This is a genomic window from Parasphingorhabdus marina DSM 22363, from assembly GCF_900128895.1.
Taxonomy (GTDB): Bacteria; Pseudomonadota; Alphaproteobacteria; order Sphingomonadales; family Sphingomonadaceae; genus Parasphingorhabdus; species Parasphingorhabdus marina.
The window spans coordinates 1814596-1872266 of the sequence record NZ_FSQW01000001.1 but is presented as its reverse complement, the minus strand read 5'-3'; the positions used below and the strand labels follow the sequence as shown (position 1 = coordinate 1872266).

The following is a 57671-nucleotide window of genomic DNA, read 5'->3' as shown; positions in this document are numbered from 1 at the left end:
GCAAATCCGCGAATTTCAAGCTGACGGGATCAGTCTGGCTGAGAGCGGGCAACCCAGAGAAATGTGAAACCAACCAGCAAGGCTGCCAGCGCGATCACAATTTCAAAATCATGGTTGACCATGTCCCTGTCCTCTCCGAGGACTCGGGACTAGCAGGTCAGGCCTAACACAGGGTTAAATTCCAGCGGTTTTCAGCCGAATTTGGAGCCACTCCGCCTAAGTTACCGGTTTTGCCCGATATTGTCCGGGGAAATGGCGCTTCAAATTGGCAACCTTGGGTTTGTCCCAGCGGACAATATAACCCTGCCGCGGATTCTTCTGCATGAAATCCTGGTGATAGTCTTCCGCGGCATAGAATTTCTGATGTTTCTCGATCTTCGTAACGATCGGTCGCTTCCAGTATTTGCCCTTGCCCAGCTGGGCGATATAGGCACGCGCCGCTTTTTCCTGCGCAGCATTCATCGGCACCAGTGCAGTACGATAATGTTTGCCGCGATCCGGGCCCTGCCGGTTGAGAGTTGTCGGGTCGGCCACAACCGAGAAAAAAATCTGCATCAGCTTGCCATAGCTGATCTTTGTCGGGTCATAGACCACACGAACGGCTTCGGCGTGCTGGGTCAAACCGGCGCTGACAAGTTTATAATCGGCCGTCCTGGCGGAACCGCCATGATAACCGGACGCCGCCGTGATCACGCCCCTGGTATGTTCGAAAACGCCTTCCACACCCCAGAAACAGCCGCCGGCAAAGATCGCCACGGCACGCTTGCCTTTTTCGCGGGCATTGACGCGGGGCGCCGGGATGATGGTCGCTTTTTCAGCCGCATGCGCGGGACTGATGAGTGCAACACTTGAATTTGGTGCGTCGTCGGACGCTGTGTTGATGCCTGCCCAGATCGCACCCACACAGGCGATGCTGGCGCCAAAAAAAATGGTTCGGGAAAGCAGTGGGTTCATCGCCTTATCCCAGCAGCTGGCCAGCCATGCTGACCGTCGCGGCAAGGGTTTCGCCAAGACTTTGCTGGTTCTCGGCGGGCTGCATGAAGAACAAAACCACAGCACCCATGAGGAATCCGGCGCCGAGGCTGTAGGTGAGATCTGATTTCAAAATTCTGGTCATTGTCTTTCCTGTCAAGGTTACCCTGTTGTTCGCAGCACCCGTTGGATTGGTTACAACGAATAATATAGGAACCCTGTCAGCGCTGTGAACATGGTCACAGGCATGTATTAATCTTGGGCGGCAATAGAATTTATTTCAGCGCCGCACTCGCCCGCTGAATCCGGGTACAGGCTTCCAGCAGGATCTCTTCCGACGTCGCGTAACTGACCCGGAACGCCGGGGACAGACCGAAGGCGCCGCCATGAACTGCCGCAACCTGGGCTTCGTCGAGAAAATAGCCGATCAGGTCCTGATCCGTCTCGATCACCTGCCCCTTTGGCGATGTCCGGCCCATCAGGGCGCTGGCATCCGGATAGACATAAAAAGCGCCTTCCGGCGTCGGACAGTCGAGTCCGGGCGTATCATTCATCATCGACACCACCAGATCCCGCCGCTTCAGAAACGCCGCATTGCGTTCGGCCAGGAAATCCTGCGGCCCGTTCAGCGCGGCCACTGCAGCCGCCTGTGAAATCGAGCTGGGGTTGGAGGTCGACTGCGACTGCAATTTGCGCATCGCGCTGATCAGCCATTCCGGCCCGCCGGCAAAGCCGATCCGCCAGCCGGTCATCGCATAGGCCTTGGAGCAGCCATTGACGGTCAGCGTCCGGTCGAACAGGTCCGGGCAGACCTGCGCCATGGTCGTGAACGGAAAATCGGCATACCAGATATGCTCATACATGTCGTCGGTCATCACCATCATGTCCTGATGCGGCAATATGACCTCGCCCAGCGCCTTCAGCTCTTCCCCGCTATAGGCAGCGCCGGTCGGGTTGGATGGCGAGTTGAGGATGAGCCAGCGCGTCTTCGGCGTGATCGCCGCTTCCAGCTGCTCTGGCGTGATCTTGTAATTCTGGTCCGCACCGGCCTCTATCACCACCGGCGTACCACCGGCAAAATTGACGATGTCGGGATAGCTGACCCAATAGGGCGCGGGAATGATCACCTCATCGCCGGGATCGAGCGTCGCCACCAGCGCATTGAACAATGTGTGCTTGCCACCGCTGTTCACCGATATCTGGGATGGCGTGTAGGTCAGATCATTGTCACGGGCGAACTTCTGCAGGACCGCTTCCTTAACCGCCATTGTCCCGTCTACCGGGGTATAATTGGTTTCCCCGTCGCGGATCGCCTTCATCGCGGCTTCCTTGACGAAGTCCGGCGTGTCAAAATCGGGTTCGCCGGCCGACAGGCCGATAACGTCAACACCCTGTGCGCGAAGCTCGGTCACACGGCCCGACATCGCCATGGTTGCGGAGGGCTGGATACGCTGGATCGACTGGGAAAGTGAAGTCATGGGGAGATTTTCCTTCCTGTAGCATGAGGAATTACAGCCAACGCATAATGATGTTCGCAGGGCGGTGCAACGGGCGATTGCGCGGAGAAAGAATTTGTTGCGGATGACAAAGGTGACACTGTGTCACCCAGGAATTTGCGATGGTTTTCCTTTGCGGCATAATGACTTGAGACCCGTTCGGACAAGTTGACAGTTTGGCGGTCAAAATTCCGCCCGGAAGCGGCACCTGATGGCGCGCGCCAGGCTAACAGAAAGCGGAAATGTAGGACAGGCCTCCCAGCGGCGGACGCCTGACGCAGGGCGATCAGCGGATTACTGCCAGGTCTCAATCAGCTCGTCATAAGCGATCGTCACCGGTTTCGGCTTTTCATCAGCGAGTTTGGCTTTCGGGGATCCCGGTTGATTCAGCCAATAGGCATCACCCCGCTCGTCATTGAGCCTGGGACCAAGATCGCCCTGCAAGCCGGATCGTTCCAGACGGCTGAGCACCCTCTCCTGCTGCTGGCACAGGGCATCGAGTGCTTCTTTCGGGGATTTCGTCCCGGATGATGCGTCGCCGATATTCTGCCACCAGAGCTGGGCCAGCCGCGGATAGTCGGGAACATTGGTGCCGGTAGGCGACCATTGCGTGCGTGCCGGCGAGCGATAGAACTCCACCAGACCGCCAAGCTTGGGCGCGCGCTCGGTGAAGGACGGGTGCTGAATGGTCGACTCCCGGATAAATGTCAGTCCGACATGGGCTTTTTTGACATCCACTGTTTTCGAGGTCACAAACTGGGCATAGAGCCAGGCCGCTTTCGCCCGGTCTGCCGGCGTGGACTTCATCAGGGTCCAGGAACCGGCATCCTGATAGCCCACCTTCATGCCGTCTTCCCAATAGGCCCCGTGCGGGCTGGGAGCCATCCGCCATTTCGGCGTTCCGTCTTCATTCAAAACAGCGGAAGCTTCCTCACCGACCATATTGGCGGTGAAGGTCGTGTACCAGAACATCTGCTGGGCGATATTGCCCTGTGCGGGAACCGGCCCCGCTTCGGAAAAGGTCATGCCGGCCGCAGCAGGCGGCGCATATTCGGCCAGCCATTTGGAATATTTGGCCAGCGCATAGACCGCTGCGGGAGAATTGGTGGCCCCGCCACGCGCCATGCAGGATCCGACAGGTTGCGAATTTTCGTTGACCCGGATGCCCCATTCGTCAACCGGCAATCCATTGGGTTCACCGACCGAACCCATGCCCGCCATCGACATCCAGGCATCGGTAAAGCGCCAGCCCAGCGAGGGATCTTTCTTGCCATAATCCATGTTGCCAAAGACCTTCTGGCCATCAATTTCCCGGCCCGTGAAAAACTCGGCAATGTCCTCATAGGCCGACCAGTTGACCGGCACGCCCAGGTCATAGCCATATTGCGCCTTGAAATCGGCCTGGATCTCGGGATCCGTGAACCAGTCATAGCGGAACCAGTAAAGGTTCGCGAATTGCTGGTCCGGCAGCTGGTACAGTTTCCCGTCCGGGCCAGTCGTGAAAGCGGTTCCGATAAAGTCCGGAAGATCCAGACCGGGACTGGTCACATCCTTGCCTTCGCCCGCCATCCAGTCGGTGAGGTTGCGCACCTGCTGATAGCGCCAGTGCGTGCCGATCAGATCGGAGTCATTGACATAGGCATCATAGATATTTTCATTCGACTGCATTTGCGTTTGCAGTTTTTCGACCACATCACCTTCGCCAATCAGGTCATGGGTCACCCGGATCCCGGTGATCGCCGAAAACACCGGAGCGAGGACCTTGGACTCATATTCATGGGTGGCAATGGTCTCTGAAACGACCGAAATCTCCATGCCTTTGAACGGTTGGGCTGCCTCCATGAACCAGGCCAGCTCGGCTTCCTGTTCCTCTCGGCTGAGGCTGGACAGTCCGGCGATTTCCTCATCGAGGAACTTTTTCGCCGTACCCTCGGGATCGGACATGTCCACTTCGATTTGCGATCTATTGTCCGGTTCTGATCCTCCCGAACAGGCGACGGCAGCGAGGCTCAGGCAAAGGATAGAAATTGTGGAAGTGATTTTCATGATTGTGATCCGTTGTTTTTTTTCTTCATACCCAGCGAAAGACGCAAAAGGCAAATAGTCCGCAAATGACCAGCGCGCCATATTGCGATGCGTCAGTCAGGCCGATCCAGGCCAGGTTGATGAAACCGGAACCGAGCAGCGAAATGAACAGCCTGTCACCGCGCATGGTTTCGATTCCAAGGATGCCGGTTCTGGGCGTGCCCGGATATTTCAAGTGGAGCAAACTCATACCCGCCAATGTGAGGGCAATGGTCACAAAGAAAAGTGCTGTCGGCAAGGTCCAGGCCATCCACTCCATGATACGCGCTCCTTTCTATACCCGCCCCAGGGCGAAGCCCTTGGCGATATGGTTGCGGACAAAATAGATCACGATCGCACCGGGAATGATGGTCAAGACGCCCGCCGCTGCGAGCACGCCCCAGTCCAGCCCGGAAGCGGAAACCGTCCGGGTCATGATCGCAGTGATGGGCTTGGCTTCCACGCTGGTCAGCGTGCGACTGAGCAGCAGCTCGACCCAGCTGAACATGAAACAGAAAAATGCTGTCACACCGATGCCGGGTGCGATCATCGGAATGAAGATCCGGGTGAAGAACCGGGTGAACCCGTAGCCGTCAATAAAAGCCGTTTCATCAATCTCCCGAGGGACACCGCGCATGAATCCCTCCAGAATCCAGACCGCAAGCGGAACGTTGAACAGGCAATGCGCCAGAGCCACCGCAATATGTGTGTCGAACAGGGAGACACTGGAATAGAGCTGGAAAAACGGCAGCGCAAAAACGGCCGGCGGTGCCATGCGGTTGGTCAGCAGCCAGAAAAAGAGGTGATTGTCTCCGAAGAACCGAAAGCGGCTAAAAGCGTAAGCGGCTGGCAAGGCAACGAGCAGCGAGATCACGGTGTTGAGTGAGACGTAAATGAAGCTGTTCACATAGCCCATATACCAGGACGGATCTCCAAAAATGGTCCTGTAATTGTCGAGCGTAAAATTCTCCGGAAAGAGCGTGAACATGCCCAGAATTTCCGCGTTGGATTTGAAACTCATGATAACCAGCCAGTAAATCGGGACCAGCAGGAAGGCGAGATAGGCAATCATCACGAGGATCGACAGGCGTGATCCGGAGCGCCTTTTTCTCTTTGCGGGCTTGTCGCTCATCGGTTCGCCTCATTTTTGTCCGCAGTGATCATGACCGTGTAGAACACATAGGAAATCAGCAGGATCACAAGGAAATACATCAGCGAAAACGCAGCTGCCGGCCCGAGGTCAAATTGCCCAAGAGCCATCTTGACCAGATCAATCGAAAGGAAAGTCGTGGCGTTCCCGGGACCACCGCCGGTCAGGACAAAGGGTTCGGTATAGATCATGAAACTGTCCATGAACCGCAACAGGATGGCAATCATCAGGACACCTCGCATTTTCGGCAGTTCGATATGGCGAAAGACACTCCACCGGCCGGCCTGGTCGATCTTCGCCGCCTGATAATAAGCGCTGGGGATCGAGCGAAGTCCCGCATAGGACAGCAGCGCGACCAGCGAGGTCCAGTGCCAGACGTCCATCATGATAACGGTGGCCCAGGCGTCAAAGGCGTTCTGCGAATAATTGTAGGAAATGCCCAGGTCCGACAAAGCCCGTCCGAGCAATCCGATATCCGCTCGTCCGAACACCTGCCAGATGGTCCCGACAACATTATAGGGAATGAGAAGGGGCAGCGACATCAGGACCAGGCAAATGGAAGCGGCAAACCCCTTCTTGGGCATGCTCAGTGCGACGAGGATACCCAGCGGGATCTCGATCAGCAGGATGATGAACGAGAAGAGCAACTGCCGCCCGAAGGCATCCCACAGCCGTTCTGAATGCAGCAGTTCCCGGTACCATTCGAGGCCGACCCAGAAAAATTCATTTCCGCCAAAACTGTCCTGGAAGGAATAGTTGACCACCGTCATCATCGGAATGATCGACGAAAAGGCGACGAGGATCAGAACCGGTATGACCAGGAGCCAGGCGCGCTGATTGACAGTCTTTTCCACTAGGAAGCCCCTCCCCCAACTTGGTCGACCGGCCGGCCATCAAGGCGCCAGTCATCGCGGAATATGCTGATCTTCTCGGGATCCAAAATCACCCTCGTCATGTCCGGGCCAATCTGGGATCCCTCATCAACAGCGATATTGATTTCCGAGTCGAACAGCGTCGCGTTTACGAATTTGTGCCGTCCGGCATCCTGTACATGATTTATGGTGACCGGAAGCCCATCCGCCTGCCTGGTCAACCGGACAAATTCCGGACGAATTCCGAGACGGAGATCACCATCTGGCGTTCCGTAATCATCGGTCAGGGTGACGGCTGCGTCTTTTAAGCGGGCGCTGTTTCCTTCGACCGTAACCGGCAGGAAATTCATGCCCGGAGATCCGATGAAATAGCCCACAAAGGCATGTGCCGGGCGTTCGAACAGCTCTTGCGGCGTGCCGATCTGGAGCACCAGTCCATCCTTCATCACCACGACTTTTTCCGCAAATGTCAGAGCCTCGGTCTGGTCGTGGGTCACATAGATCATCGTATGCCCGAATTCCTGGTGCAGGGACTTCAGCTGGGTGCGCAATTCCCATTTGAGATGGGGGTCAATCACCGTCAGCGGTTCATCAAACAATATCGCATTCACGTCTTCGCGCACCATGCCGCGCCCCAGCGAGATTTTCTGCTTCAGGTCCGTGGTCAGCCCGCGCGCCCTTTTGTGCAGATCCGCTTCCAGTCCGGTCATCTCGGCAATCCGCTGCACACGTTCGGAGATCAAGGCCTTGTCCATGCCGCGATTGCGCAGGGGAAAGGCCAGATTTTCGCCGACCGTCATCGTGTCATAGACAACCGGAAACTGAAAAACCTGCGCGATATTGCGGTCGGCGGTAGATGCTTCTGTCACGTCCTGCCCATCGAACAGGACCTGCCCCCGGGTGGGGGTGAGAAGGCCGGAGATGATGTTGAGCAAGGTTGTTTTTCCGCATCCGCTGGGCCCCAGCAAGGCATAGGCCTTGCCATCTTCCCAGACATGATTGACTTCCTTCAGCGCATAATCCGCGTCCGCACCCGAATCGGGATTGTAGCTATGCGCCAGATTCTGAAGGGTGATGGCGGCCAAAACTACACCCTTTCCATATCGACTGGCTGATCCGGGGCGGCAACCAGCTGATCCTGTTCATCAAAATAGAACAGGCTTTCGGGATTGAGACCGATCGGCAATTCCTGACCGGCCCGGAAATCCTGGAGCCCGGGTATCAGGCCTATCCATCTTTCTCCTGCGACGCTGACATGCAGAAACGTGTCTGATCCGGTGAGTTCGGTGACGATCAGCTTTGCGGCAAAACTCACGGCGCCAGGCTGAAGAGTTCCGATCTCCAGATTGTGGGCGCGAAAACCGGCACGATAAGTGCCATCAGGTATATTTCCCGTCTCTCCGGTTGCCGGGATCAGTTGCCCGTCCGGAAAACGGATGCCAGCGGCGTCCTTTTGCACCGAAACGAAATTCATCGGGGGATCGGAATATACCCGCGCCGTGGTGGCATCGACCGGACCACGATACACATCCATGGCGGGTCCGAACTGTGTAATCCGCCCTTCCCACAAAGTTGCGGTATTACCACCCAGCAGCAGCGCTTCTTCGGGCTCGGTGGTCGCATAGACAAAAATACTGCCCGACGCCTTGAACAGGCGGGGAATTTCCACCCGCAATTCTTCACGCAGCTTGTAGTCCAGATTGGCGAGCGGCTCATCCATCAGCACCAGTCCGACATCCTTCGCCAGCGCGCGGGCCATCGCACAGCGTTGCTGCTGACCACCGGATATTTCGGCGGGCTTGCTGCCGAGGATGGAGGTCAACTTCAGCAGTTCCGCCATTTCCCGGACCCGGGCATCTATTTCTGCGGCGGATTTCTTACGCAGCTTCAGCGGAGAGGCAATATTGTCATACACCGTCATCGACGGGTAATTGACAAATTGCTGATACACCATCGCAATATCACGGTCCTGCACGCGCTTACCCGTAACATCCTGATCTTCCCAAAAAATCCTGCCCGTATCGGGCTTGTCGAGGCCGGCCATCAGGCGCATCAGCGACGTCTTCCCCGCCGATGTTGGCCCGAGAAGCACATTCATCGATCCCTTCTCCAGCACAATGTCCGCGGGATGGATATGCGTTTCGCCGTTCACGATTTTGGAAACGCCTTCGAGACGCAAGCTCATCGAATATACCCCGGAAACACATCAGCTGACGGCCCCGTACCCGCATTTCCAGACAGGGCCATGAAGTCACGCATATTCTCTCCCATATTCCCGACGCGTCATCTTCGGATGATCGATGAGCCAGCTATGGCACCAAAAACCGTTCAAGGCATTCAGAAAATACATTGCTTTTCATCCGGTGTTTCCTAAGCCGGGAAGATGAAACTGTCTCGCAGGATTTTGGTACTGGTGCTGGCGGTCCTGGTTGCCATTCCTGCAATCTCCTGGATGGTTCGGGAATCCCACAGTACCGCATCGACGGAAAGCCCCGGGCAAGAACTGGATATCATCGCGCAGGTCGGTCCATGGCCGGTTGCGTCCCGACTGATCGGTTACCGCGGAAAGCTGTGGTTCGCCAATTCCGTGAAAGGCCGGAACCACAATTCCGCCGATATCTGGAGCTTCGAGCCGCAGACGGGCCAGGTGCGATATGAGCGGCATCTGTACAGCCAGGATGCCGGGCATCCGCTGGTATACAAAGGCCTGCTCTACTGGCCGTTCGAAGATGCCCTGCAGTCCGCCGGTGAGGGTGTTGTCGAAGTGACGGACGGAGACAGCTGGCATGCCCTGACGATTCCCAATCCGCCCATTTATCACACCAGCCAGTTGCTGGAGTGGGAGGGCGGGCTGCTCGCAATCACCGGAACCCGGAATGCGGGCATGCAGTTTTCGGACGATTCCGGCCGGACCTGGGAGGAATATTATATTCACCCCACGCCATCGACCCATGTCAGCCGGCTCAAGGAAATGCTGGTCTTTCAGGGCAAAACCTATGCGTCACTGAAAGATGCCAAGGTCAAACGGCTCGTCAAATGGACCGGATCCGGATTTCAGACGGTCAACAGCTGGCCGCTCAATCGCTATTTCAACGGGCTGACCATTCACGGGGAAGGCCTGTTCGCGATTGTCGGTCGCGGCCGCGAGCGGGAAATCTGGCGGTTTGACGGACGGCGATCCGTCCGTGTCGGAATCAAGGGGCCATTTGTCGATCTGGCCAGTGATGGCAACCGACTCTGGGTCGTTGCAAATGACGGGCAATTATGGTCCAGTCCGGGCGGAGACCACTGGCTACGCGGCCAAAAGCTGGATCAGGGAAGACCGGTATCCATTCAGTCCGTTGCCGGGCAGATATATGTCGCCGGCGCTGGTGATGACGGGCGGGGCATCGTCTGGGGGCCGCGAAATCATATCATTCCGCGCGGCGAAAAGCCGCCCCGGCTGATTTCGCAGAAACCGGAACAGCTGGTCGCCATGGATTGGGAATCAACCGGCCGGGACATCGACCTGATGCTGGCGGCACCCTCAACCTATGAAGCCGCTGGCATCAGCCGGCTTCGCCGCTTGATATATGCAGCGTCCACAAATGGCCCACCGGCAGGCTTTTTCGCCGAGCGTTTCAAGGCCCGGCCACCCGATCTGGCCTTCAGCGCCTTTGGCGGCAGCCTGTCGTTACGGGCAATAGATATTGCCCGCGCCAGCATTTTGACGGGAATGGCGAGAGCCGGTCAGGCCGACGTTCCCGTCAATCTTCTGACCGATCCCTGGACCTCGCCACCCAACAGTTATGAAAAATATTTCGAAATCGAACTGAGCGCTTTGCGCGCCGTGGCCGCTTCCGGCCAAAATGACCGGCAAACGGTTGATGCGCTGCTGAAAAGGCTGGATTTTGCGGATGATCCCCCCTGGCTGAAATCCCAGATCATCGGGACGCTCACATCGATAAGCGGCAAACATCTGGGTTATGATATCGTCGCCTGGAAAGACTGGGCGAAATCCCGGTAACCGGATTGCACGCCCGTCCTAGATGGCAACCTGCATGAACCTGGGCTTGCTCGCCGGTGCAGTCGAGACCTGTGCCAGCGGATAATTGCCTTCCGGCAAGGCTGCCAGCGGCATGCCGGCCGCCGCGAGGTCATAGGGAGACACGCGATGCCGCGTGCACAGACCCCCTGCCCCGTCGCTGACCAGCGGTGTTTCGAATTTGGTTCCGACAACAGCATCTTCGGAGCGGACAACGGTGCAAATGACCAGTTGCCCGGCGCCCAGGTCAAGCACCAGATTGGTGCCGACCGGAACACCGATCATGCCTTCAAACTGCGCGCCGGTCCTGGACAGGTCGCGCATCACCACCTCATAGCGGTGATCTTCATGAATGGCACCGATCCGGCGGAAAACCTTACGGCGATCCGGTCGATACAGTTCCGGACCGTCCGGCTCGATCTTGAACTCGCCGGCACCCATTTTTTCCGAGATTTCCTCGAGCCGCAGCGCCTTGGAGTAAATCCACCCCTGAATGAAACGCGCGCCTTTGGAGCAAACCACGTCGAATTGATCAAAGGCTTCCACACCTTCCACCGTCGTTTCCATTCCCAGAGCTTCAGACAGGCTCACAATAGCCGCGATGATTTTCTCGCTGTTCTGATCCTTCTGGGTACAGGAATCGACAAAGCTCTTGTCGACCTTGATCTTGTCAAACGGTGCTGATCGAAGATAGCTGAGCGAAGAATAACCGGTGCCGAAATCATCCAGCGCCAGCCGCACACCGAGTTCCTTCAAAATCCGGAATGTGGTGTCGATGGTTTCGCTGTCGCCCATGAACACACTTTCAGTGAGTTCCAGTTCGAGACGCTCAGGCGCCAGACCGCTATTGGCAAGAGCATTCATGACAATTTCGGGGAAACCGTTGCTGGCGAACTGCACTGCCGAGACGTTCACCGCGATCCGGACTGACTGCGGCCATTGCAGCGCGTCTTCACAAGCCTTGCGCAAGGCCCATTCGCCCAGCTGGTTTATCAGGTTCAATTCTTCGGCAATCGGGATGAAAACGCCCGGGCTCACAAAACCACGTTCCGGATGATCCCAGCGCATCAGCCCCTCAAACCCGACAATCATGTGATCGTCTGTTCGAACAACCGGCTGGTAATGCAATTCCAGCTGATCATTGGCCAGCGCTTCCCGGAGATCCTCCACCAGCAACCGCCGTTCCTCGGCCTCATCCTTGAGGTCGGCCGAATAGAACCGGAACTGCCCCCGTCCCGAATTTTTCGCAGCATAAAGCGCAAGGTCAGAACTGCGGATCAGCTCTTCCCGGTCCACTCCGTCATAAGGCGCCACGGCAATCCCGATCGATGTGCCGATAATGGCTTTCTTGTCTTCAATATCATAAGGCTGCGAAATCAGTTTGACGATTTTCTCGGCAATTTCGCCCAGTTTCCCGCGGTCATCGAGATCGGGCAATATGACCTGAAATTCGTCTCCGCCCAGCCGGCCGATTTCCCCCCGGTCGCCGATCACGTCCCGCATCCGCCTGGCGGCCTGTTTGAGCAGCTCGTCGCCCGCCGGATGCCCCATCGTATCATTGACCTGTTTGAAGCGGTCGAGATCGAGCATCATGATGGCGCAGCTGCGGCTGGCGGCCTTGAAAGCGCCGAGCAGGCTCTTCAGTTGATTGTCCATCCGGTGCCGGTTTGCGAGACCGGTCAGCGAGTCAAATTCGGCAAGCCGGGAATCTTCGAGCTTGCGCTTATATTCTGCCGAAACATCCTTTGCATTTCCGCGATATCCCTGGAAGTTTCCGGCTTCGTCAAATTTCGGATGGGCGGTAATCAGCCACCATTTCTGTTCATCACCCGGACGCATCGTCAGCGAGACCTGCCGCACAACCAGATCACTAATCTTGCTGCGTTTCCGAATTTGATATTTCAGCGGACGATCGGATTTCTCGTCCGGATTGTCAGGGTCATTTTCAAAAAAGGCCGTAAACTTTTCCGAAATCAGGTCCGAAACCGGCCGTCCCAGATTTTCAGCGGCTTTTTCCGTGAGATAGATGATGCGGTCGTCGGCATCTGTTGCCCAGAACCAGCTTATTCCCGCCTGTTCGAAATCATCCAGAATATCCGCACGGCGCGCCTGTCCGGGCACAGCCGTCGCCTTCGCAGCGCTGGTTTCTGACTGAGAACCGGCATTGCTGGACAATGCCTTAAGAAGTCCCTTAACCGCCATTTTTCGTCCGTTTCGGCCCCATGCTTCGTTGTCTGATCCGATGGAACAGACTGGTACCAAAACATAGTTTACATAGCGCTAACGACTGTTTGCCGCTGCCTTGCGGCGCAAGATGCGGGCGACGCCCTCAGCCGTAATTGGGTGCGCGCTTTTCCATCATCGCGGCGACACTTTCCCGGAAGTCGGGCGACTGCAACTGATCCACGAACAATCTGCCTTCAGCCTGCATCTGGTCGGCAATCTGATCGCGCTGATTCCGGATCAGTGATTTGGATTGCCTGAGCGCATTGGGCGCCGAACTGGCAATATGCAGTGCAATCTGCCGTGCCGCTTCCTGTAGCTCCCCGTCCGGAAATATCCGGGCAATCAGCCCAAACCGCAAAGCCTCCTCAGCATTCAACGTACGCCCTGCAAGTAATATGTCATTGGCGACAGCCATGCCCACGGCGGCGGGAAGCAATAACGACGATGCGGCTTCCGGAACCAGGCCGAGTTTTACAAATGGTGCATTGAACGTGGCGCTTTGCCCGGCATAGACCAGATCGCAGTGCAGCAACATGGTGAGCCCCACCCCGATGGCCGGACCATTGACCGCAGCCACAACGGGTTTCGGACAATCCCGAAGCGCATGGAGGAAACGCGAGACCGGCGGAATCTCATCCTGATCCGCGCCTCCGGTTGAAAAATCCTGCAGGTCATTCCCGGCGGTAAACATGTCGCCCGCGCCCGTGATGACCAAGGCCCGGACGTCCATATCCTGACCATAGTCCGTGATCGCCTCGGCCATGGCGGCATACATGTCCTGCGTGATTGCATTCTTTTTGTCGGCGCGCGCGATCGTCAATGTGGTGACGCGGTCGGCGGTTGAAAGATCAATATTGTTGCTCATTGCGGGTGGTTTTCCTTGTGTTTCCTTGAGGTCTGGGTGGCCACAATTTCATCGGCATTGCTCGCCACATGGTTGAGAAATCGGGCGATAACTTCCTGTTCTTGGGCAGAAAACGGCTCGAGAATGCTGCGATTGATCCGTTTGGTTCCGGGCAATGTCGACCGGACAAGATGGCGCCCGTGATCCCGGATATGGATTTCAAAACTGCGCGCATCGTCCGCGCTCTGCCGGCGCGACACCAGCCCCTTTTTCTCCATGCGATCGATCAGGCCGGTAAGGCTGGACTTGCCCATTTTCAGCTCCCCGGCGATCGCGGAAATCGGCGCGCCATCATGCTGCATCAATATGAGCAGGACCGCATGCTGGGAGGTCGACAGACCGACTTCCTCGCCGAGGAACCGGTCCGCGGCCCGAAACAGGCTGCTATGCGCTTTTTGCATGAGATGGAATATTCTGGGTTGCTGCATAATTTATTTCGTATGTGAACTAAATATAAGTACGTATACGAACTATTTTTCAAGAGTCAACACATGGATCAGAGTCTGTCGGCCTGGCGCGATCCAGGCAGATCTAGGGATGCGTCAATTCGGCAGAAGCCGTGGAACCTGACATGATGAGAACCATGTCAAACCCGTGAACCGTCTTCATCAGGCTGGCCGATGCGCCGGATCGGGGGGACCGCAATATCGAACGCAGCGGCCGCAGGTCGATCAGCGTATACTTGTCCGGCCAGGCTGCGTCATAAAGCGGCCTCGCCGCCTTGGCATAACCGTCTTTTGCCGGTGCCGGACGATAGCTGAATTGCGTTGGATCGAACACCGCTGTCTGCGCGTTCAGCCCCGGCAGGACCAGGACACTGAATGCCTTGCCTCCCTCCAGTGTCGCGATTTCGTGGAGCATCGGTCCCAGGTCGAAGACTTCGGTGAAGTTTCGTCCGCGCACGAGATGCGATGCGCCCAGTTTGACCATGACCCGGGGGGTTTCGCCGCGTGCTTTTTCGGCGGCCCAGTGCTTCAGAAAGTTGGACCTGATGAGCGCGCTGCGCTGGGCGTTGGATTCCAGTATTTGGCGGCCGACAAACAGACGATTGATCTCCAGTGTCTGTTGAAGCGTGTTCAGTAACTGCTCGGCCTGCCCGCTGCGTTCCGGCCAGGCGTCTTTCACCGCCTGGACCAGTTCGGGATCACCGGAGAAGCTGAAAATATATTGCGGGCCGCGCGTCTCTTCATATTTCTCCCAGGAGGCATCCGATGCGTTGCGCAGTGCTGCGAGTTTGACCACCGCCGCTTCCGGCTTGTCCATTTCCTCCAGCGCCGACAGCAACAGCCGCTCGCTTGCGACTTCATAGTCCACGCCCCACAACAGGGGTTCCGAAGAACCGGAACTCGCCCGCACATCGGCCAGAAATTGCGCTTCCTCGCGCATTCCGAAAAAGGCCGGTTCACCACCCGGCCGGGCAAACAGATTCCGCAACCCGTCAATGCCGCCCTTTCGCAGTGTTTCGTCCATGTGGGACGCCACATACGGCGACACCTCAATGACAAGTTTTGCATAGCCGGCGGGCTGTAACTGCTTGAAAAGGGCGGTTGCCAGCTCGGGATTCTCGGCGATGCCATGTTCTTCGCCGATCAGGAAAAACTGCGCCTTGCGGCCTTCTTCCAGCAGCTTGTCCATGGCCGGACCGGAAAAGGTCTCGCCGTCATATTCGAGGGCCAACCGGTGGAGCTTTCCCGCTTCGGCCAGTTTCTTGGCATAAGCCGGAACGTCTTCCGCACTTTCCGCCATCACCGGCACCGTCGGCGCCAGACAGGCCAGCAAGGTCGCAGATACAATATTGGCAATAGGCTTCATGGCATCCTCCCGCATATCAAAGATGATCTATAGTGTATTAATACACTATTACAGTATGTCAATCCATATGGCAGAACCAGTGCGTCAGTCCCTGATTCCCAAAAACCGGAATGTCTGGCCCAGGCTGTTGAATATGCCATGGGCAAAAACGAGCGGCAGGATGTTCTTCCGGCCAAACCAGATATAGAGAAGCGCGAAAGCCAGTCCGCCGGCACCAGTCACTAGGGCGCCGTGCATCCCTGATAATAATAATGCCGATATCCGAAGAAGACCGATGAAACCAGCGCGGCCGCCAGATCGGCTTTCCATCCGCCACCCAGCGCGGTGCTGGTGCGATCGATGACAAAGGCCCGAAAGAGCAGCTCTTCGAAAAACGAGCCATGTGTCCAGACCAGTGCCATGATCCCGATATAGGCCGGAAGATTTCCTTCGACATGGTCAAACCGGCCAGAGGTTCCGACATCGGGAAAGAAGCGGACGGCAACGAAATCCATCAACTGGGTCGCCAATATAAAGGCGGCCATGGTGAGGATCGTGAGCCCCGCTATCCGCAGCCAGTTGTCCGGCCAGCGCAGTCCCAGATCTGACCAGCCCCTTCCCCTGCGCCGCAAGAGGATGGTGCCGACAATCATCGCGCTGAACGTGGATGCCGGACCGGCATATAAATAGCTGAACGGAAGCACCGACTGCTTGACGATCACCAGAACGGCAATGATGATCGCAAGGTCCTGCCAGGCGCCGGCATGGTTTTCTCGCCGGGCGGGAACGTGTCTCTCGGTTTCCAGGATTGATTCTGACATGGGGACTTTCTCTGATTGATGGTGTATTATTCATATATAACACCTATTCGGAAAGACGCAAATCTGCCCTTCGCACCTCCTGCTTTTCCGCGTCCGCAGCGGGACCGCCATGACTTTCCCGATATGTGTGCGATGGGAAGCCAGCGAGCGGAGAAAACATTCTTCCATCCGGCCGACGCAACTGGTTGACATGTTCAAATGGTCTGGCCTAAAGGCTCCCCCCTACCCCGTGCCCAGATGGCGGAATTGGTAGACGCGCCAGCTTCAGGTGCTGGTGTCTTTCGGGACGTGGAGGTTCGAGTCCTCTTCTGGGCACCAGATTTCCCTTCCAGCAGCCTTTTGCCAATCGTGAATTCGGCGCGCTGACTGCCATGCCCTCAAGGCGTCTCCGCTGGCTCGGCTTCCGGTTCGTCCTCTTCGCCGCCACCTTCGCAGTCCGGACCATTGCATTCGGAGGGCGGGACCCACAGGTCGTCATTGCCCATTCCCGTGACCGGTTCCTCGATCAGCAGCGTCTCTCCCAGATTCTCTGTTTCCCCGAACTGGATGATGCTGGTCTGCATCGGATCCATCGTGACGTCTGTTTCGGCCGGCGTCACCTGTTCCTCGACAATATCCTGCACCGGATCAATGGGTTCGGGTTCCGGAGTGGGCGTTGGTGTAGGCACCGGTGTTGGCGTGGGTGCGGGAGCCGGAGTTGGTGTAGGCGTTGGCGTTGGCGCAGGTGTTGGGGTTGGGGTTGGTGTTGGGGTTGGTGTCGGTGTTGGCGCAGGTGTTGGGGTCGGTGTCGGCGTCGGAGTGGGTGTGGGTGTGGGCGTCGGGGTTGGCGGCAGACAGGCTCCCGGATTGGCCAGGAGACAGCCATTGACCGTGGAATTTGGCGCCGCACTGCTGAGCAAGGTGAAAACGGGAATGGCATCGAAGCCCGTCTGACCTGCGACCAGGCCATTGAACACAATATCCAGATCTGCTGGTCCGGAACCGGCAACGAAAATGCTCGCCAACGTCGCGCCTCTCCGGTCATCAAAGTCGGTGCCGGGTACGCTGTTTTGAACCAGAAAACTGCTTCCGGCGACGATTTGTGCATTGCCGGCACGAATGAAACCGTCCGGAATATTCAGCCCATCGCTGTCTGCCAGCCGGGCATCCGTGTCGGCGAGCGTCAACAGGCCGATATCTGTCAGTGCCTGATCCGTCATCACCAGGATATCTTCCCCGGTGAGCAGCAGACTGCCGGACTGACCAAAGGCCCCCGCGCCGTCGGTCAGCTCAATCAGACCGCCCTCCGCGTTGATCCGCAGCTGCTCCAGTGCCACCAGCTGTAATCCCGTTCCAGCCGTCACGTTGCTCAGCGTGAGCTCCCCGTCCACCCGCACCGACTGTTCAGAGGTGAACAACAGGAAGCCCGCCTGCCCGATATTCCCGGTTCGCCCGGAGCCGAGATCACCGGTATCGGCAGCCAGATCCTGAATGACCAGATCCGGATCAGAACCGCCCGTGGCGGTCACAAATACCGAAAGCGAGAGCCCGGACTGGATGCGCGAAAACTCGGCATTTGACAGACTGAACACACCGGTGGTTCCGGTGCCGCCAAGGATCGCCCGCTGTGAGCCGTCGCTGTTGATCAATATCGTGTTCGTGCGAGCGAATTCGCCCAGCTGTCCGGAACCGGCAATATTGATATCAGCCGACGACGTGATGATCGTCGTGCCGGACGCGAGCGCCTGGATATCAAGCAGATTGCCCGCGACCAGACCCAGCGCACTGCCGGCCTGGATATCTCCGGATATGGTGACATTCCCCAGGGACGATGCTGCGATGCCATCACTGGCCTGGGCGCTCAAAATGTCGAGATTGCCATCACTGTCGAGATCAATACTGCCGGCGGTGGCTTCAGCCTGCACATCAAATCCGCTGGCCGAATTCAGAAGGACATCGGCTCCGGTAGCATCGACCGTGCCGGTCAGATCAATATCGCTGCGGACCGCAACCCGGTTCCCGCTTGACGTCAACGTGGCGCTTGAACCGGAAATATTGTCCAGTTCAATCCCGAGGGCACCTTCAACCGTAATCAGGCCCGGTCCCGCGGGATCGGCTGAGACTGTCCCCCCATCGACCAGTCCGCCGGTGCTGGTCAGCGAAATATTCCCCAGAGCGCGCGCTTCGTTGAACAGGATGTCGCCATTGGCAAGGATGGTCAGATCACTGCCGGCGGCATTGAGGCTGCCAAAACCAATATTGGTCTGGGCATCGAGATCAATCTCGCCGTCTACCGTGATCGTGCCCGTTCCGGAAATCGCTCCGGCGGTCGCGGTGACAAAAAGATCCGTGCCGATGGTGCCATTGTTCAGCAGAACCGATGTGCCGCTGATTCGGCTCGTGGTTCCGGACCGCGTATCGTCGACAACTACGGCAGCAGCGCCATCTATCAGTACCTCCCCGCCCGCTTCCACCCGCCCGAAACGGGAATCCGCCAGGGTAATCTGTGCGCTGATATTTCCGTCGGCCTGCAGATCGGTGAGATCAATTTCCTGCGCGACCAGCGTGATGTCGCCATTGCTGGAAATATCGCCGCTGCCGATGTTGCGTCCAATCCGTCCACCATTGGCCGTCAGGTCGATGCTGTTGGCCGATGACAGACTGTCAAACAGGATATTGGCCGCGCTGATGAAGTTAATGTCCGGGGTCGTGGCGTTACCAATCGCAATATCTGCACCGTTCAGATTCAGGCTGCCCGGCGCGTCGAGATCGCCGCCCAAAATTGCGTCGCCGGCGTTCAGATCGATCGACGTGGCGCTGGTTGCACCGGCAAAGCGGATGGCGCCTCCGGCATCGACCGTAAAGGCGGACGGTGTCGCCGTGCCGCCATTGATGATGCCAAAACCTGCATCGCCTGTTGCATCGAGATTGACAACAGTACCGACATCGATAGTTCCATTGCCGTCAATATTGCCCGCCGTAGCGTTGAGCGTCAGCGATGTGCCGATATTGCCGCTGTTGACGACAACCGAAGCACCCGTAACCTGACTGGTGGTGCCGCTGACCAGTTCGTCGGCGGCGGCTGTTCCAGTCGCCGCGAGCGTAATGGTTGTGGGCGTTTCCAGACGGCCGACATTGATGGCGTTGGCATCCAGATCAATCAGTCCGCCGCTGGTAATGTCGCCGGGGCCATTGTTCAGACCAATCGTGCCACTTGGTGCGGAGAGGATGATCCGGTTGGGACCGGTCAGGGAGTCGAACAGGATATTGTTTGCGTTCAGGAAAACATCCTGTGCCGTAACAACATCTCCCACCGCGATTGTTCCATTAACGGCGTTCAGCGTGATGTTGTCGGTAATGCCGGGCACATCCCGGCTGAACATTGAACCCCCGTTGATATCCGTGCCGGCATTGAAAATAATCTGTGACTGACTGGTATTGGCGCCTGTGAAGCGGATATTCCCTCCGGCATCCGCGGTGAATGTATTGGCTGCCTGAGCATCTGCAAAACGAATGTCGGTGACCGCATCAAGATTGATCACCCCAGCTGAAATGATGTCGCCGTTAACGGTCAGCGACGTACCCGTTGCCTCGAGCGCAAGGTTCCGCACATCTGCGGCCCCCAGCGTTACTCCAGAACCGCGGACTGTTGCGCTTCCGGTATCCGTGTTAACCGCGCCAATATCTGCGGTTCCGGATGCCAGTATCGTGGCGGCGGACACTGCATCCAGAATGCCGGCATCGATATTGACCGCGTTGATCGCAATACTCTGGGCGGAAAAGATATCACCCGTGGTCACATCACCAGAGAGGGCGTTGAGCGTTATGCTGTCCGTAATCCCTGGCACATCTGTCGTGAACATCGAACCACCGTTGATATCGGTACCGGCATTGAAAATGATCTGCGACTGGGTGGTGTTCGCTTCGGTGAAGTCAATCGATCCTCCCGCATCAGCAGTGAACGTATTCCCCGCAGTCAACGCACCAAATGTGATGTTGCCGGTGGCATCCAGATTGATGAGACCGCCAACGTCAATTATCCCGGTTCCGTCGACATCACCATTTGTCGCGTTCAGGTTCAGGCTCCGGCCGACAGTGCCGTTGTCGAGGGTGACGAAAGCGCCGGTCAACCCTGCATCAAAACCGCTATTGGCCGTCTCGATATCTGTGCTCTGGACCGCAGTTGCATTGAGAAAGCTTGCCGCGTCCAGTAAGCTGGCGGTAATATTGTTCGCCGTCAGGTTGAGAGCCTGAGCAGATATTGCAGAATCAATCTCGATATCATTGGCCGCGACCAGGCTGATACTGTCGGTTATTCCCGGAACATCCTCGCTCATCAGTGACCCACCAATGATACTTCCGCCAGCATCAAACAGGATCTGGGACTGACGGGTATTCGCTGTTGTGAAACGGATGTCGCCTCCGGCATCGGCGGTAAATGTATTGCCCGCCTGCGCACCGGCAAAAATGATATCGGTGACCGCATCGAGATTGATCACTCCAGCCGAAAGAATATCTCCGGTGACCGTCAGATTTGTGTCGGTGGCATCGAGTACGATGTTTGCGGTGTCGGCCGAGCCCAGGGTAACGGATGTTCCGCGGACGGTTGCAATAGCCGTATTTGTGTTGATTGCGCCGACATCTGCGATCCCCGTGGCGAGAACAGTGGCATTAGACTGAGCATCCAGAGTGCCGGAACTGACATCGATGCCGCGGATGATGATGTCTTGAGCCGAATCTATATCTCCCACTGTCACATTTCCGGTGAGCGCGCTCAGCGAGATACTGTCAGTGATACCGGCCACATCTCTGCTGAACAGCGACCCGCCATTGATATCGGTCCCGGCATTGAAGATGATTTGCGACCGGGTGGTGTTGGCCTCGGTAAAATTGATCGAACCACCGGCATCGGCCGTAAACGTATTACCCGCGGTCAGGGAGCCGAATGTGATATCGCCACTGGCATCCAGATTGATAAGAGCGCCGACTGTCACGGTCCCGGCAACGGTGAGATCCGCGTTGGAAGCGGCAATTGACAGATTCCGGTCAATGGAACCGTCAGCCAGATCCACGAAGCTGCTCGAGATTCTCGTATCCAGCCCGCTGTTGACCCTTCCAAGGTCTGCAATCTGGGCAGCGTTGACGGTGAGAAACACATCGGCGTCGAGCAAGCGCGCCGTGATGTTATCCCCCGTCAGATTGATATCCTGTCCGGAGACCACGGTATCAAGGGTGATGTCATCGCCGGCATTCAGACTGATGCTGTCAGTTATTCCCGGGACATCGACACTCATCATCGAGGTGCCGGTAATATTGGCCCCGGCATCAAATATGATTTGTGCCTGACTGGTGTTGGCGGTGGTGAATCGGATATCGCCGACTGCGTTGGCGGTGAAGGTGTTTCCGGCCTGCGCATTCAAAAAATCAATATCCGTCGCCGCATCCAGATCGATAAGGCCCGCCGAATTGATGTCTCCGGTAACGGTCAGTCCGGCGATGATAGCGGTCAAAACCAGATTGCGTGCGTCTGCCGAGCCAAGCAATACAGAGGCACCGCGCACTGTTCCGGTACCGGTATTGGTATTCACCGCGGTCACATCTACCGTGCCGGATCCGAGAGCGCTGGCGAAGGATTCCGCATCCAAAACACCGGCATCGATATTGATGGCGTTGATGGTGATCGCTTGCGCGGAGGAAATATCACCCACTGTTACGTTTCCGGTGGTCGCGTTTAGCGTGATACTGTCGGTAATGCCGGGCACGTCGGTGCTGAACATCGTGCCGCCATTGATATCAGTCCCAGCATTGAAAATGATTTGGGCCTGTGTGGTGTTTGCTTCAGTGAAGTTGATGGAGCCACCGGCATCGGCTGTAAAAGTATTGCCGGCGGTCAGCGATCCGAACGTGATATCCCCGCTGGCATCCAGGTTGATAAGGCCACCGACGTCGACTGTGCCTGTGACATTCAGGTTGGCATTGGCCGCACTGATCGTCAAGCCACGGTCAATCGAACCGTCCGCAAGATCGACCACGCTGCTAATGATGCGGGCATCAAGCCCGCTGTTGACGGTCCCGAGGTCCGCGACCTGGGCTGCGTTGACATTGAGAAAGACAGCCGCATCGAGAAGGTTTGCGGAGATATTGTCCGCAGTCAGATTGATATCCTGGGCGGAATTCACCGATGCCAGAATAATATCTTCGACGGCTGTCAGACTGATGCTGTCTGTTATGCCGGGGACATCGACACTCGTCAGGGAGGTCCCGACAATATTACCACCAGCATCGAAAATAATCTGCGACTGGCTGGTATTGGCCGTGGTGAACCGGATATCGCCACCGGCATCCGCCGTGAACGTGTTACTCGCCTGGGCGTTGACAAAGCTTATGTCGGTGGCCGCGTCCAAGTTGATCAGACCTGCCGAAATAATATCACCCGTGACCATAAGAGAGGTGCTGGTGGCATCGAGAATTAGATTACGTGAGTCGGCTGTACCCAGCGTCACAGACGTGCCGCGCACGGTCGCAGCGCCCGTATTGGTGCTCACTGCGGCAACATTCGCTGTTCCGGTTGCAAGAACATTGGCAACCGATTCCACATCAAGCGAACCCGTATCGATGTTGATGGCATTGATGAAGAGACTCTGAGCCGAGGTGATGTTTCCCACCGTCGTATTTCCGGTAGCGGCGTTGAGCGTGATGCTGTCAGTGATCCCCGGAACATCGGTGGTAAACATCGAACCGCCATTTATATCGCCACCAGCATTGAAAATGATCTGGGACTGGAGCGTGTTGGCTTCGGTAAAACTTATCGAGCCTCCGGCATCGGCGTTGAAAGTATTCCCCGCGGTAAGGGAACCGAAGGAGATATCGCCGGTGGCATCCAAATTGACGAATCGGTCAATGCTGATTGTCCCGGACCCGACAATGTCTCCGGCGGTCGCATTCAAAATCAGATCAATTCCGGCCGTCCCGGAACTCAATCCGATAGATGCCGCTGTAATGCTTGTGTTCCGATCTGAAACCACGGTGTCGACGATCGCCGAACCGGTTGCATCAATGGTTATAATATCGCCCGCGAACAACCGCCCACCAACAAAATCCCCGGTGACAATCGACAGGTCGTCGTCCGCGAACATGTCGGTGCTGTTGGTCAGGTTCCCGCCGCTGATCGAAATATTGGCATTGCGTCCAGAAACAATGGTTTCGTCAATCTGGTTCTGGGCCACGTCTCCGCCAGCACTCAGAATGATGTTGCCATCCCGCTCAAGAGCATTGACCGCGGCTGCGTAACCGGCGGATCCGGCAATCAGCATGGTCAGGGCCTGGTTTTTGGGAACCGCAACCATGTAGATCGTCTGATTATCCGCATCTCCGGAACGGGCCGGACCGGTTGTTACGCCACTATGGTCGATCCCGGCGGAATCGCTCGTCCCTATGCCAACGCTGATATCGAAGAGGCCCTGGTTGATTGTCAGGACCGCTTCATCGGCCGCAACATAGGCAATAGACCCGTCCGCATTGATATTTCCGTCCTGCTCGATCCGCGGCGCCACAATCGCCACATAGCCATTGGCATTGATTGCTGTGCCCGCCGAAACGGTAACCGTCGCATTGGTCTGGCTGACACCGGTAAAATTGAGCTCTGCTCCGCCATTGTCGATATTGTCGAGCGTACTGGCGGACAGGACCAGACTGCCGACATCGAACTGCGAGGACGCCCCGGTAATGATCCCGCCGGGACTGTAGAACCAGATGTCGCCCCCTTGCGCACCGCCGGTCGAACCCAGGCGGCTGTCAACTGTGCCATTCAAGGAAACAGGGCGAAAAGTACCGCCTGTTCCCGCGGTCGGCAAAATCCGGTTGAGAACCGTATAGCCATTGGCGGGACCGACAAATTGCAAGGTGGAACCCGTGTCCAGAACATTGACCGAATTGCTCGTTTGCTGGGGTGTCTGGACGTCGAGGGTTGACCAGTTAATGACGGTCTGGGCCGTTGAAAGCGTCACAGTATCCAGATTTGCAGTGGTATCGTGAATGCCATTGCCCTGGGCAAATGTCGGACTGGCCTGAAATGCCTGAGTAGGTGATACGACCGGCCCGGGCGCCACTTGCGCCTGCGCTGTCTGGGAGTTCCACGCCAGCATGAAGGCGATGGTGGCCAGACCGCCCAGTCGCAAACCACCGCGTCGCACACCGCGATTTACAGGTGTTCTGCTATGATTGGAGTCGCAAAAAAGCGGTCCTGTCGGTACGCGCGCAGTTGTCATAAGGCCCCCATGCCCTCTTCTCGGCGCGACCCGACAACGGTATTACAAATCGATTCTTCACCATGTTTAGCAAAGAATTCGGTTTGTTACCGAATTTTTTTGCCACAGATCATCATGCAAGCGCCCGCAGAGGATGGTTTGGCTAATCCATCCGGTTAGGGCGCAAGTGATCAGGCAGGTGCAATGCGGCCAAAATAGTCCGAAATCTCGGCCAGTTTCTTGAGGTCCGCATATTTTTGCTCGAGGTCGAAGAGATTGGCGGACTGAACCTGCGGATCCCGGTCACCGCAAGCTTCGGACACCACGATGGGACGAAATCCGTTCTGCAGGGCATCCAGTGTGGACGCCCTGACGCAACCCGAAGTCGAAAAACCTGCAAGCAGGCAGGTATCGACCCGCAGCATGTTGAGCGTCGATGTCAGACTGGTCCCAAAGAAAGCACTGGGATATTGTTTGGTGATCACCAGCTCATCGTCTGCCGGTTCAAGACGCGGGTCAAAATCGCCAAGCGGATTGCCTTCATCAAAAACAGAAAGCACCGGCACTTTCTGGTAAAACAGTCCACCGTCAGCACCTCCTGGCCTGTATTCGACCCGTGTCCAGATTATCGGCACATTTGCTGCCCGTGCCATTTCTACCAGCTTCCGCATGGACTGAAACGCATCTTCGGAACCGACATAGAGCGGCGCATCCGGCTCAATATAGGCACGTGCAACGTCGATCAGTATGACCGCTGGCTTCAAACCAAAGCCGAGATTTCCGCCAAATCCTGCGGCGCTGTAATCGTCTGTCAGTTCGGACATATTCGGGGCAGGCTCCTTTCAAACATTGTCGGCTGACGGCCGTCCCGATTTCCTTAGCGCAGCCGCCACCGCATTGCCATGCCGGGGAGGCACAAGATCAGCGGATACCCGTCTGATGGACATTCCCGTTTAGCAAGGCAGCCATGCGTCGGGTATCAAGCCTATTGTCAGACCTTGATCAATTCGGGATAACTGCAGCCATGCCAGACAAAACGATGACGCGAGACAAAAATGAAATGCAGATGCTGGAACTGCTGGAATCCAGATTGCGCTGGCTTTCGTCCTGGACCGTCCACAACGCCAATCACATCCGGGAAAAGCGGGACGGACTGAAAGTCGGAGGCCATCAGGCCAGCTGTTCCTCGATGACCGCGATCATGGCCGCGCTGTATTTCCACGCCTTGCGTCCCGGCGACAAGGTGGCGGTCAAGCCGCATGCAGGACCTGTGCTGCACGCCATTCATTATCTGCTGGGAAATCAAAGCCGGGAAAAACTGGAACGCTTCCGCGGGCTGGGCGGCGTGCAAAGCTATCCGTCGCGAACCAAAGACACGATCCCGGTTGACTTTTCCACGGGTTCGGTTGGTCTCGGTGTCGCAATCACCGCCTTTTCCAGTCTGATGCAGGATTATCTGATTGCCCATGGCCAGATGGAAGAAAGCGACGCCGGGCGCATGATCGCCCTTATGGGAGATGCGGAGCTGGACGAAGGCAATATCTACGAATGCCTTATCGAAGCCTACAAGCATGATATTCGCAATTGCTGGTGGGTGGTGGACTATAATCGCCAGTCCCTCGACAGCACGACCGCAGACCGGATGTTTCGGCGGTTCGATGATATTTTTGAAACCTGTGGCTGGCGGGTCGTCACCCTGAAATATGGCAAACGCCAGCAGGCAGCATTCCGGAAACCCGGCGGGAAAACACTGGAGCAGTGGATAGAAAGCTGCCCCAACGCGGATTTCGCCGCACTGACCTATCAGGGCGGCCCGGCCTGGCGCGAGCGATTGCTGGCAGATATTGGTGACAAGCCCAATGTCCGGAAACTGCTGGCGAGCTTTGATGATGACGCTCTGGCCGATCTGATGACCAATCTCGGCGGGCATTGTGTGGAAACCCTTTCGGATGCCTTCGATGCCTGTGATGACGACCGGCCAACCCTGTTCATTGCCTATACGGTGAAGGGATTTGGTCTGCCTCTTGCTGGCCACAAGGACAATCACTCGGGCATGATGAATCCATCCCAGATGGATGGCTATCGCAAAAGCCTGGGCATTGCGGAAGGCTCCGAATGGGAGCCCTATGGCGGTCTCGGAGACAATGCGGCAGCGCAGTTAAAAGCCTTTGTTGAAGACAGCGCGATGTCACGGCAGCAAGCGGAAATGGAAGCAGACCCGGTTCCGGTTCCCGCCCGGTTCGCCATTCCGAAGGGCGAAGGACAGTCGACCCAGGCCGCTTTCGGCAAGATATTGCTCGATCTCGCGAAATCCGGTGAAGAAATCGGCGACCGGATCGTGACCACGGCGCCCGATGTCACCCAGACCACCAATCTCGGCGCGTTTGTCAACCAGCGCGGCCTGTTTCGCCGGCAGGAAGTGACCGACGTTTTTCAAAAAGCCCGGATTCCTTCCGCCCAGAAATGGGCCGCCCATGCCGCCGGACAGCATATCGAACTCGGTATTGCAGAGAACAACTTCTTCCTCATGCTGACATCAATGGGACTGACGGCACCGCATTTCGGCACCCGATTGCTGCCGGTGGGTACAGTCTATGACCCCTTCATCGCCCGCGGGCTCGATGCGCTGAACTATGGTTGCTACCAGGATTCCCGTTTTCTGCTGGTCGGCACGCCCTCCGGTCTGACACTCGGCCCCGAAGGCGGAGCGCACCAGTCGATCAATACGCCCCTCATCGGCATGGGTCAGCCGGGCCTCGTCTATTTCGAACCGGTCTGGGCAGATGAGGTAGCGCTGATGATGCGCTGGGCTTTTGATCACATGCAGCAAAAGAACGGCAGCTCGGTCTATCTGCGGCTGAGTACCAGAGCCATACCCCAGATCGAACGCACGGATGACGGCTGGGAAGCGGATGCGCTGAAGGGCGGTTACTGGCTCAAAAAACCCGCCCCCGGTTCCGAAGCCGCGATCATTTTCTCCGGTGCCATCGCCCCCGAAGTGCTCAGGGCATATGATAGTCTGGTGGATGATATCCCGGGGCTCGGGGTGCTCAATGTGACCTCTCCCGATCTCCTCCATCGCGGCTGGTCAGACCAGTGCGCTGGTCGCTGGACCGGGAGCGGCGCAGCTCCGTGCCATGCCGGACAATTGCTCGGCGAGCTGTCACCGAATGCCGGACTGATTACCGTTCTGGATGGTTCACCCTCTGCCCTGTCCTGGCTGGGTGGCGTGCGCGGGATGCGGGTCAGTCCTCTCGGGACCGACCGTTTCGGACAGACGGGCGACCTTCCCGATCTCTATGCCACCTATCGGGTTGATCACAACGCCATTATCGATGCAGCGGCAGAACTGTTTCTCGGCTGATCGTCTGTTCGCGACGCAACAGCATTGCCAATCGAGTCATTTTCCACCACAGGGACAATGCGCGTCACGAACAGGCTAGTATTGCCGTGAGAAGCGGGAGGCAGAATTGGCAGACCAAAATCGCGACCTGCCGCAGGTGGCCGATCTCTATGGGGAACTGCAGCTCACCGAACCGACGCAGAAGAAAACCATCGCAACTCTGTTGCCCGGCCTGGCGCTGGTCGCAGTAGTTGCCATGGCAGCTCTGTGGCTGAGCGAACATTACGGACCGCCGGCTATCCTGATGGGTCTCCTGATTGGCCTGGCACTGAACTTTGCCAGTGCCGACCGCCGTCTGTCTGCGGGTCTGGATTTTGCCTCCCAGACATTGCTGCGTGTAGGCATTGTGCTGATCGGCATGCGCATTACATTTGGGGAGATCTCCAGTCTCGGTATCACTCCCTTTGCAGCGCTTGCCTGCATCATGGCAATCGTGATGATTACGGGAATGCTGGCATCCAGACTTTTCAAGCAGGATGTGATGTTCGGGCTGCTCGCCGGTGGTGCCACGGCCATATGTGGCGCTTCCGCTGCCCTTGCGCTGTGGAGCATCATCGGCAAGGACCGGATCAGCCAGTCGCGCTTCACCATTGTCCTTCTCGGCACCACCATGGCAAGCGCTGCCGCGATGACATTCTATCCGGCGATTGCGGGGTTGCTTCGGCTCGATGACACGCAGGCCGGATTTTTGATCGGGGCTTCCATTCATGATGTCGCGCAGGCCATTGGCGGCGGTTTTTCCTACTCGCCGCAGGCTGGTGAAGTGGCCACAGTCGTCAAGCTGTCCCGCGTCACGCTCCTTGCACCGATCCTGATCATCGTGGCGCTGATGCTGCAAAAGTTTGGCAGCAGTGATACCGGCCCGGAAGCAAAGGTCGGCCTCAGACAGGGCCTGCCATGGTTCATCATCGGCTTCATATTGCTCGTGGCGCTGAACAGCGCTGTTGCGCTCCCCGCGCAAATCGTCACCACCGGCAACCAGGCCGCCAGCATATTGCTGCTGTTCGCGGTCATCGCGGCGGCGATCAAATCGAACCTCGCCGGTTTATTGTCGCACGGCTGGACATCTTTTGGCCCGATTGCCGTGACGACTGCCATGTCATTCGCACTGTCATTGCTCGCCGTTCAGCTTCTCTGACCAGGCGGGAAGGACATCTTGGGCAAGTTGCGAAAAATTATTTTCCTTTTTGCGCCCTATGGTCAAATATTTTTTGACTTTTTCAACAAACCTCCGAACCTCTGACAATGATTTTCGGATTGAACGGGGTATTTTTGAGAAAATTTTCACTACAGGACATTCTCATGAAGCTTTTCACTGAACATCCCCGCTCTGTCGGCGAAACCTATTCCGAACATTTTGTCATGGCATCCAGCTTCGGCATACCCATGATCATCACGGGTTTTGCCTGTCTGTTGCATGGAATTTTTCCGTTCCTGTTCGAGCGCACGGGAAGCAATCTGGTGCGGAAACTCTATGACCGGATGGTCACGAACCGGGTCAGAAACCCGGCGGCCCAAACGCCGGATCAGGAATGGGAATGGTGTATCTGACAAACGCTATTCGAGGTCGACACCGCTGAAACAGACAAGGTCATTCACTCTCGCAATTGCCATTGCCCTGCCAGCCAGATAGTCAAAGTCCAATGCCTCCCTCCAGTCAGGCGAAAACACAATGTTTCAAAATCTCCCGCTGTTGAAGCCTGATGCGCTCATGCTCGTTTCCCAGCGATTTCGTGCAGATCCGCGCGAACACAAACTGGACCTTGGCGTCGGAGTCTATCGCGACGCAGATGGAAACGCCTCCATATTGCAAACCATCAAGCAGGCTGAGGCGAAACTGCTGGAACAACAAATGTCCAAGGCCTATTTGCCCGCCGATGGGGACAAGGACTTCGTGCGTTTGATGCGGCAGATGGTACTCGGAAACGATGCCCCTGCCCTTGCCGACCACCGCGTAGCTGCGGCTCAATGCCCTGGTGGAACGGGATCCCTGCATCAGGCCATGGCTCTATTGAAAAAGGCCGGAAATGCGCCCGTTGTCTGGGTTGGCACACCGACCTGGCCCAATCATATCCCGATGCTGCAACACCACAGGTTTGAGATCAGGACCTATGACTATTTCGACCTGGCAACACAGTCGCTGCAATTTGACAGGATGATGTCAGCGCTTGGCGAGGCAAAGGCCGGGGATGTGGTGCTGTTGCACGGCGTCTGCCACAACCCGACCGGCGCCGATCTCGATCAGAGTCAGTGGGCAGCCCTGACGAATCTCGTGGAAGCCCGGTCACTCGTCCCGCTATTTGACTTCGCCTATCAGGGATTTGGCCAAGGCAGTCACGAGGATGCGACCGGTGTTCGCATGATGGCCGAACGCTTGCCGGAAATGCTAATTGCCGCTTCCTGTTCCAAAAGTTTCGGGCTCTATCGGGAAAGAACGGGTATCTTGCTGGTGCTTTGCGAAAACAGCGCCCAGGCAACTGCCACAACCGGAGCATTGCAAACGCTGGCCCGGGTGAATTTTTCCAATCCGCCGGCTCATGGTGCCGAACTGGTACGGATCATCCTGTCCGATGCGGGACTCACGGAACAATGGGCCACGGAATTGCAACAGATGCGCGAACGCGTGGGAGAAATCCGCACGGCTCTGGTTGCCGAAGCGGAAGAACAGTCGCTCGACATCGGATATGTTGCGACCCAGACCGGGCTGTTCACGACCTTTGCGCTGAGCGAAGATCAAACTTCCAGACTGGCCGATGAGCATGCCATTCACATGCCGGGAACCGGGAGGATCAACATGTCCGGACTGTCACTGGCCGACTTGCCCGGCTTTGTGACGGCCCTGAAAGAGACGGGTCTCGATTGACGCTTTTCCGTGCTCATTGGCTAAGGCAAACTGTCCGAGTGCAATTCCGAGAGGGCCGCGTGAACATCGCTGACCACCACGGACCCTTCTCCCACCGCTGACGCCACCCGCTTGACCGATCCGATCCGCGCGTCCCCCACCGCATAGATGCGGGGCCAGGACGTTTCAAAACGGGTCGGCATCCGTTCCAGTGGCCAGCCGGCTTTCACCAGATCTATATTCTCCAGATCGGATCCGGTTTTGACAAAGCCGGATTCCGAACAGCTCATGTCCCTGGGCAGCCATTCGGTAAATGGGGCCGCGCCGATGAACAGGAACACAAACGGTGTATCAAGCCGCTGGGTACCATCTGCCGTTTTCATGTCGATGGCTGTCAGGCGGTCATCACCGTGCAAAGCGGATATTTCGCTGGCGGGATGGAGAAAGATATTCTCGGTCTCTTCGAGCCGCCGTACCAGATATTCGGACATGGTTTCGCGAATATCCTCTCGCCGGTACAGCAAATGGACCGCCTTTGCCGACCTCGCGAGGAAAACCGCGCCTTGCCCGGCCGAATTGCCGGCACCAACGACTGCGACTTCCTGCTGACGGCACAATTGCGACTCCATCGCCGTGGCGCCATAATAGATGCCGCGGCCTTCAAACTCCTGCAATTTGGGCAAGGGCAGCTTGCGATATTGCGCACCCGTGGCAATCACCACAGCCCGGCTGCTGAGTTTGCGGCCGTCTTCCAGGCTCAGCCGGTATTTGTCATCGTCGCGTTCCAGCGAGACGACTTTGACTGGCGCCGCAATCCGGGCACCGAATTTTTGCGCCTGAATGGAAGCCCGGTCGGCGAGCTCCTGACCGGAAACACCCATCGGGAACCCCAGATAATTTTCGATTTTGGAGGATGTCCCTGCCTGTCCTCCGGGGCCCCGGATATCGAGCGTCAGCACGGACAGCCCCTCCGAAGCCGCATAAACCGACGACGCCAGACCGCCAGGCCCCGCGCCGACGACGATGAGGTCGGCGCAAGCGCCGTCCGGCAAGAGGTCCAGACCGAAGGCTTCTGAAATATCGGTCAGTGTCGGCTGCTTTAAGACCAGCGCTGAACCATGGACGACAGCAGGCAAATCGCCCGATCCCAGGCCACGGGCGCGCATCACCTGTTCGGCGAGCTGCTCGCTGTCCGGATCGAGCCAGATATGGGGGACGCCGTGAACCGAGAGCAGGTTGCGCACCGCGAACACGTCGCGGTCATAGCTGCTGCCAATGACGACGACCGCACCGAAACCGGACTCGTGACCAAATTGGCGGCGAGCGGTGAAGGTGCGCACAAAAACATCGGACAGAGCGGAATTCTCGACCAGGATCCGGCGGAAATTGTCATGCGGAATGTGGAGGACTTCACCGCCCTGCCCCATCCGGACCTCGACCAGTGAAGCCTGCCCCGTCAGGACCGTGATATCCCCGGCAAACTGTCCGGCCTCCATCCAGCCCAGCCGCTTCTGGCCTTCATGGGTCTCTGCAATAATATCGGTATGGCCCGACAGCGTGACCAGACAATCCACATCCCGGTCGCCTTCGCGAACGAGAACCGTGCCTTCGTCATGGTGATGAATCTCGCCATAGGCCTTGAGCTCGTCGAGCTGGGCTTCGGAAAAAGTGAAGTTAACGTCCGGGGGAGGTACTGCCATATCTGCGAATCCACTGGCGGAATAGCCACGATCTCAGGTTATGACGGAAGCGGGATATTGCAACCCCCTGCTACGGCAATCGGGCCAGATTGAATGATGGTAGCGCCTGCCAATACTGATCATTGGAAGCGCGGGAATTATGTCCAATAAGACCCGTCAATCTGTCTGGAGAGAGAATATCATGCGTTATCCGAAATTGCTTGAGCCACTGGACCTCGGCTTCACCACTATCAAGAACCGGGCGATCATGGGATCGATGCACACCGGACTGGAAGAGTTGGACGGTGGTTTCGAGCGCATGGCCGCCTATTTTGCCGAACGGGCGGCCAATGATGTCGGCATGATCATCACCGGCGGGATCCTGCCGAATGAGGAAAGTGGCGTCCATGGCGCCCGCATGTCCAACGAGGAAGAAGCGGCCAAACATCGCCTCGTTACCGAAGCCGTCCATGAGGCCGCGCCCGACGTGAAAATATGCATGCAGATCCTCCACCCCGGACCACTGGCCAATAATCCCAACATGGTGGCGCCCTCTGCCGTCCGTTCCCGCATTGCCCGGCATGTGCCCAATGAACTCGACAAGGCAGGCATCCAGAAACAGATCGACGATCATGTCCGCTGCGCCCTGATGGCGCAGAAAGCCGGATATGACGGTGTCGAGATCATTGGATCGGCGGGCTACCTGATTTCCACATTTCTTGTCCGCAAGACCAATTTGCGGGAAGACGAATATGGCGGATCTTACGAAAACATGATGCGCTTTGCGCTCGAGATTGTGGAACAGACCCGCGCAGCAGTGGGCGAAGACTTCATTCTCATTTTCCGCATCGCGGCGATGGACATGCTGGAAGGCGGAATGAGCTGGGAAGAGATTGTCACACTGGGGAAAGCGCTCGAAAAAGCCGGTGTCACCATTATCTCCACCCATTTCACCTGGCACGAAAGCGCCGTGCCGACCATCGCCACCATGGTCCCGCGAGCCGCATTCACCTCGGTCACCGGACGCCTGCGGAAAGAGGTCAACGTCCCGGTAATTACCTCCAACCGGATCAACATGCCCGATGTTGCAGAAGACGTACTGTCACGCGGGGATGCCGACCTGGTGTCGATGGCCCGCCCGATGCTTGCCGACAGTGCTTTCATGCGCAAGGCGATCGAAGGCCGGGAAGACGAGATCAACACCTGCATTGCCTGCAACCAGGCCTGCCTTGACCACACGTTTTCGGGACAGCTGACCAGCTGTCTGGTCAACCCGAGAGCCTGTCACGAGACCATGCTCAACTACCTGCCGACCGAAAATGTCAAACGTATTGCGGTCGTCGGCGCAGGGCCGGCTGGTCTTGCCTATGCCACTGTCGCCGCCGAACGCGGGCACAAGGTCACGCTTTACGAAGCGGCTTCGGAAATTGGCGGGCAGTTCAATCTGGCAAAAACCATTCCCGGCAAGGAAGAGTTTTATGAGACCCTGCGCTATTACAGCCGAATGATTGAAGTGCTGGGCATTGATCTGCTTCTCAATACCCGCGCCGATGCCGCGACGCTCAAGGAACAGGGCTTTGATCATGTCATCGTCTCCACCGGAATCAAACCGCGAACTCCCGAAATCCCGGGAATCGACCATGACAAGGTCGCCGGTTACATTGATGTGATTACCGGGAAAAAGCCGGTCGGCAGGAAAGTGGCCATTATCGGGGCGGGCGGCATCGGTTTTGATGTTTCCGAACTGATCAGCCATTCCGGTCCATCTGGCGCCGTCGACAAAGATGTGTTTGCAAAAGAATGGGGCGTGGACTTCGAAAATCACCCTCGTGGCGGGGTCACCGGTGTCGAACCGGAAGTGGCCAGGTCAGACCGCGAAATCACCTTGCTGCAGCGCAAGGACAGCCGGGTCGGAGCCGGCCTCGGCAAAACCACCGGCTGGACCCACCGACTGGCGCTGACACGGCGCGGCGTGGGGATGATGAACGGTGTGACCTACGAGAAGATTGACGATGCCGGCTTGCACATCCTGCAAAGCGATGGCCAGCCACATCTGATCGAAGCCGATACGGTCATTGTCTGCGCGGGACAGGACCCGCTCAGGGACCTTTATGACGAACTGGAGTCGGCGGGCATGTCCGCCGAACTGGTGGGCGGTGCTTATGAAGCCAAGGAGCTGGATGCCAAGGCCGCGATCAACCAGGCAAGCCGCATGGCAGCGGAGATCTAGAGGTCTTTTGGGGCCTCGCTCCAGATTCGACAAACATTTGGCTTGCTGCAAGCAAGGACCGTTCCCAGCCGGGCGCCCTCACCTGCGGAAGGTCAGAGCCTTTTGAAGCTTGCCGAAAAACGTCCTGACGCGGCCCTTGGTGCGTGCCTCCATCGGCTGCCGGGTGATGACCGATGACACGCCCGAATCCCGGGGCGTGGGTCGCTGGATCTGGTTGGCCGGCCGTGCGCCGTCAAAAACTGCAACTTGCGGGGTATTGTTGAAGGTCACTTTTCCTGTACCGTTGAGACGAGATGGCCGGACGGCGGCCTTTGCGACATAGCCATTGGCAATCCGATTTGTCCGTTTCCGGCTGTTTGCCCCGCGCTGGGCTGGTGATGTCTGACGAACCGTCCGTGACCGGGGCGAGCGCGGTGGCGTGTTGACATCAAGACTGGCGCGCTGTCCCGGACCCGTATTTGCCTGGGCCGACGGGGTGGCGATGGGAACACCGGAGACAGCGGTCATGCTCACACGGCGATCCGCTCCGGTTCGCGATGTGCTCTGACCTGGTCGTCCCGAAGCGACCGGTGCCGATGCGGTAGCGCCCGTTGTTACACCACTCTTCGCATTTCTGCCGGAACGGCTGCGCGAAGACTTCTTGCTCCGGTTGCCCTGCTTTTTGGAAGCGGACACCTTGCCTGCTGCAGCCTTTTTGCTCTTTGCGCGCGTTCCACGCTTTTTTGGCCCCGGGGCTCCACCCGGTTGCGACAGACCCGCGGCATATCCAGCGGAAGTCATGTGGGGAACTGGCGCGAGGCCGCTGGTGGCGAGCGCCAAGACTGCTCCGGTACAAAGGAATGCTGAGGCTTTCATTGGGCGTCTCCCACAGATTCCACCAGCATCATCTGGCCGGTGGAAAAATCACTCATTGCCGACAGATGCTCGGCATCGGGATGATCACCCGCGTCGGGATCGAGGACATCGCGCATGCGGAACGCCACGATGTCCTGTTCCCGCAAGGGCTCTTTCCAGAACCGCAGCTGACCGATCGCGCCCGTAAACTTGCCAGCATCCTCGAGGCCCAGACCCCCGACATAGAGTCCGGACGAAGGCAGAGAGAGTGGCCGGAGATCACTGGTGCCGATCACCACGCCATCGACATAGACTTCAATCCCGTCATCCATGACATTGATCGCGACGTGATGGAGGTTGCCATCACTCAGATCGACAAGAAACACATCTTCGTCGTCGGCATTTGCGAATACCAGTCCGTCCCGCTCACGCATGACCGATATCAGATAGGATATGCCTTCACCCCCGATGTTGATCAGAACCGGCGGATCATAACCCGGGTCCTGCATCCAGCCGGTCGCGATCCAGAATTCCACAGCGCCGCCGCCCGACAGATCAAGCTGCGCAGCAGGTTCGAATGCAAAGGGCCCGGTTTCGGTCAATTCGATGACGTCGGGCGTGTAGTCCTGTGCCGCAACCATGGTCGGCGATGTTGCCAGTCCGAAAGCGATGATCGCAGCTGATATGGATTTTTTCATTGGTTCACTCCTCTGTCAGTCACTTGATACGTTTCACACGGAGTTTCAGCTTCACCTCCGGACGACGCTTCGGACTTACCGTCCAGGTCGTGGTGTGAGACTTGTCGATCTCCAGCCCCCCACCCTGCATTGGTGTGCTGGCAAGCGTGCGGCTCGATGTGCGGTTCTTGCCGTTGGTCACCCCGCGATATTTCCAGCTGAAATTGAATTTCAGCTGATAGCGGCGGATTTGGTCCCGAGTGCCGCGCAGGATCATCAGGCCCGGTTCATTGTCCGAAGCGCGGTAGCTGTAATTCTTCTTCGCACCATTGCCACCACGCTCGCAATCGGTGCGCAGTTCCTTGCTCTGGGCAAAGCCATTAGGCGTCCCGCCGGCACTGGTGATCCGGATCGTCCCGACGACTTCATTGGTTGTCCCCACGCCAACCTTGCGACAATTGATCTGAGGGACATAGACATGCCATTCCTCGATTTGCGGTCCGGGTTCCGGCTCCGGTTCGGGTGGCGGCGCGGTGTATGTGACGCGGGAAATCAGGCGATCATTGGAAAGAGGCCGGGCCTGACTGGCCAGATAGCGGTTGATGGCCTGTCCCAGTTCGGCGCGCACCCGTGTATACACGTCAGGCTGATCCGGGAAATTGATCGGATTGAGCAATTCGTCCAGCGGACGCAGATCCAGCAGGATCGGCGCCACCCGGTCGCCCCGCGAATAGCCGGAGGAATCCCAGGAACCGTTGCCGCCGACGGCGACAAACCGGCCGCCTTCATTGCCAATGGAACGGCCTGAGCCGTTCACACCAGTGCGCATGCCTTCGGTGAAACCGCCAATGGAACTGCCCAGCAGGCGCGCTTCCCCTTCCAGCCGGTCGCCTTCGGTTTCGGAAAGCGTTTCGGAAAACGCCTCATTCGTGATGTCGCGCGTCATTTTTGCGCTCGCGCCATAGGTCACGGCATAGGCGTAGTGGGTCCCGAACCGGTCGATCAGTTCGCGGTAACCGCCTTCAATCTGCGCATCCCCGACTGCCGTCAGGAAATCAGCCGAAAGCCTGGTTTGCGCATGATCCACCAGTATCGCGTAGCTTTTCGCCCGCGAGTAGCCGACCACCTGCGCCACCGATTGATTCTGGCGCATCGTCTGCATAGCCGAACGAGTGGAGGAATAGCCGACACTGTAGCCCGTATCTGCGATCTGGCCGGTGCCGGGCACGAAGGCGAGAAAGGAATTGACCGCTCCTGAAGCGCTGATGGTGGCATTCACACCAAAACTGGAGCTGGTCGCCTCCTGCATCTCGCGCTCGCTCGAAACGATGGTGCTGCGAAAGACATTCCCTTGCAATAGCTCGTTTTTCAAAGAGAACCCGAACGGTACGGCATATTTTTCCTGGATCCGATATTCGTCACGATCGCGCCGGGCAAATATCTCACCCATGTCATTGTTCATCAGCAGGAACGGATCTTGCGTCAGGACATTATAGCCTTTGAGATTGGCGGCGAAATTATCTGTCTGATACTGGATCACGAACACGTCATCCATCGACAGGTCGTTGTCCTTCGCAGTGGGCGGACGGAGAAAATGGCGGCGACCGAAACGGATGCGCAGTTGGTCGCCGGCGGTGTAGTCGATTGTGAGCTCGCCGCCAAAGACGGAACGGCCCTCGGCCCGATAGATTTTCGACACGCCGGTCTGACCGATGAGATCGGCAATGGTTTTGTGGTCTTCCGACAGAAAACGGGTGAAGCGCAGCTCATTGGTTCCTGACATCACCCACAATTCGTTCTCACTATCCCCGGGGGCGATAAACAGCGTCTCGGGCGTGGTATAATTGCCATGCAACAGGCCGGCGAGCGGGCTGTTCTGAACATCCCACTGGCGCCCGTCATTGCGCGCGGTGTCGAACACGGCATCGCGATTTTCGACCCAGACCCCGTCAAGCCGTGTCCAGCACAGGTCGCCAGCATCTGGCGTGGTTTTGTCATTGCTGTCGTCTGCAACCGGCGCGAATTGCCGGTTTGTCATCCGGTCGCGTGGTTCCTGGGGTTCTTCATCGGGGGCTTTGGCCAGCAGATTCCGGCGTGCGGATTTCGGTATCGCGCAACCCTGGAAAGTTTCGGTGACGGGTCGCGGCTCGCCAAACGCTTGCGACAGCGAAGCAAAGGCCGGTTGAGGCAGGTCACCTTGTCCGATATTGCCAGCTTGGGACGGGCTATCCGTACGCGGTGTGCCCACGAACATGGGTGGTCCATCCACTTTCGGATTTCCGGCACCGGTAACCCGGATGAGATTGTAGCGCGTGGCACCGAACAGGCCCGGCACGCTCGCTTCGATCCGGTCGGGCGAAACAACCCGCATCGTCACGCGCCCCATCAGCGGCAGGTCATCGCCGACATAAACGCCGTCGCTGACCCGCTGGATATTGCGGATCGTGACCATATTGGGCCGAACGCTCAGAACCAGCGCATGGATCCAGCCATCGACGGCATAGGCCCTGCCGCGATCGATGCGGATGACCTTGCCGATCGTGTCGACCCGCCAGTCGCCATCTATGTCCATTGGATCACCGGCTGGAACCGAGTCCTTGCTGGGGAGAAAGGCCGGGATCTGGGCGTGCACCGGCTGTGCCGGTGCAAGCATGGGACCGGCCACCAAGGTGGTGGCGGCGAGCGCCAGGAGGCCTGTCCGTTTCATCACTGCACCCGCTCCATGGTGATGGTGAAGTGCAACGCCGCCTTGGCATTCACCAGCTTCAGCTTGTCTTTCACCTTCTCATTGACGTTCAGATCCCGACCAAGCGCGCGGGCCTGGGCCAGCAAGTCGCTTTTGTTGTTGTTGAAATCCACCCTGCCCAGAGGATCATTGAGCGTGCCGCGGACCCGCAGATCGGAAAAGCCGTCCGCGCCCTGAGGGATGGTCATGGTCAGCGAGCCCGGTCCGTCTTTGTAATATCGGTAGTTCTGACTGCGTGGTCCTTTGTCCGTGCAGCGGACGCTGAAGTTCCGGCTTTTGGATAGCAGCACATCCCCTTCGCGATCGACCACGCTGATCCGGACAACCCCGCGATAACGCTTGCGCAAGAGGGATTTGCCCGCACAATTGGAACCGCTGACGTGCAACCGGTAGATACGCGGCTTTGCCGGTGCGGGCGGTGGAGCTCCCAACCCCGGATCATCAATCCCTGGAGCCCCGGCATATTCTGTCGGGACCAGTGCATATTTGGCTTCTCCCCCGGCACCCTGAACCACGCCCTGAAGCGTCCCGTTCGGCTGGCGATCGAATATGACCTTGCCCATCATCGGCAGGTCGTCGGCTTCAAACTGGTTTGGGCCCGTCTGGCGGAAATTCTTCAGCGTGACCATGCCGCGCTGTACACGCAGCACCAGAGCATGGTTCCAGGGATCAACAACATAGGCACGCCCCCGTTCGATGGTGATCCGCTTGTTAATAGTGGAAACGACATATGTGCCATCGGCATCGGTCGCTTCGCCAGGCTGGACCTGTTCAACCTTGGGCAGAAAGGCCGGTATTTGTGCCTGAGCCGCTGTCGTTCCGCCAAGCGCGCCGACGGCAAACAGTCCTGCGAATACCGTTGATTTCCATGTATGCTTCATAATTATATCCCCCATATTCCAATATGTTGTACACGAATCCAGATCAGCGACAATGGCGGGTTGCCCGCATCCCATGCCCAGATTCGATAGGCTCGGATGAGAGTTTGATACGCAAAGCTGTCACCAACCCCCATGGGGTAAATCCCCCATCCGCGATTCCGGTTTTTCCGGTAACAGCACATGCGATTGCACGACCATCCGGTTCGCCCTAAGAAGCTAATGAGGGATGTCCTCTGGGGAAGTGCAGGAAATCATGTCCAGATACCGCGCGATCATTGCCGATGACCATGCGATCGTGCGCAATTCACTCGCCGGCATACTCGCCGAAATTGGTGACGTCGAAGTCGTGGCCGAAGCCGAGAACGGAATTGAGACCATTGCCTTGGTCAAGCAGCACACCCCGGATCTGCTGCTGCTTGACGCCGCCATGCCGCTGGCGCGGGGGGTCCAGGTTTACGGAGAGGCGCGGCGCTGGTCACCGGAGACACGCATTATCGTCGTGACAGGTTTCACCTCAACCGCGATGCTCGCCGACTGGCTGGCCGCCGGTGTCGATGGCCTGTTCCTCAAATCGGCGCAGCCGGAAGAAATGCAAAAGGGATTTGCCCAGGTCCTCGCTGGCGGGAAGTTTGTCTCCGAGGAAGTTGCCGACAAACTGGCTGCGGCGCCAAAGGGGGAAGATCTGACCGATCGGGAGCGCGAAGTCCTGGCGCTGATCGCGGCGGGTCACCAGAATGCCGCTATTGGCGAAAAGCTCTTCATCAGCCCGAAAACCGTTGAAAAACACCGGGCCAGCCTGATGTCCAAGCTGGGTGTAAACTCCGTCTCCGGGCTGCTGACATACGCGCTTCGCGAAGGTCTGCTAGACGAGCATCGCCAGTTATGAATTTTCCGGCAGCACCTTACTATCATCCTAATGGGGGATTGGCCCCATATCGCACGGGACCGAACAGGCATAGCGAAGCCATATGATCACGCGGTCCTTCTGTCCAAATCACAGCCAGCTGTTTTTGCTTGTCGCATTGTTGCTGTCTGTTGTTGCACTCTCCTTCTCTGCGCCGGTCATGGCACAGGCCGAAGCAGAGGCCGGTCAGACCGATCCCGTACCGCTACCCCAAGGCAACAACCATTTGCAGCCATTTGGCAGCCTGCGCTACCTGATCAGCGACGCCGACACGCTTGATCCGGAGAAGGCAATCGCGAGGCGCGAGGAATTCCGGGCGCTCGAAAGCCCATGGGTGGATTTCGGCGAACAGGAAGGGTCCGTCTGGCTGCTGGTAGCAATAGAGAATGCCAGCGAGCGCGGCGGCCGGTGGATCATCGATATCCAGCGCCCGTTTGTGGACGAACTGATCGTGCAAAAGCGTGGCCCGGGCAAACCGGTCGAAACGCTTCTGGATGTGGATCGCGAGACGCATTTCGATGAACGACCGATCATCAGCCAGTATCTTGTCGCGCCGCTATGGATGGAGGCCGGAGAACGCGCTGAAATTCTGGTCGGTCTCCGGTCATCCACGGGAAGCTGGATACCCCTGACCTTCGCCACCGAAGAACGCATGCGCACAGCGCATATGCAGGAAGCGCGTACCAACTGGATTCTGAACGGGATCATGGTGGCGCTGGTTATCATCGCCCTTGCCATGGGTCGTCTGGCCGGTTGGCCGCTGGTCATGGCATTCGCCGCCTATGCAAGTTTCAGTGCGCTTTTTGTGGCCAATAATGAAGGGTATCTGCACCGCTTTTTCTGGCCCGGATCCATGGGCACATATGAACCGGCCAACCTGCTGCTCCTGTCAGTGATGATGATTGCCCTGCTCCAGTTTGCGCGGTTGTTTGCAGATCTCGGAAAACATTTTGCACGTCTCAATCGCGCCGTCATCGGACTGCAGCTGCTGCTCTGCATTCTGGCGGTTTCCAGCCTGTTCTTCTGGCAGCTCGCTGCCATGCGCTGGGCCGTGTATCTGTTCGTGCCGCTCGTGGCTATCGCCTATCTGACGATTGCGGTGTCGGCCTGGCGCGCCCGGGTGCTCGGCGCGATCCCGTTCCTGGCCGGGTCGGTTGCCATATTGTTCACCGTCGTAACCATGGCCGCCGTGCTGCTTTCTCCCGGTCAGTTTCCTTTGACTGTGGCGCTCGACTATTTTCACGCTGCCGTCATTCTGGAAGGTCTGGCTTTTTTGGTCGCGATCCTGGTGCGCATGCTATCCATTCAGGCAGAATTGAACCGGTCACTTGCCGCAGAAGTCAGTGCCACCCAGGAAAAACTGGCGCTGTCCGAAGCCTTGCAGGACAGCCGCAACCGATACGACGCGGCGCGTGACCTTGCGGACGGTCTCCGCTCGCAACTGGTATCGACATCGCACGACCTGCAGCAACCCCTTCTCGCCCTGCGCCACAGTCTTGCCAAAGTTACCGGACGCAATCCCGAAGAAGATGAAAGGCTGAAGGCAGCGCTGGATTATCTCGAAAATGTCACGGAAACCGGTCTCGACATCGCCAGATCTGACAATATCCTGCCCGGAGAAAAACCCGAACAGGGCATGGAAGTCTTTGCGATCAGCCTGGTGCTGTCCAACTGTGCCGCGATGTTTGCCGCGGATGCCGAACAGCGCGGTGTGGAGCTCCGTGTGCGGAGCAGCGACCTGATGGTCCGGACCGAACCGATAGACCTTGTCCGGTCCCTCAGCAATCTGGTGGCCAATGCGCTCAACCATGCCAATGCCAACAAGGTGCTGGTCGCAGTCCAGAAGCGATCGGATCATGTTTTGTTGCGCGTCATCGACAATGGACAGGGCATGGAACAATCTGATGCCGAAGCGATGCAGGCCGCCAATGTAAAGGGCCCGGCCAGCGATGGGCATGGCCTCGGCCTGTATCTGGTGCAGCAATATGCCGGGCTCGCGGATCACGCCTTCGAGATCCGGTCAACCAGCGGACGTGGAACCTGTGTCACACTGAAAATCCCGGTGGACTAGTCTCCGCTACCAGTCAATTTCCGACCACCGAGTACGCAGGCAACCCCCGGGTTCATACGCCAACCAGATGCCCCCGCCCCGGCATGTCATTCCTCAGCTCAGGGGCCTGGGATATCCATGGAGAAACACTTTCCGGCCAGCCATATTTGTTCCACGCGCGCGGCAGGCCAAGACGTTCAGCGAAGCTTCGAAAATCCTTGTGCGTCCGAATGCTTTCGGACTCTGCCGTTGGTTCCCAGATGCGTGCCACGGTATAGCCGATGTAGGAGTTCGGTTTTTCGAGAATATTCCGCATGTAGGATTCCGGATCACCCAGAAACAGGAAGCCGATTGTGGATGCAGCAGTAGGCTGCGCCTTGCGGTCATTCAGTCTGCTTTTGAGTGCGGCTCTGACAATCATCTTCGCAAACCGGCTTTTCTTCAGATAGGCCTGATAGACCAGTCGTCGCACCGGTGACCATCTCAGCTCGGCCTGTTCTATTGGCGCCAGACCATCAAAATTTGCTTCCATGAATTCGATCGCAGCATCTGCCTCTCCGCGCTCGGCCATGCGATGGGACACCCCGAAGGCGGCTGCACCAAAGCCCAGCTCAAAGGAGCGACGAAAGGCGGCTTCGGCCTTTTCGAACTCCCCCGCCGACAATAACAAACCGCCATATGTGGTGTGCCATATGCCGCACAGCGGGTCTTGCTCAATGATCCGTTCCCAATAAGGGCGCGCCTGTTCATGCAGGCCGATCGACATCAGCCCGAGACCGAAGCCAGCCATGGTTTCGACATTGTTCGGGTCAAGTGTAACAGCCTGCTCGTAGACGATCAGGGATTTGTCGAGTTCGCCGCGATAGGCCAGCCGCAAGGCTTTTACCAACAAGGCCATGCTCGAGTTCGGATCAAGCGCCAGCGCCCGATCAAGCGCCTTGCCACTCAGGTCGAAATGCATCTGCCAGGTCGGGGTGCGTGAAAATTCCGGCAATATAAAATGGGCCAGTGCCAGCCATGCATAGGCATCGGTGAACTCGGGATCGACGGTGATCGCTTTTTCGAGAAGATGAATTCCACTGGGAATGGTTGTTTGCCCATTCAACTGATGAACCAGTTCACGACCTTGCAAAAACAGCGCATAAGCCTCGGGATTGCGCGTAAATCTGGTGGCGGGAAGCGTCGTGTTTGCCAATCCGAGAATTCGGGCGAGCTCGTTCGAGATTGATCGCGCGATGCGGTCCTGGAAGTTGAAGATGTCACCGATGTCCCCATCATATGTCTCGGACCATAATTGATGACCGTCGGTTGATTGCACCAGCCTCGCGGTGATCCGCAATCGGTTGTCAGATGTGCGCAGAGAACCTTCCAGGAGGTAGTCGACGTTCAATGCGGCGCCAATTTGCTGAGCGGTTTTCCGGTCCGTATCCACTGCGAAAGATGATGTCCGGCCGACAACGGCGACCTTGGGCATGTGCGTCAGCGTATTGAGGATTTCCTCGGTCATGCCATCGGCAAAATGGCCTTGACTATTTTCCGGACTCAGATCGACAAACGGCAGGACAGCGATCGAACGGACCGGCGATGTTGCACGTGAGGGGCCGCCGGGCCTGGAAAGCGCTGGCTTCAGCCGATAGCCCTTTTTGGGAATGGTTTCGATGTAGGAATTGTTGTCGAGACTGCTGAAAGCCTTGCGCAAAAGAGAGATGGCGCGTGTCAGGCTGTCATCAGCGGCTTCATCATCGTTCCATATTTCATCCAGCAAGGTGATCCGCTCGACAACCTCTCCCTGTCGTTCGCGAAGGCACTCAAGAACCGCCATCACTTTCGGTTCAAGTGAAATTCTCTTGTCACCGCGAGCGATAACATTGCGCGCCGGCATTGCCCGGCACCGTCCAATCAAGAATTCCTCCACCAGATTCCCCTATCTGCCACCAGGATTGCCACGGCGATCAGTATGACTATCATACGGAATTTCCTCGATTATTCAATCCCCTCACAATTCCCTCACCTTTTCCACAGGACGAGTCTGGCGGCAAAATGGCAGGTCCATTCGCGCTAAAACAAAAAGGGGAAAACTAATGTTCAGATTCAAGACAATTCTTGCCGCCACCGCCGTGGCAGTGGCTCTGCCCATGGCCGCACCGGCTGCAGCGCAGATGGAAATCTATGAGAATTGGGAACCCGCTGAATCCGTGACCGAACTGACTTTCGTGAAAGTCGAACAAGGCCGGGAAGAAACCTATCTGGAAGGGCTGAAAAGTACGTGGGTCGCTGCCAACGAAATCCAGAAGCAGCAGGGCGTAGTCAACAGCTATGCCATCTACATGGTTCCCTACAAGGAAGAATATAACATGGTCCTACGGGTCACTTTCCCGAGCGGCGACATGCTGCAGCCGAACAAGGAACGTTACATGAAGTTCCTCGAAGCATATGGAAAGGCCAACATTGATCAGGGGAACAAGACTGTTCTCGAGCTCTATAACAAGATCCGCGAGATTCAGAGCGTTACCGTGATGCGCGAGGTCAAGTTCATCGGCGACTAGGATCTTTCCAGGAGTGGCAAGCTTGCAGAACCCTTTTCAGTGTCCTGCAGCTTGCCGCTTCATGACACCAACATCCGGCAATATCACCGGTTTTGTGACTCCGGCGGGGAGCGTTGCGACCCTGCTGCCTGCCGGAGCTTTGCCAGCATTTTGGGAATGAGCATGATTCTGGAACAAAGCGCAAAACTGCGTCTGCTGACTGTATTCCTGTTCTATTTCACACAGGGTGTACCTATTGGGCTGTTCTTCTACGCCATTCCGGCCTGGCTCGCTGCCAACGGGGCATCAACGGCTGCTATTGCGGGTGTGGTCAGCGCTTCGATCCTGCCCTGGACACTCAAATTTGTCCTTGGATTCCTGATGGACCGATACACCTATCTGCCGATGGGACGACGCCGCATCTGGATCATAGGAGCACAGACAACCATCGTTGCCATGCTTCTGATTGCAGCAATCCTCTCGCCAGGTTCCAGTGAACTCTGGCTGTTGTCCATTCTGGGGTTTCTTGCCAACGCGGGGACTGCATTTCAGGATGTGTCGATTGACGGCCTGGCTGTCGATATCATGCCACAAGATGAGCGCGCCAAAGCCACCGGCATCATGTTTGGCGCACAGGTTCTGGGCATCTCCGCAACCACCTTTGTCGGCGGTCAGCTGATTGCGGTCTATGGCACAGCAGCAGGTTATCTGGCCGCAGCCATGGTGGTGACATGTGTCCTCATCTTCGGAATTCTGGTTCGGGAACGCGAGGGCGAAGGCCGGTTTCCGTGGAGTGGTGGCGAGGCCCATCACCGCAACATGGCTGTCCAGATCGAAGCGTGGCCGCCGCTGTTGATAAACAGCGCGAAGGCAATGCTCGCGCCCTTGAGTATCGTGGCTCTGGTGATCTTTCTCGTCCGCACACTACCCAGCGGCGTCGCCGAAGCTTATCATCCCGTCCTGGCGACCGGTATCGGTGGCTGGGGGCAGGCGGAATATACAAACACCATCTCAACCGCCCAGTTTGTCGTCGGAATATTCGCAATGACAATTGGCGGATGGCTGGGAACCAAACTGGGCGCCCAGCGCGCAGGGCTCATCATGTGTGTTCTCATTTGCCTGTGCGCGCTCGGATTTGGCCTGTCCCGCGACTATTGGTCAAACCCGGTGCTGCTGACACTCTACTTCTGGCAGGTTGAGTTTTTCGCAACCATGATGGCCGTAGCCTTCATTCCCATCGCAATGCGGCTGTGCGACCCGCGCGTTGCTGCGACGCAGTTCACGCTCTACATGGCCGCATCCAATGTGGGACGACCGCTCGGCAACTCGCTGGCAGCCGGAACCGACGCAATGGGTAGCCCCCATTTGATGTATTTTGTTCTGGCCGGCGTTTTCGCCGTTCTGTCGCTCATCATGTGGCGTGTCCGCTTTCCAATGCGCGCGTCGAAGGTTGTGGAAAATATAGAGAAGGAAGAGCCGGTCACAGCTGGAACGCCTGTTCCAAAGATGAATTGAGCCGGACATCTTCGCACCTCCAGCGGGATGAAAGCAGAAAAGCGGGTTTCCGCATGTCAGCGGCAATGCTGCATAGGGAAAGCCGATCTGGACGCCGGAACTCTCTATATGTCCCGCTCGTCCAGAGCAGCTTCGAACGCGCGCTGGGCTGCGGTTTTCAAAAAAGGAAAAAGGACGGCGAGATGGTGGTCAACACAGCGCTTCTGGTCGGCCCAGCTGACCTTTTCAAGCCCTTCCAATTCGCGCAGATAATCGCCCCAGAAGCGGCTTATGATCCAGAGTGATCGGCCCAGCACCTTAATGTTACGCTCTTTGTTTTCAAGAAACAGGCCTTCTTTTTCGATTCGTTTGAGCAGAGCGACCAGGCCCTCAAAGTCTGCAGTCAGTTCGGAATCCTGACGTTGGCCAATGGGTCCACCGGCATAGTGTATCCGGTCACGCATCAGGAAGCGATATCGCCAGGTCAGTTCCATACCAAACAACAGATGATCGATATAATCATCGGCCAGCGAACCCGGCTTCTTGCCGGTGCGCCGTTCTTTCATCAGTTTCAGTACATCGTCCTCGATCGCCATCGCGAGGTCGCGCTTGGTGGGAAAATGATAGGTCAAATTCCCCTGCGACATATTCAGCGACGTAGCGATTTCGTTCACCGATGTTGCCGCATATCCCTTGTCATTGAAGGCCTTGCAACTGGCTTCCAATATCCGTTTCGCAGTGTGAGAACGCGCCTTCATCTTCCCCGTTTTCTCTTCCTCAAAAAACCAGACTTGCTAAATTAGGTTTTATTACCTATTAATAGGTATTGCAACCTAATAAGTGATTCTTGAAACCGGAGTTATGGGAGGCAAGGGCAATGGTGGTGCAAAAAGAACATCATATCCTCATTGTTGGTGGTGGAACTTCCGGCTCGGTTCTGGCCGCCCGGCTCAGTGAAAGTGCGAATATCCACGTGACGCTGCTGGAAGCCGGGCCTGACGACAGCAGCTATGATTCGGCCATTCTGGATCCGGCGCGTGCAGGCGATGCCTGGCAGGGTGCCGTCCCCCTCGCCACCACGATAATGAAGACGCAAAATGGCGCGATTCCGATATTGCAGGGCCGGATATTGGGCGGCACTTCGGCGGCCAATGGACTGGCCACCTTGAGAGGTTTGCCGCAAGATTATGACCGCTGGGCCGCATCCGGCCTGGACGGCTGGGGCTGGGACGACGTGGCCGAAACCTTCATTGCCGCCGAGAATGATCAGGACTTCGGCTCCAGTCCGATCCACGGAAATTCTGGCCCCCTGAGCGTCCGCCGCTGGCGTCGTGACGAAATGAGCCACGCGCAAATCGCCTTTTTTGATGGCATGGCCGAAACCGGAAATGCTGTTGTCGAAGACATCAATAATCCCGGCCAGTCGCCTGGCATCGGGATCTTTCCGGTGACGATCGACAAGGACGCCAATCGCCTGTCGACCAGCCTCGCCTATTTGACAGCCGATGTCCGGCAGAGGGAAAATCTGGAGATCCGCACCGATGCAAAGGTGTCCACCGTTCATATAGACCGACAACGAGCGACCGGAGTGACCCTCGACAGTGGTGAACAGATTGATGCCGACGAGGTGGTCGTTTCAGTCGGGGCCCTGTGGACGCCAGCGCTGCTTATGCGATCCGGCATAGGTCCGGCTGCCCATCTGGCCGAGCATGGTATCGCCGTTCAGGCCGACCTACCCGTAGGCGAAACCATGGCCGATCATCTGGGCCCAAGCGTGCCCTATATGCATCCGGGTCCGCGTGGCGGGACTGCCGGACCTGCGCAATCCCTCTATATCGGCGCGTCCAATGGCCGGGATGTCGACTATCATCTGTTCCCGATCGCGCCCGCGCCAACCGAGGATTCCACCCATTTTGTCATGGCGGCTTTCCTGATGCACTCTCCCGGCAATGGCAAGGTACAACTGGGAGACAGCGCAGAGTTGGATCCGGTCGTCACCGCTCCCGACCTGCCGAAAAATGGCCGGGAGCAATTGCGCCAAGCGTTTCGAAAGATTGCCGAATGGGAAGCGTCCAAAGCCTTCCGTCAGTCCGGGTGCCAGCCGGTCATACCCTGCGATCTTGCCAGCGAAGACGCGGTTTCGATCGCACTCGACCGGGGGCTTGTCAGCTATGGGCACATGACCAGCACCTGTCCAATGGGTCCAGTGCTGGATGCCGACTGCCGGGTCAGAAACACAGCTGGCCTGCGCGTGGTCGATGCATCGGTGATGCCGACTATCCCGGCGGGCAACACCTATCTGGGATGCGTGATGATTGCAGAACGTATCGCGCGAAAAATGACCGCAGAATTTGATCACCAAGACTCTTTGCAAAAGTAGAAAGGCAAAATCGAAATGGCCAATAGTGTCGACGTTTTCTGGTCCTTCAGAAGCCCTTATTCCTATCTGGTTACGCCGGACCTGCTGAAGCTCCGCGAGGATTATGCGGTCAGCGTGGTCCTGCGCCCGGTTTTGCCGATCGCACTGCGCGCCAAATCAACGATTTTTGATGCCGCCGACAAGAAGCGCCCGAGATATATCGTCATGGATTCCCGGCGCCGGGCCGCGTTTCTGGGCCTGCCATTTGTCTGGCCTCGACCGGATCCGGTCGTCCAGAATCTCGAAACCTATGAGGTTCCCGAAGAACAACCCTATATCTGGCGTCTGTCAACGCTTGGCGTTGAGGCTGAACGCCGCGGCAAGGGGATCGATTTCGCTCATCATGTCGCGGCGCTGATATGGGGTGGAACCGAAGCCTGGGACGAAGGAGATCATCTGGCGGTTGCTGCCCGAAAAGCGGGATTCGATCTGGCAGAGATGGAAAACGCTTTTGCGCATTATGATGCCAGGGCCGAGATCGAGAAAAATCACCAACTGCTCGAGCAATCCGGTCACTGGGGCGTGCCGACAATGGTCTTCAAGGGCGAACCCTTTTTCGGCCAGGACCGGATCGACACGCTGCGCTGGCGGCTCGACGAAGCCGGGCTGCGCCGAAATCCATCAGGCTGATGCAGAAAACAAATCCAGTGACAGACAAAAGGAGACGGGAAATGGATCTTCAGATCAAGGGCAAAAAAGCGATCATGGCCGGCGGCAGCGCCGGCATGGGGCGGGCCACCGCCGAACGACTGGCCGAGGCCGGTGCAGAGCTGGTCATCACCGCTCGCGGCGAAGAGCGATTGCAGAAAGCGGCGGATGAAATCGCTGCGAAACATGGCGTATCTGTCACGCCGGTTGTTGCAGATTCGTCGACCGAAGCCGGACGGGAGGCCCTGTTCGCCGCCTGCCCTGACCCAGATATCCTGGCGATTACAATCAAGCCGCCGGATCCCAACGGAGACTTTCTGAAAGTGTCCGCAGACATGTGGCGGGACTCGGTCGAGACCGCCCTGATCGGACCGATCGAGATCATGCGGAACTATATTCCGGTGATGAAGGAAAAAGGCTGGGGCCGGATCGTCAATATTGCGACATTTTCCGCCAAAAACCCCATGATCTGGCGACTGATGTCCGGTCCGGCGCGGTCCGCCCTGCTCAATTACACCGCCAGTGTTTCGCGGGAAATTGCGCCGCATGGTGTTATCCTGAACAATCTGCTGCCGGGCATGTTTGCCACCGAGGGGGCATCGGAAATCATGGGTGCCTATGCCGAGGCGTTCGGCCTGGAACCCAAACCGGAAATTGTCGGTGCCCATTTCCGCGAGCATAACCACATACCGGCGGGTTTCATGGGAGATGCCGACGATCTCGCGCCGATGGCCGCCTTTCTGTGCAGTTCGCTGGCGCGGTTCATTGTCGGCCAGAATATCGTGATTGACGGTGGTCAGCACAGCTCCATTTTCTGATCAGGAGGGCGTCATGAAAGTCTACGGATCCCGAATTTCCTACTATACCGGCAAACTAGAAGCCTATCTGCGGTACAAGAATATCGCCTACACCGCGCTGCCGACGCCCTATGACAAGGCCGAAATGCTGAAGGAGAAAGTCGGTGCGGTGCAAATGCCGATTGTCGATGATGACGGGAAGTGGATGTCAGACACCACACCGATCATCATGCATCTGGAGACGATCCATCCGGACAATCCCGTTCTGCCGCAGGATCCCGTAGTCGGTTTCATGGCCCATCTCATTGAGGATTATGGCGACGAATGGCTGTGGCGATCGGCAATGTATTACCGCTGGTGGTATGATTATGACCGGCAACTGGCCTCGAATGTCCTGACCGATGAGCTGACCGGGCATGTCAAAATGCCCCGGTGGATGCGACAACGCATGATCATTCGCCGCCAGGTGCGCCACTATGTCAAACGGGACGGGGTGACCGACACCACCCGCCAGCATATCGAACAGTCCTACCACAATGCGCTGGCCGGCATGACGGCCATGCTGGAAAACCGGCCATTCCTATTAGGCAATGCGCCGTCGCTGGCGGATTATGGCATGATGGGCCCGATGTTCCGGCATTATGGCCAGGATCCCACGCCGCAGGAAATCATGCGTAACACCGCGCCCGCCGTCTTTGAATGGGTCGCCCGCATGTGGCATGCCAAAAACACACACAAACCGGAATTCGTCACGCAAGTTCCGGACGATGCGGAGCCGTTACTAAAGGAAATCTGCGAAACCCATCTGGTGCAGCTGGCTGCCAATGCCGCAGCCTTCGCCGAAGATACAGAGCGGTTCGACATGACCGTACAAGGCTGCGATTATCGCGATATCGCCGTCTCGCAGTATCGCGTTTGGTGCCTGGAAGAGCTGCGCCGGCGGTTTAACCTCTTGTCCCCGGCACAACAGGACTCGGTCAAGAACTTGCTACCGCATGGTCAGGCGGATATTCTTTGGAATGCAGACGTTCCGGCCCAGTCAGGATTTAACAGCGACAATCATCTTCCCTTTGGCAAAGCCATCAATGTTTTCGAAGGCGGACTTCCATAGGTTGGGTGGCGACTGCTCAGGGCGCAAAAGCGGGCGTCGGTCTTGTGTCGTTTTGACACAAAGTTTTATCGCAGCGCGAAATATGCGTAGTTGAGAACAAAGATTTATGGTATCTTTCAAGCTGGGTTTGCAACACTAAGCGGTATTGCAGTGACTGGATGAATTGCGGTACCTCCGGGAATTGGGTGATTAACTATGAAAAAAATAATTTTGGCTTCTGCTACCGCCATCGCAATGATGTTGCCTGCAACTGCCAACGCCGCCGTTACGATTTTTACTGATGAAACAGCATTCGATGCGGCTGCCGGGCCGACAATGCTGGAGGATTTCAACGCCTTTGTAGCCGAAACAAGATTTGATCTGGCACCCCTGGTGATTGGGGACCAAACCTTCAGCCAGGTCGGTTCCTCCAACAATCCCAGCCAAAATTATGTAGGGCCGTTCGGAACAGGTTTCGATGTGAACGGCACGCCTTCGGTTTCGGGACGGATCAGCGACGGTGGTTCCATTTTCATCACCTTTGCAAATGCGATAACTTCCTGGGGAGCGACATTCAACGAGATCAATGACGGTGTTGCCAGATCGACCCTGTTCGTCGCTGGTGAAGAGATTGCTCCTGCTGACGGGTTTTTTGGCTTCGTATCTGATACAGCGTTTACCTCTCTGGAAATCCGGGCATTGGCAGGGCGAGATGACGGCTTTGCTTTTGACGACGTAAAGTTTGGGGCCGCCGCTGTTCCTGAACCAGCGACCTGGGCCTTCATGATCCTGGGTTTCGGTGCGATTGGCGGTGCCATGCGGCGTCAGCGCAAGGCGAATGTGAAGGTCAGCTTCGCTTAAGTCCGCAACAAAAGATTACCCTAAAAACCTCGCCAGAGCGATCTGGCGAGGTTTTCTATGAAGACGCAAACGTCCGCTTTCGGGACACAGCAGTCTACATCACGATCACCAGCTTGGTGAAGCTCGCGTCAAACCCGCCGAAAAAAGGGGCAAAAAGCCGCGTTTTACCCCCGGCTTTCCTGGGTTCACAAAATCCGCCCTAAACCGCCGCCAGGGCCTGCTCCATATCGGCGATAATATCGTCAATATGCTCGATCCCCACCGACACGCGCACGACGTCGGGACCGGCGCCGGCGGCTTCGAGTTCGTCGCCGGACAGCTGGCTGTGCGTGGTTGAAGCGGGATGGATGATCAGTGAACGGGTGTCGCCGATATTGGCGAGATGACTGAACATCTGCACCGCGCTGACCAGTTTGACGCCGGCGTCATAGCCACCCTTCAGGCCAAAGGTGAACACCGCGCCACCTTTCCCTCCGAGATATTTCTGCGCGAGATCATGATACTTGCTGTCGGGCAGTCCGGCATAGGAGACCCAGCTGACTTCGTCCCGGCGCTGCAGCCATTTCGCCAGCGCCAGCGCATTGTCGCAATGCCGCTCCATGCGCAGGGCCAGAGTTTCCATCCCGGTCAGGATGTGGAACGCATTTTGCGGCGCAAGTGCCGGACCCAGATCGCGCAGCGACAGCGCGCGCGCGGCGAGAATGAAGGCGATTTCGCCAAAGGCGTCTGTAAAGACCTTGCCATGATAAGACGGGTTGGGCTGATTAAGGAAGGCGAACTTCTCGCTCTGCGTCCAGTCGAACCTGCCGCTGTCGACGATCAGGCCGGCAATGCTGTTGCCATGGCCACCGAGAAATTTGGTACCGCTTTCCACGACAATATCCGCACCATGTTCAATTGGGCGGCAGAGTACCGGCGAGGCCATGGTATTGTCGACGATCAGCGGGATGCCCGCATCATGGGCAATATCGGCGATCCCCGCAATGTCCTGGACCACGCCGCCGGGATTGGCGAGGCTCTCGATGAAGACACAGCGTGTGGCGTCGGTAATTGCGTCCTTCACCTCGTCCAGATCATCGGCATCGACAAAGGTCACGTCCCAGCCAAATTTCTTCACGCTGTGCGCCAGCTGGTTGAGCGAGCCGCCATAGAGCTTTTTCGCCGCAACAATATGTGCGCCGGGGTCCATCAGCACATGAAAGACGAGCAGTTGCGCCGCATGGCCGGACGCCACGGCCAATGCCGCTGCTCCGCCTTCCATCGCCGCGATCTTGCCTTCCAGCGCCCCGTTGGTCGGGTTCATAATCCGGGTGTAGATATTCCCGAACGCATCGAGGTTGAACAGGTTCGCCGCATGTTCGACATCATCAAACACGTAGGAGGCGGTCTGGTAAATCGGCGTGATCCGCGCGTTGGTCGCGGGGTCGGGTTCGGTCCCGGCATGGACGGCAAGGGTTTCAAGACGCTGGGGTGCGGGCTGGTCGGTCATGCTGTTCGGTCCTTTTGTCGGTTCGAAATTCGGGAATCACTTGGCCATCCTGTTATCGCAAGTTTTTGCGCTGCGCATCCCCGCTTTTGATATGGCTCAAAGACAGGCACCGGAATTTTCGTCATCAAGCCCCGCATGTGGCCATATCATCCCGACCTGCTCCGGCGCCCCGTTCCGCGCTATACCAGTTATCCGACAGCCGCGGAGTTTCGACCCGTGGGAGAGGATCACGTGCTGGAAAACGCCGTGGCGGCGATTCCGGAGGGCGCCGAAATCTCGCTTTATCTGCATATTCCCTATTGCAACACCATCTGCCACTATTGCGCCTGCAATACCGGTCGGGCCAACCGGCAGAAACGGCTCCAGGCCTATATTGATGCACTGCTCGCCGAAATCCGGATCATGGGCGAGCTGCTCACCAGCAAGCATGTGGTGAAGCGCATTGCCTTTGGCGGCGGCAGCCCGAATGCCATTTCGACACAGGAATTCGCCCATCTGATCGCCGCGCTCAAGGATAGCTTTCACGTAGACCGCGCGGAAATCTCGGTTGAGCTGGACCCGCGTGATTTTGATGGCGAATGGGCAGCAATGCTCGGACAATCGGGCGTGACCCATGCCAGCATGGGCGTCCAGACCTTCTCGGCCGAAGTCCAGCAGGTGATCGGACGGGTCCAACCCTATGAGACCATCGCGTCGGCCATGTCCCAGCTGCGCGCCCATGGCGTGCAGTCCATCAATTTCGACATGATGTACGGCCTGCCCGGCCAGACGGGTCAGGATCTCAGCGACAGCCTGGACAAGACCATCGAACTTCGCCCGGAACGGATCGCGCTGTTCGGTTACGCCCACCTGCCACAACGGATCGCCCGGCAGCGGCGGATGGACACCAGCATCATGGCCAATCAGCTGCAGCGGTTCGCCATGTCCTCGCTGGGCTATCAGACCCTGGTCCGGGCAGGATATGAGGCGATCGGCTTCGACCATTTCGCCCTGCCCGATGATCCAATGGCTGTTGCCGCCAGGGCGGGCGAAGTTTCCCGCAATTTCCAGGGCTATACGCATGACCCGAGCCCATGGCTTCTCGGCATGGGCGCGACCGCGATCAGCCTGTTCCCCGACCGAATCCTGCAGAACGAGAAAAATGTCGGTGCCTGGCGCAACGCGGTGTCAACCGGTCGACTAACCGCCTCCCTCGGCGTGCATCGCACATCCCGGGACGAGGCACACCGCCAGATCATCGAAGACATATTGTGCCGCGGCGAAGCCGAAATCGGCGGGCTGGACGGTGCCGAAACCTATGCCGAGCGACTGGCCTCCTTCGAACAACGCGGCCTGATCGAACGGGACGATGGCCACATCACCTGCACCGACAGCGCCACCCCCTATCTGCGCACCATCGCCGCAATATTCGATCCCTATCGGCACAACAGCAAAGGCGGCTTCAGCAGCGCGATTTAGGGGAGTTGCGCTCCAACCAGTCCACGCACGCTGTTGCCGAGCAAGAAGCCGTCCGCCAGATCCTTCGCACGCAGGTCCGCTTCAACCGCCTTGCCTTGCTCCACCAATTCTCGCCGTAGCACACCGGGCAGCAGGCCGCGGGAGAGCGGCGGGGTCAGGAGCTGGCCGTCGCGTTCGACAAACACATTCCAGATCGCACCTTCGGTGACATAGCCTTCCGCATCGACGAACACCGGGTGCACTCCGTCGTCCAGATCATCCGCTGCGTAAACCCGGCGATCGCTGGTCTTGTGGTGGAGGCGGTAGTCGGCCGCATCGGCCTTTAGCGGCACGAGCTGGCATCGGACCGGCTCCGACATCGGCTCGGGCAGCGGTTTCAGTTCGATCGACGTCATGCCCGACCGTGACAGCATCAGGCGGACCATTGCCGGTTGCTCCTGGTGGAATGTCACCGCCTGGATATTGTTGCGCGCGGCGTGGCGGTCGAATTCATATTCCAGCGCCGCTGCACTGGCCTTCATCCTCGTCAGATGCTCTTCCAGCCGGGCGATCCCCTCCGCAGGGTCAAATGCCATGGTCTCGATCAGGTCAACCGGAACGGGTTCCTCGGCACCGATACCCACTTTGGCAAATCTCCCCTTGGCCAGACATTCGCGCCATTCATCACCGCGAACAGAGTCTGCCACTATGCCAGAGCCCAGCCCGATGGAAAGCTTTTCCTCGCCCTGTTTCCCGAAGAAGGTCCGGATCGCGACATTGAATGCGCTGTCGCCACTGGCATCGATCCGGCCGATCGAACCGCAATAGATTCCGCGCTGATCTTTCTCCAGCTCATCGATCACTTCCATCGCCCGGATTTTGGGCGCGCCGGTAATCGATCCGCAGGGGAAGATCTGACGCAGCAGGTCGACGGCGGAACGGCCGGGACGAAGATCTGCCTGTACGGTCGAGGTCATCTGATGGATGGTCGGATAGGTCTCGACATGAAACAGGTCCGGCACCCGAACCGTCCCGGGAGACGCCACCCGTGACAGGTCGTTGCGCAGCAGATCGACGATCATCAGATTTTCCGCCCGCTGCTTGGGATCGCTCCGCAGCTCCTCCCGGACGGCGGCATCGGCTGTTTCATCTGCGACCCGCGCTGCGGTTCCCTTCATCGGACGTGCCGTGATCCGGTTCCCCTTGCTTGCGAAAAACAATTCGGGAGAAAAAGACAAAATCCAGTTTGTCCCGTCAAAGACAATACCGCCATATCCGGCCCTGGCCCGCTCCCGGATCGCCGCATAGAGCGCCAGCGGATGACCCCGAAACCGCGCGTCGGCGAGGAAAGTCAGATTGCTCTGATAGATATCTCCCGCCGCAATATATTCCTGCACGGCATCAAAAGCCTGGTCATATTGATCGCGGGACAAACGCGGTCGAAGCTGTCCCAGCCAGGCTCCCGCCGGATCGGGAAACGCCTCTGCCAGACTGGCGGGATCGGGGCTCTCGAAATCCTCGAAAAGCCCGAACCAGAGCAAAGGGCATGGGCGGTTATCCGGCAGGCGCGGAGCCAGTTTGGGTTCCATTGCCAGCCCGGCCTCGTAGGACAAATAGCCCGCGGCGTGCAGCCCCTCCCCTTGTGCCTCGGCAATACGGGTGAGACCGGCCGCAAGTTCATCCGGCGACGAGGCCGTTACGATCTCCACGGGGTGGCGATATATCCGGGGCGGTGCGGCATGGGTGGCCCGCGCGTCGTCGAGCAAAATGAAGGGGCCATCCGAGAACATTGCACATCCCCTAATTCCATTTATACCCTTTCGTCCACAAGCATGATTCATGGCGACCACAGACAGGCAGGGGGAAGCGCAAAATGCGCAGGAATTTTTTGACGGCACTGATCGCCGCCATGGCCATTGCGGTCAGCGCATCCGGCACAGCGGCAGAGCCTGTTGCACCCAAGCCCGCGGCGCTGGTCGCGGATCAGGTGCCGGACATTCCGATGGATATTGTCGAAAAGACCCGCCCCTATATGGAGTTTCGCACCGCCAGTTTTGTCGACTGGGACGCGCGGACAAAATCCATGCTGATCAGCACCCGCTTTGCCGATACCCGTCAGC

Annotated in this window: 43 protein-coding genes and 1 tRNA gene (1 of these 44 running past the window's edge); 18 read left to right on the top strand and 26 right to left on the bottom strand. The window is 57.5% G+C overall.

Annotation, left to right across the window (positions count from 1 at the left end):
* Positions 1 to 216 precede the first annotated feature (216 nt).
* The 9 genes from msrA to BUQ90_RS09125 all read right to left on the bottom strand — a co-directional run bounded on the left by msrA (position 217) and on the right by BUQ90_RS09125 (position 8739).
* Positions 217 to 954: a peptide-methionine (S)-S-oxide reductase MsrA gene (msrA, locus tag BUQ90_RS09160; RefSeq protein ID WP_084192586.1), complete on the bottom strand. Its 738-nt coding sequence runs from the start codon at positions 952 to 954 to the stop codon at positions 217 to 219.
* 4 nt (positions 955 to 958) lie between these two features.
* Positions 959 to 1117: a hypothetical protein gene (locus tag BUQ90_RS17695; protein WP_159437081.1), complete on the bottom strand. Its 159-nt coding sequence runs from the start codon at positions 1115 to 1117 to the stop codon at positions 959 to 961.
* A gap of 130 nt (positions 1118 to 1247) precedes the next feature.
* A complete protein-coding gene (locus BUQ90_RS09155; protein ID WP_074204689.1) occupies positions 1248 to 2450 on the bottom strand; it encodes a pyridoxal phosphate-dependent aminotransferase in 1203 nt (400 codons plus the stop codon).
* 312 nt (positions 2451 to 2762) lie between these two features.
* The gene (locus BUQ90_RS09150) at positions 2763 to 4514 is read right to left on the bottom strand and encodes an ABC transporter substrate-binding protein (RefSeq protein ID WP_204244759.1); all 1752 of its coding nucleotides are present in this window, start codon (positions 4512 to 4514) and stop codon (positions 2763 to 2765) included.
* Between the two features lie 25 nt (positions 4515 to 4539).
* Positions 4540 to 4812: a DUF2160 domain-containing protein gene (locus BUQ90_RS09145; protein WP_074204687.1), complete on the bottom strand. Its 273-nt coding sequence runs from the start codon at positions 4810 to 4812 to the stop codon at positions 4540 to 4542.
* 15 nt (positions 4813 to 4827) lie between these two features.
* Positions 4828 to 5664, bottom strand: coding sequence for a carbohydrate ABC transporter permease (locus tag BUQ90_RS09140; RefSeq protein WP_074204686.1), 837 nt, complete (start codon positions 5662 to 5664; stop codon positions 4828 to 4830).
* Positions 5661 to 6536, bottom strand: a complete 876-nt coding sequence (locus BUQ90_RS09135) for a carbohydrate ABC transporter permease (RefSeq protein ID WP_074204685.1) — start codon at positions 6534 to 6536, stop codon at positions 5661 to 5663. The genes BUQ90_RS09140 and BUQ90_RS09135 overlap by 4 nt, the downstream gene beginning before the upstream one ends.
* Positions 6536 to 7639, bottom strand: coding sequence for an ABC transporter ATP-binding protein (locus tag BUQ90_RS09130; RefSeq protein ID WP_074204684.1), 1104 nt, complete (start codon positions 7637 to 7639; stop codon positions 6536 to 6538). The genes BUQ90_RS09135 and BUQ90_RS09130 overlap by 1 nt, the downstream gene beginning before the upstream one ends.
* A gap of 2 nt (positions 7640 to 7641) precedes the next feature.
* Positions 7642 to 8739, bottom strand: coding sequence for an ABC transporter ATP-binding protein (locus tag BUQ90_RS09125; protein ID WP_074204683.1), 1098 nt, complete (start codon positions 8737 to 8739; stop codon positions 7642 to 7644).
* Between the two features lie 198 nt (positions 8740 to 8937).
* On the opposite strand from BUQ90_RS09125, the gene BUQ90_RS09120 reads away from it, so the two are divergent.
* On the top strand, positions 8938 to 10560 hold the full coding sequence (locus BUQ90_RS09120) for a hypothetical protein (RefSeq protein WP_074204682.1): 1623 nt from the start codon (positions 8938 to 8940) through the stop codon (positions 10558 to 10560).
* An 18-nt stretch (positions 10561 to 10578) separates the two neighbouring features.
* On the opposite strand, the gene BUQ90_RS09115 is transcribed toward BUQ90_RS09120, so the two are convergent.
* The 6 genes from BUQ90_RS09115 to BUQ90_RS09095 all read right to left on the bottom strand — a co-directional run bounded on the left by BUQ90_RS09115 (position 10579) and on the right by BUQ90_RS09095 (position 16320).
* A complete protein-coding gene (locus BUQ90_RS09115; RefSeq protein WP_074204681.1) occupies positions 10579 to 12780 on the bottom strand; it encodes a putative bifunctional diguanylate cyclase/phosphodiesterase in 2202 nt (733 codons plus the stop codon).
* 127 nt (positions 12781 to 12907) lie between these two features.
* Complete coding sequence (locus tag BUQ90_RS09110; RefSeq protein WP_074204680.1) at positions 12908 to 13669, bottom strand: enoyl-CoA hydratase; 762 nt, start codon at positions 13667 to 13669, stop codon at positions 12908 to 12910.
* A complete protein-coding gene (locus BUQ90_RS09105) occupies positions 13666 to 14109 on the bottom strand; it encodes a MarR family winged helix-turn-helix transcriptional regulator (protein ID WP_204244758.1) in 444 nt (147 codons plus the stop codon). The genes BUQ90_RS09110 and BUQ90_RS09105 overlap by 4 nt, the downstream gene beginning before the upstream one ends.
* A 130-nt stretch (positions 14110 to 14239) precedes the next feature.
* The gene (locus BUQ90_RS09100; protein ID WP_074204678.1) at positions 14240 to 15520 is read right to left on the bottom strand and encodes a TraB/GumN family protein; all 1281 of its coding nucleotides are present in this window, start codon (positions 15518 to 15520) and stop codon (positions 14240 to 14242) included.
* A gap of 84 nt (positions 15521 to 15604) precedes the next feature.
* Positions 15605 to 15742 (bottom strand): hypothetical protein, encoded by a 138-nt coding sequence (locus BUQ90_RS17690; protein ID WP_159437080.1) that lies wholly within the window; start codon positions 15740 to 15742, stop codon positions 15605 to 15607.
* Complete coding sequence (locus BUQ90_RS09095; RefSeq protein WP_074204677.1) at positions 15742 to 16320, bottom strand: CPBP family glutamic-type intramembrane protease; 579 nt, start codon at positions 16318 to 16320, stop codon at positions 15742 to 15744. The genes BUQ90_RS17690 and BUQ90_RS09095 overlap by 1 nt, the downstream gene beginning before the upstream one ends.
* Before the next feature lie 231 nt (positions 16321 to 16551).
* On the opposite strand from BUQ90_RS09095, the gene BUQ90_RS09090 reads away from it, so the two are divergent.
* Positions 16552 to 16638, top strand: a tRNA-Leu gene (locus BUQ90_RS09090).
* Between the two features lie 59 nt (positions 16639 to 16697).
* On the opposite strand, the gene BUQ90_RS09085 is transcribed toward BUQ90_RS09090, so the two are convergent.
* The gene (locus tag BUQ90_RS09085) at positions 16698 to 24566 is read right to left on the bottom strand and encodes a hypothetical protein (protein WP_159437079.1); all 7869 of its coding nucleotides are present in this window, start codon (positions 24564 to 24566) and stop codon (positions 16698 to 16700) included.
* Positions 24567 to 24736: 170 nt separating this feature from the next.
* Complete coding sequence (locus BUQ90_RS09080; RefSeq protein WP_074204675.1) at positions 24737 to 25369, bottom strand: isochorismatase family protein; 633 nt, start codon at positions 25367 to 25369, stop codon at positions 24737 to 24739.
* Positions 25370 to 25569: 200 nt separating this feature from the next.
* Here BUQ90_RS09080 and BUQ90_RS09075 point away from each other — a divergent pair, with 200 nt between their 5' ends.
* The 4 genes from BUQ90_RS09075 to BUQ90_RS09060 all read left to right on the top strand — a co-directional run bounded on the left by BUQ90_RS09075 (position 25570) and on the right by BUQ90_RS09060 (position 30811).
* Positions 25570 to 27909 carry a transketolase gene (locus BUQ90_RS09075; RefSeq protein WP_074204674.1) on the top strand — a complete coding sequence of 780 codons (2340 nt, stop codon included), beginning with the start codon at positions 25570 to 25572 and terminating at the stop codon, positions 27907 to 27909.
* 106 nt (positions 27910 to 28015) lie between these two features.
* Positions 28016 to 29086: a YeiH family protein gene (locus BUQ90_RS09070; RefSeq protein WP_074204673.1), complete on the top strand. Its 1071-nt coding sequence runs from the start codon at positions 28016 to 28018 to the stop codon at positions 29084 to 29086.
* A gap of 164 nt (positions 29087 to 29250) precedes the next feature.
* Entirely contained in the window at positions 29251 to 29499 is a 249-nt protein-coding gene (locus tag BUQ90_RS09065; RefSeq protein ID WP_074205006.1) for a DUF6356 family protein, read from the top strand.
* Positions 29500 to 29620: 121 nt separating this feature from the next.
* The gene (locus tag BUQ90_RS09060; protein WP_074204672.1) at positions 29621 to 30811 is read left to right on the top strand and encodes an amino acid aminotransferase; all 1191 of its coding nucleotides are present in this window, start codon (positions 29621 to 29623) and stop codon (positions 30809 to 30811) included.
* Positions 30812 to 30831: 20 nt separating this feature from the next.
* Here BUQ90_RS09060 and BUQ90_RS09055 read toward each other — a convergent pair whose 3' ends face one another.
* Positions 30832 to 32490: an FAD-dependent oxidoreductase gene (locus BUQ90_RS09055; protein WP_074204671.1), complete on the bottom strand. Its 1659-nt coding sequence runs from the start codon at positions 32488 to 32490 to the stop codon at positions 30832 to 30834.
* 181 nt (positions 32491 to 32671) lie between these two features.
* On the opposite strand from BUQ90_RS09055, the gene BUQ90_RS09050 reads away from it, so the two are divergent.
* Positions 32672 to 34699 carry an NADPH-dependent 2,4-dienoyl-CoA reductase gene (locus tag BUQ90_RS09050; RefSeq protein ID WP_074204670.1) on the top strand — a complete coding sequence of 676 codons (2028 nt, stop codon included), beginning with the start codon at positions 32672 to 32674 and terminating at the stop codon, positions 34697 to 34699.
* Between the two features lie 78 nt (positions 34700 to 34777).
* Here BUQ90_RS09050 and BUQ90_RS09045 read toward each other — a convergent pair whose 3' ends face one another.
* The 4 genes from BUQ90_RS09045 to BUQ90_RS09030 are packed head-to-tail and all read right to left on the bottom strand — an operon-like array spanning position 34778 to position 39837.
* The gene (locus BUQ90_RS09045; protein WP_074204669.1) at positions 34778 to 35554 is read right to left on the bottom strand and encodes a hypothetical protein; all 777 of its coding nucleotides are present in this window, start codon (positions 35552 to 35554) and stop codon (positions 34778 to 34780) included.
* Positions 35551 to 36231 (bottom strand): LamG-like jellyroll fold domain-containing protein, encoded by a 681-nt coding sequence (locus BUQ90_RS09040; RefSeq protein ID WP_074204668.1) that lies wholly within the window; start codon positions 36229 to 36231, stop codon positions 35551 to 35553. Before BUQ90_RS09040 ends, BUQ90_RS09045 begins: the two co-directional genes overlap by 4 nt.
* A 19-nt stretch (positions 36232 to 36250) precedes the next feature.
* A complete protein-coding gene (locus BUQ90_RS09035) occupies positions 36251 to 38917 on the bottom strand; it encodes an MAC/perforin domain-containing protein (RefSeq protein WP_074204667.1) in 2667 nt (888 codons plus the stop codon).
* On the bottom strand, positions 38917 to 39837 hold the full coding sequence (locus tag BUQ90_RS09030) for a hypothetical protein (RefSeq protein WP_074204666.1): 921 nt from the start codon (positions 39835 to 39837) through the stop codon (positions 38917 to 38919). The genes BUQ90_RS09035 and BUQ90_RS09030 overlap by 1 nt, the downstream gene beginning before the upstream one ends.
* Positions 39838 to 40090: 253 nt before the next feature.
* Between BUQ90_RS09030 and BUQ90_RS09025 the strand changes: the two genes are divergently transcribed.
* Together BUQ90_RS09025 and BUQ90_RS09020 are read left to right on the top strand one after the other, a co-directional pair.
* Positions 40091 to 40723 (top strand): response regulator, encoded by a 633-nt coding sequence (locus BUQ90_RS09025; RefSeq protein WP_074204665.1) that lies wholly within the window; start codon positions 40091 to 40093, stop codon positions 40721 to 40723.
* A gap of 82 nt (positions 40724 to 40805) precedes the next feature.
* Complete coding sequence (locus BUQ90_RS09020) at positions 40806 to 42812, top strand: sensor histidine kinase (RefSeq protein WP_074204664.1); 2007 nt, start codon at positions 40806 to 40808, stop codon at positions 42810 to 42812.
* Between the two features lie 52 nt (positions 42813 to 42864).
* On the opposite strand, the gene BUQ90_RS09015 is transcribed toward BUQ90_RS09020, so the two are convergent.
* On the bottom strand, positions 42865 to 44706 hold the full coding sequence (locus tag BUQ90_RS09015; protein WP_204244757.1) for a winged helix-turn-helix domain-containing tetratricopeptide repeat protein: 1842 nt from the start codon (positions 44704 to 44706) through the stop codon (positions 42865 to 42867).
* A gap of 166 nt (positions 44707 to 44872) precedes the next feature.
* On the opposite strand from BUQ90_RS09015, the gene BUQ90_RS09010 reads away from it, so the two are divergent.
* A complete protein-coding gene (locus BUQ90_RS09010; protein WP_074204662.1) occupies positions 44873 to 45337 on the top strand; it encodes a hypothetical protein in 465 nt (154 codons plus the stop codon).
* Positions 45338 to 45493: 156 nt separating this feature from the next.
* A complete protein-coding gene (locus BUQ90_RS09005; RefSeq protein WP_084192585.1) occupies positions 45494 to 46831 on the top strand; it encodes an MFS transporter in 1338 nt (445 codons plus the stop codon).
* Positions 46832 to 46935: 104 nt separating this feature from the next.
* Here BUQ90_RS09005 and BUQ90_RS09000 read toward each other — a convergent pair whose 3' ends face one another.
* The gene (locus tag BUQ90_RS09000) at positions 46936 to 47568 is read right to left on the bottom strand and encodes a TetR/AcrR family transcriptional regulator (protein ID WP_074204660.1); all 633 of its coding nucleotides are present in this window, start codon (positions 47566 to 47568) and stop codon (positions 46936 to 46938) included.
* A 119-nt stretch (positions 47569 to 47687) separates the two neighbouring features.
* Here BUQ90_RS09000 and BUQ90_RS08995 point away from each other — a divergent pair, with 119 nt between their 5' ends.
* The 5 genes from BUQ90_RS08995 (at position 47688) to BUQ90_RS08975 (ending at position 52625) form a co-directional block, all read left to right on the top strand.
* A complete protein-coding gene (locus BUQ90_RS08995; protein ID WP_074204659.1) occupies positions 47688 to 49190 on the top strand; it encodes a GMC family oxidoreductase in 1503 nt (500 codons plus the stop codon).
* Between the two features lie 15 nt (positions 49191 to 49205).
* Positions 49206 to 49859 carry a 2-hydroxychromene-2-carboxylate isomerase gene (locus tag BUQ90_RS08990; protein WP_074204658.1) on the top strand — a complete coding sequence of 218 codons (654 nt, stop codon included), beginning with the start codon at positions 49206 to 49208 and terminating at the stop codon, positions 49857 to 49859.
* Between the two features lie 41 nt (positions 49860 to 49900).
* Complete coding sequence (locus BUQ90_RS08985; protein WP_074204657.1) at positions 49901 to 50695, top strand: SDR family oxidoreductase; 795 nt, start codon at positions 49901 to 49903, stop codon at positions 50693 to 50695.
* Between the two features lie 13 nt (positions 50696 to 50708).
* Positions 50709 to 51785: a glutathione S-transferase family protein gene (locus tag BUQ90_RS08980; RefSeq protein WP_074204656.1), complete on the top strand. Its 1077-nt coding sequence runs from the start codon at positions 50709 to 50711 to the stop codon at positions 51783 to 51785.
* 195 nt (positions 51786 to 51980) lie between these two features.
* Positions 51981 to 52625, top strand: a complete 645-nt coding sequence (locus tag BUQ90_RS08975) for a PEPxxWA-CTERM sorting domain-containing protein (RefSeq protein ID WP_084192583.1) — start codon at positions 51981 to 51983, stop codon at positions 52623 to 52625.
* Between the two features lie 199 nt (positions 52626 to 52824).
* On the opposite strand, the gene BUQ90_RS08970 is transcribed toward BUQ90_RS08975, so the two are convergent.
* Complete coding sequence (locus BUQ90_RS08970; protein WP_074204654.1) at positions 52825 to 54114, bottom strand: O-acetylhomoserine aminocarboxypropyltransferase; 1290 nt, start codon at positions 54112 to 54114, stop codon at positions 52825 to 52827.
* A gap of 135 nt (positions 54115 to 54249) precedes the next feature.
* Here BUQ90_RS08970 and hemN point away from each other — a divergent pair, with 135 nt between their 5' ends.
* Positions 54250 to 55572, top strand: a complete 1323-nt coding sequence (gene hemN / locus BUQ90_RS08965) for an oxygen-independent coproporphyrinogen III oxidase (protein ID WP_074204653.1) — start codon at positions 54250 to 54252, stop codon at positions 55570 to 55572.
* Here the strand turns inward: hemN and pabB are convergent.
* Positions 55569 to 57341, bottom strand: coding sequence for an aminodeoxychorismate synthase component I (gene pabB / locus BUQ90_RS08960; RefSeq protein WP_074204652.1), 1773 nt, complete (start codon positions 57339 to 57341; stop codon positions 55569 to 55571). The genes hemN and pabB overlap by 4 nt on opposite strands.
* 83 nt (positions 57342 to 57424) lie before the next feature.
* Here pabB and BUQ90_RS08955 point away from each other — a divergent pair, with 83 nt between their 5' ends.
* A protein-coding gene (locus tag BUQ90_RS08955; RefSeq protein ID WP_074204651.1) for a S9 family peptidase crosses the window boundary here: on the top strand, positions 57425 to 57671 show its 5' end (the start). 1709 nt of this gene lie beyond the right edge of the window; only the first 247 of its 1956 coding nucleotides appear in the window; the start codon lies at positions 57425 to 57427; its stop codon lies off the right edge, out of view.

What these genes read in the sequence shown, in the direction of transcription:
- BUQ90_RS09075 (WP_074204674.1), top strand. Translation starts at nt 25,570, where the DNA reads ATGCCAGACAAAACGATGACGCGAGACAAAAATGAAATGCAGATGCTG.
- BUQ90_RS09030 (WP_074204666.1), bottom strand. Translation starts at nt 39,837, where the DNA reads ATGAAGCATACATGGAAATCAACGGTATTCGCAGGACTGTTTGCCGTC.
- BUQ90_RS09155 (WP_074204689.1), bottom strand. Translation starts at nt 2,450, where the DNA reads ATGACTTCACTTTCCCAGTCGATCCAGCGTATCCAGCCCTCCGCAACC.
- BUQ90_RS09140 (WP_074204686.1), bottom strand. Translation starts at nt 5,664, where the DNA reads ATGAGCGACAAGCCCGCAAAGAGAAAAAGGCGCTCCGGATCACGCCTG.
- BUQ90_RS08975 (WP_084192583.1), top strand. Translation starts at nt 51,981, where the DNA reads ATGAAAAAAATAATTTTGGCTTCTGCTACCGCCATCGCAATGATGTTG.
- BUQ90_RS17695 (WP_159437081.1), bottom strand. Translation starts at nt 1,117, where the DNA reads ATGACCAGAATTTTGAAATCAGATCTCACCTACAGCCTCGGCGCCGGA.
- BUQ90_RS09020 (WP_074204664.1), top strand. Translation starts at nt 40,806, where the DNA reads ATGATCACGCGGTCCTTCTGTCCAAATCACAGCCAGCTGTTTTTGCTT.
- BUQ90_RS09060 (WP_074204672.1), top strand. Translation starts at nt 29,621, where the DNA reads ATGTTTCAAAATCTCCCGCTGTTGAAGCCTGATGCGCTCATGCTCGTT.
- BUQ90_RS09120 (WP_074204682.1), top strand. Translation starts at nt 8,938, where the DNA reads ATGAAACTGTCTCGCAGGATTTTGGTACTGGTGCTGGCGGTCCTGGTT.
- BUQ90_RS09145 (WP_074204687.1), bottom strand. Translation starts at nt 4,812, where the DNA reads ATGGAGTGGATGGCCTGGACCTTGCCGACAGCACTTTTCTTTGTGACC.
- BUQ90_RS08985 (WP_074204657.1), top strand. Translation starts at nt 49,901, where the DNA reads ATGGATCTTCAGATCAAGGGCAAAAAAGCGATCATGGCCGGCGGCAGC.
- BUQ90_RS09045 (WP_074204669.1), bottom strand. Translation starts at nt 35,554, where the DNA reads ATGAAAGCCTCAGCATTCCTTTGTACCGGAGCAGTCTTGGCGCTCGCC.
- msrA (WP_084192586.1), bottom strand. Translation starts at nt 954, where the DNA reads ATGAACCCACTGCTTTCCCGAACCATTTTTTTTGGCGCCAGCATCGCC.
- BUQ90_RS09080 (WP_074204675.1), bottom strand. Translation starts at nt 25,369, where the DNA reads ATGTCCGAACTGACAGACGATTACAGCGCCGCAGGATTTGGCGGAAAT.
- BUQ90_RS09105 (WP_204244758.1), bottom strand. Translation starts at nt 14,109, where the DNA reads ATGCAAAAAGCGCATAGCAGCCTGTTTCGGGCCGCGGACCGGTTCCTC.
- BUQ90_RS09150 (WP_204244759.1), bottom strand. Translation starts at nt 4,514, where the DNA reads ATGAAAATCACTTCCACAATTTCTATCCTTTGCCTGAGCCTCGCTGCC.
- hemN (WP_074204653.1), top strand. Translation starts at nt 54,250, where the DNA reads ATGTGGCCATATCATCCCGACCTGCTCCGGCGCCCCGTTCCGCGCTAT.
- BUQ90_RS09125 (WP_074204683.1), bottom strand. Translation starts at nt 8,739, where the DNA reads ATGAGCTTGCGTCTCGAAGGCGTTTCCAAAATCGTGAACGGCGAAACG.
- BUQ90_RS08980 (WP_074204656.1), top strand. Translation starts at nt 50,709, where the DNA reads ATGAAAGTCTACGGATCCCGAATTTCCTACTATACCGGCAAACTAGAA.
- BUQ90_RS09115 (WP_074204681.1), bottom strand. Translation starts at nt 12,780, where the DNA reads ATGGCGGTTAAGGGACTTCTTAAGGCATTGTCCAGCAATGCCGGTTCT.
- BUQ90_RS09035 (WP_074204667.1), bottom strand. Translation starts at nt 38,917, where the DNA reads ATGAAACGGACAGGCCTCCTGGCGCTCGCCGCCACCACCTTGGTGGCC.
- BUQ90_RS09100 (WP_074204678.1), bottom strand. Translation starts at nt 15,520, where the DNA reads ATGAAGCCTATTGCCAATATTGTATCTGCGACCTTGCTGGCCTGTCTG.
- BUQ90_RS09110 (WP_074204680.1), bottom strand. Translation starts at nt 13,669, where the DNA reads ATGAGCAACAATATTGATCTTTCAACCGCCGACCGCGTCACCACATTG.
- BUQ90_RS09000 (WP_074204660.1), bottom strand. Translation starts at nt 47,568, where the DNA reads ATGAAGGCGCGTTCTCACACTGCGAAACGGATATTGGAAGCCAGTTGC.
- BUQ90_RS08995 (WP_074204659.1), top strand. Translation starts at nt 47,688, where the DNA reads ATGGTGGTGCAAAAAGAACATCATATCCTCATTGTTGGTGGTGGAACT.
- BUQ90_RS09010 (WP_074204662.1), top strand. Translation starts at nt 44,873, where the DNA reads ATGTTCAGATTCAAGACAATTCTTGCCGCCACCGCCGTGGCAGTGGCT.
- BUQ90_RS09095 (WP_074204677.1), bottom strand. Translation starts at nt 16,320, where the DNA reads ATGTCAGAATCAATCCTGGAAACCGAGAGACACGTTCCCGCCCGGCGA.
- BUQ90_RS09040 (WP_074204668.1), bottom strand. Translation starts at nt 36,231, where the DNA reads ATGAAAAAATCCATATCAGCTGCGATCATCGCTTTCGGACTGGCAACA.
- BUQ90_RS08970 (WP_074204654.1), bottom strand. Translation starts at nt 54,114, where the DNA reads ATGACCGACCAGCCCGCACCCCAGCGTCTTGAAACCCTTGCCGTCCAT.
- BUQ90_RS09085 (WP_159437079.1), bottom strand. Translation starts at nt 24,566, where the DNA reads ATGACAACTGCGCGCGTACCGACAGGACCGCTTTTTTGCGACTCCAAT.
- pabB (WP_074204652.1), bottom strand. Translation starts at nt 57,341, where the DNA reads ATGTTCTCGGATGGCCCCTTCATTTTGCTCGACGACGCGCGGGCCACC.
- BUQ90_RS09005 (WP_084192585.1), top strand. Translation starts at nt 45,494, where the DNA reads ATGAGCATGATTCTGGAACAAAGCGCAAAACTGCGTCTGCTGACTGTA.
- BUQ90_RS09025 (WP_074204665.1), top strand. Translation starts at nt 40,091, where the DNA reads ATGTCCAGATACCGCGCGATCATTGCCGATGACCATGCGATCGTGCGC.
- BUQ90_RS09055 (WP_074204671.1), bottom strand. Translation starts at nt 32,490, where the DNA reads ATGGCAGTACCTCCCCCGGACGTTAACTTCACTTTTTCCGAAGCCCAG.
- BUQ90_RS09065 (WP_074205006.1), top strand. Translation starts at nt 29,251, where the DNA reads ATGAAGCTTTTCACTGAACATCCCCGCTCTGTCGGCGAAACCTATTCC.
- BUQ90_RS08990 (WP_074204658.1), top strand. Translation starts at nt 49,206, where the DNA reads ATGGCCAATAGTGTCGACGTTTTCTGGTCCTTCAGAAGCCCTTATTCC.
- BUQ90_RS09050 (WP_074204670.1), top strand. Translation starts at nt 32,672, where the DNA reads ATGCGTTATCCGAAATTGCTTGAGCCACTGGACCTCGGCTTCACCACT.